Consider the following 57671-nt stretch of genomic DNA (forward strand, 5'->3'; position numbering starts at 1 on the left):
TTTCCGTTGCATGCAAGACCTCAACAAAGATATGTGCCGCGAACGATCAAACGAACTTCTTCCAGCTTCAGCCAGAACAAGATCCTATCAGAGCAAAACAGCGATCTACCTTACCGCGTCTTTGCGATATCCGGCCCCATCATCTCCTGCACACTCGGTGCCGGATGATCTGGAATCTCCTGCTTCTCCAGCCTCGCCTGCTCCCGTTCATAGTCCGACTCGAGATGATTCTCCGTCAGCCCCGTCTTCAGCAGTTCGAACGCCTGCTCCGGCGTATCCGCAAACTGAAACAGCTCCAGATCCGCCGTCGCAATCGCGCCCTTTTCCGCCAGCAGCTCCAGGTTGATCACATTCTTCCAGTAGCTCGACCCGTAGATCACCACCGTGATCTTCTTCGCCAGCTTCTTCGTCTGCGCCAGCGTCAGCAGTTCGAACATCTCATCGAGCGTCCCAAAGCCACCCGGAAAGACCACCAGCGCCTTCGCCAGATAAGCAAACCAGTACTTCCGCATAAAGAAGTAATGAAAGTCAAAGCTCAGCGCGGGCGTAATGTAAGGGTTCGGATGCTGTTCAAACGGCAGCTGGATATTCAACCCGATCGTCTTGCATCCAGCCTCATACGCACCGCGATTGGCCGCCTCCATAATCCCCGGGCCGCCGCCCGAGGTCACCACAAATCTGTGCCGCCGCCCCGGCAGCGTCTTCGACCACGACGCGACCAAACCCGCCAGCCGCCGCGCGTCCTCATAGTAGCGAGCCATCTCCACCGCAGCCTCAGCCAGCCGCAGCTTCTGCGCGCTCGCCTCGCCGCTCGCTATCTCCTCTGGACTCGCCGGCTGCGCATCTTTAGGCGCCGGCTCGCTCGAACCCGTATTCGCCAGCAGCTCCAGCTCCGAGCTCGCCACATCCAGCGCGCGAAACCGCGCCGAGCCAAAGAAGACAACGGTGTCCTGAATCCGCTCCCGGCGAAATCGCGCCATCGGCTCCTGATACTCCGCCAATATCCGCAGCATCCGCCCATCGGGCGAACTCAAAAACTCCGCATTCTCATACGCCAGCGGAGCCTGTTCCTGCGTCTCGGGCACCTTAGGATTCATACACGCTCACTCATTTTGAAGTCGCTCATCGCTCATCGGCTCATCCCCGGTAGTCGCGATAGTGCACCGCCTCGGAGATGCCGATCCAGACATCCAGCAGCCCAAGCCCGGAGATCATCCCCCGCACCGCGCCATTATGCAACACCGCCGCCAGCCACGGCCGCGCCAGAATAAACTCGTTCCGGTCCCATATCCGCGTCCACCACGGCAGTACCATCACCAGCACGCCCAGGTACACGCAGAACAGCACCAGCACAAACAGCGACAGCCGCTGCAGCCAAACCGGCGCTGATCTCTTTGCAGGTTCTCCCTGATTCACCGGCCGTTCTTCCACAGTCGGCTCAGGGTTCGGAAATAGTTGTGGCTGTCCGGACATCAAACTCCGCATCAAACGTTCTGCGCAAAAACCTCTTCTGCTCGAATAACTCTCAAGTCTGACACTAGCAGAGCGCTTCGTCCTTGTCTCTCCAACCGAAGCATCATCCCAGGCTCCCCCCAACCCACGTCGCTCATTTTGCGGGAGTTGGTAGCCCAGTTGCCGGAGTTGGCAGCCCAGCCGGAGCCCGCGTATCGTGCGGAAAATCCAGCCGCAGATCATACGTCGAACGCGTTCCCGTCACCTTGATCGGCAGCTCCAACCCCGCACCATTCTTCTTCAACAGCTTGTCGAACGGGCTCAGCAACATACTCTTCCACCCCGTCGTCATCTGCGAGGCCGTCGCCTGTGTCCTCACCTTCCCATGAAACTCAAACGTACTCGGCACCAGTTGCATCTGCCCATCCGCCAGCATCTGCGCCCCCGGCATCTGATAGTTGAGGTCCGTCACCTCCAACACCGCATTCGCAATCGAAAACTTTCCACTCAGCGCCGAACCCACCACCTCCGCCTCCTGTGCATTCGCCTGCTTCGGCTTCCCCTGCGCCCTCATGCTCAGCGAGTCCATCTTCGCCTGCATCTCCGGATTGTTCAGCATCCCGTCCTTGATCGCGAACGTGCCCTCCGCCCTCATCTTGCGCGACACACTCACAGGCCCCGCAGGATCTACGAAATGCACCTTCGCCGTAAGCCCTCCGCGCATCAGCGGCGGGTTCGACTTCAACGCAAGGCTCAAAATATCCTCAAGCCGCCCCCGCTCGATCACCACACTCAGGTCCGTGTTGTGCCCCGACACCCCCACCGCCCGCGTCACCGCTCCACGCGCCGTAATCTCCGTCCTGCCCAGCCGCGCCCGCACCGGATCCAGCCACGTATCCCCCGTCGTCCCATCCACCACCGCATGAAACTCCGTATGCAGTGGCACCGCATGATCGCTGATATCCAGTCGAAAGTCCGGCGTCTCCGTCGTTCCATCTGCAGTTAAATTCCCCAGCGTCCCGCCAAATCTCCCCGTCGAAGACAAGATCCCACCCAGCCCATGGATCGAAGACAGGTCCGCATGTGTGAACTCGTAGTCTCCATCCAGCGGCGTGTCCCGCGGATTATCACCCTGCCACGGCCCAAAGTGCCCCGACGACCGCACCTCTCCCACCGGCTTCGGATTCACCAGCACAGCCGTATAGTTCAGCGGCTTCTTCGCCCCCACATCGGTCAGCAAAACGCTCTTGATCGCAAACACCAGCGGCTTCTTCCCCGGCTTACTCGTCTCCAGCGTCACCTTCGCATCCGTGCACTCAATCCTGTCCACCACAATCCCCAGCGCCGGCTGCCCCGCCCGCTTTGGATCATCCGGCTGCCGAGCACCGCGCTCTCCCTTCGGCGGAATATTCACCCGCAGCCCCTGCACCTTCACCGTCACCAGCCGCGTCGTAGGCCGCAGCAACTCGCGCCATCCCGCCCTGAACTCAAACCGATCGATCTCCAGCATCGGCGGCGCATCGGGCCTCGCATCCGGCTTCGTCGGTCCCGCCAGGTAGAGAATCCGCAAGCCCCCACCGGTCACAATCATCTCCCTGGTCATCGAAAGCTCAAGCCGATCCAGCTCCACCGGGCTATGAAACCGCGCCGAGAGCGTCTCCACCACCTTCTTCCGCAGCATCGGCTGCATCTGCCTCAGCCCCCACCGCACCGCCAGCGCACCCGCAACCAACAGCACCGCAAAGCTCCCTCCCATCCAAAGCAACCACCGGCTCCGGCGCTCCGTCGATGCCGTCTCCATCACCTCATCCTTCAATACTCTCTCCTGACGCTTCCATGCTACCCGTCTCGCGCTCTTCGTTAGACGTTAGAAGCTATCCAGAAAGTGTCCTGCCGGACGGGCCTCCTGCGCGGAGGGCGGGCGTTCGCACGCCTTTTTAGAGCTTCGCGTGGTCCTCCCGTTGGTCGGAATCAGCTTTCCTCGCGACCAACGGGAGCGCCAACCAAAGGGGTATACCCATCACGAAGTGATCGCCCCACGCGTAGTGGGCCCGTCCGGCAGGACCAGTTCTTAGACGGACGAACACACCGCCGCTAAATCCCCTCCGTGCCCCTGAATTGCGACAGCCGCTTCTCCCGCCCCTTCCACTCCTCGGACGAAAACAGCCTCGGCCCCACCTCGATCAGCCGCGGCATCATCTTGAACACCGCCACCCTGTTCCAAGGCCCGCCATTGCGCATCCGAAACCCCTTCTCATTCAGGTCGCTGACGATGCTCGCATAGGAAAAGTCCTGCCCCAGCAGCTCCATCATCAAGATCAGCGTCTGGTTCTCCCTCGGGTCCACCTCCAACCGCATGCAGTCCTCCGAGATCCGCAACCCATAAGGGATCTCCTCTCTAAACGCGCCCTCTGTCGGAGCCTCCTGATCCGGTAGCTCCCGCCTCCACTCCATCGACACCAGTTGCCATCCAGCAGCCGTCCGCTGCCTCATCATCTCCGGGCTAAACGGCCCCGAGACCACATCGCGAACCCGTTCAAAATAAGCCATCCCAGCCTCCGCAATCGAGAACTCCGCTAAGCAGAACGTGCAATTTTCCCACCAAACTCGCGGCTCAATGCAAAGCCCGTAACCCTCAGACCCAGCAAAACATAACGATGATCGAATCGACGAACCCGCATCCACCACTGTCCAAACACACGAAACACTGTTCGTTTTCGAACTGCGTCGGGTCCTGCCGGACGGGCGCCCTGCGCGGGCGGCGGTCACTTCGTGACGCGTATACCGGCTTCGCCCCGGGCCTCCCGATGGTCGGCAAGAGATCTCTTGGCGACCAACGGGAGCGCCAACCGAAGGGGTATACGCGTCACGAAGTGACCGCGCCGCGCGTAGCGGTCCCGGCCGGAAGGCCACATCCCTATCGCTGTACCTGAAGCTGCGCCCGCTGAATCTTCGCCCGGACATCCTCCCCGCGAAAGATCGGCGACGAGCAAGCCTGCGCCGTACAAAGAAACAGCGCATCCCGCTTCAACGGAGGATACGTAACGCTGGTCGGCAGCGGAGCCGGGTCGGCCGGATCGCGTATCTCAATCAACTCATGCGACGTAATCGAGCGCAGCGCAGCCGCATGAAGCGCCATCACCTCAGCACTCGCAGCCGAGCCAACCACAGTCACGTGAATCGGAGCCTCCGTCATATCTTCATTCGCCAGCAACACCCCCGCCGACAGCGGCTGCAGCGCAACCGACTCCGCCGCAAGAAACCGCATCGCCTCCGCAGCAGTAGCCCGAAACCGCTCCTCCCCCGAAGCAACCGCAAGCGCCGAAGCAAACCTCACCAGCGCAACATTTTCATCACGATCAGGATGCGGCCGGTACGCAGCATCGGTCGGCGTCTGTGCCGTAACAAATCCCCCACCCGCCACAGTCGGCGCAAAGTGTGCCGCAATATACTGCGCCGCCGCAGCCGCAGCCTTCAAATCCCCGCGATCCCCCGTCACGTTATAAAGCGCCAGAAAAGCCTGCCCCATCGCCAGCGCATCGCCAAGATAAGGCCCGGCAGCATCCACATCATCGTGCCGAAAACCACCCCCAGGCAAACTGCGATGCACAACGATCCAGGCCGCCGCCCGCTGAGCCTGCGCTAACGCCGACCCATCCCCGCTCGCCGCATAGTAGTCGCACAGCGCCGCAATCATCCACCCATTCTCGCGAGCGTACACATGTGTATCCACCCGCGGAATCCCCTGCTCCCTCCGCCCCGCATCCGCCAGCTTGAAATAAGCCTCGTTCTCCTGCCCATCATGCAGATCCGCATCCTGCGAAACAAAAAACACGCCCGCAGAAGGTGCCATTAGAAAATTTGTAACGTAACCATGCACAGATTCCGCCGCCTTCAGATCCTCCGGACTCTGCGTCTGCGCAAAGGCGAGCGAATACTCCCGAAGCGCATTCGCCTGAATCGAGATCAGCTTCTCATAGTGCGGCTCCGTCCAATGCCGCCCAACAGAGTACTGATACATCCCACCCCACACCGGGTCCAGCAGGTTCGTCGCATCATGCAGCGTATCGGCCGCACGCTTCGCATACTCCGCGTTACCCCGCCCACCCTGCCGCATCGCATACTCCACCGACTCTTCATCCAGATACTTATGAACAAACCCCCACCCACCAATCGGCTTGTCATACTGCTTCTCATACAGCGTTTCGATCCGCGTCAGCAGCACCGGCCTGATCGCCGAATCCGAAGCCGGCCGAAACGCAGCCTCCCCCTCAATACTCGGCCCCGGCGAAGGATCATCAATGATCGCCTGCAGCATCGACGACATCAGCTTCGGCGGCAAATACCCCTGCCGCTTCACAATCTCCGACCCATCCGCCGCAAACACCACCGTAGCCGGCCATCCATAGTCCTGATACCGATTCGATATATCCGGCCGCGAATCCTGATCAACCTTCACCAGCACATATCGCTCATTCAGCAGCCGCACCACCGCCGGATCGCGATACGTCACCTCATCCATCACATGGCACCAGTGGCACCACACCGCCTCCAGGTCCAGCAGCACAAACTTATGCTCCGCCCGCGCCTGCGCAAACGCCGCATCCGACCACGGCTGCCAGTGCAGAGCTGCCGGCGCCGCAGGAGCCGAAGCCCAACCTGAACCAGTAAGCGCCATCAAAGAGAGTAGGACTGCCGAGCGTAATCGCATAGTCACTCCAAGTACGAATCACAGCCCTCAAGCGGATTCTTCTTGAACTCTACTGGAAGGGAAGCCCTGCGCGGGCGGCAGGTGTTCGCACGCCTTTTTAGAGCTTCGCGTGCTCCTCCCGCTGGTCGGCACAAAATCCAGCTTGCGACCAACGGGAGCGCCAACCGAAGGGGTATACAAGTCACGAAGTGACCGCCCCACGCGAAGTGGGCCCGTCCGGCAGGACACGCGCGTTTCACACACCAATGAGAAAATAGAAACAAATGCTCCAACTCTCAGCAGCCGGCAAACGCTTCGGCCAAAAACTCCTCTTTGAAGACGCGAACTGGCTCATCAATCCAGACGAACGCACCGGCCTGGTCGGCGGCAACGGCACCGGCAAATCCACCCTCCTCAAGATCATCGGCGGCATCGAGTCCCTCGACTACGGCACCATCACCCGCAACAAGGGCGTCACCCTCGGCTACCTCCCGCAAGACGGCCTCGCCCTCCGCGGCCGCACCGTCTTCAGCGAGTGCCTCTCCGTCTTCGACCATCTCCACGAGCTCGAGCGCGAGTCTATCGCCCTCACCACCACGCTCTCCGAAGCCGACCCCAAATCGAAAGAGTACGCCACCGCCGCCGAGCGCTACTCCGACATCGCCGACCAGCTCCACGTCCACGACATCTACAACCTCGACTCGCAGGTAGGCGCAGTCCTCGGCGGCCTGGGCTTCTCCAAAGAGGACTGGGAACGCAACACCGAAGAGTTCTCCGGCGGCTGGCAGATGCGCATAGCGCTCGCGAAACTCCTCCTCCAAAAGCCGTCGCTTTTACTCCTAGACGAGCCCACCAACCACCTCGACATCGAATCCCGCAACTGGCTCGAAACCTACCTCCACGACTACCCCAACGCCTACATCCTCATCTCGCACGACCGCTACTTCCTCGACGTCACCGTCAACAAGACCGTCGAACTCTGGAACAAGCGCATGCACACCTACCACGGCAACTACGAGAAGTACGTCGCACAAAAAGAAGAGCGCCGCACGCAGCTGATGAACGCCTACAAAAATCAGCGCGACCGCATCGACGCCCTCGAAGCCTTCATCAACCGCTTCCGCTACCAGGCCACCAAGGCCAAGCAGGTCCAGTCCCGCATCAAAGAACTCGAAAAGATCGAGCGCATCGAAGTCCCCGAAGACGAGTCCACCATCCACTTCTCCATCCCGCAGCCCCCGGCCAGCGGACGCACCGTCCTCGAAGTCAACAACCTCAAAAAGATCTACCCCACGCCAACCGGCGGCGAAAAACTAATTCTGGACGACCTCAGCTTTACCATCGAACGCGGCGACCGCATCGCCCTCGTCGGCGCAAACGGCGCAGGAAAATCCACCCTCATCCGCCTCCTCAGCCGTCAGGAAGCCGCCACCGCAGGCACCATCCGCGAAGGCCACAACGTCCTCTCCGACTTCTTCGCGCAGGACCAGTACAAAGTCCTCGACCCCAACGCCGGCATGTTGGACGACATCAGCGGAGCCGCACCCAAGGTCCCCGTCGTCGAACTCCGCTCCCTCCTCGGCTGCTTCATGTTCTCCGGCGACGACGTCTTCAAAAAACTCGGCGTCCTCTCCGGCGGCGAGCGCAACCGCTACGCCATGGCCAAGATGCTCGTCTCCCCCAGCAACTTCCTCCTCCTCGACGAGCCCACCAACCACCTGGACCTCCGCGCCAAAGACGTTCTCCTCGACGCCATCCGGAACTTCACCGGCACCGTCCTCTTCGTCTCCCACGACCGCTACTTCATCGACGGCCTGGCCACCCGCGTCTTCGAAGTAGAAGACCGTCGCCTCCACATCTACCCCGGCAACTACGAGGACTACCTCTGGCGCAAACAGGGCGGCCCCGAAAAAGTAACCGAACAGATTACAAACTCCCTAACCCCAACTCCCAAACCCTCAATCGGAGTCACAAGTGTCGGTTCAGGTGAAGATGCAGGAGCAGGAACAAATGCGGGTGCCCCACACATCGACTCTGATGTGTGGGCATCGAGCGAAGCGAGACCGCTCTCCTCCGAACCTGTCATCCCAATCAAGCGCCTCAACCCCATCAAGCTGAAGCAGCTCGAAGACCGCCTCCATCACGCCGAAGAAGAGATCCCCCGCCTCGAATCCCTCATCGCCGCCGCCGAAGCCCGTCTCGGCAACTTCACCTCCGCCGATCAATCCCAAAGAGACGCCGCCGAGCTGGACGACCTCCGCACCAAACGCACCAACCTCCTGGCCGAATGGGAAGAGCTCTCCCTAACTCTCGAGGAGCAGCAAACCGCCTGACCCAGGCCCATTCCGGTGCAAGCAAGCCTACAATTGCAGGACAGGGGCACCGACATGATCTATCGAAAAATCAACATAGAACTGATCGTCATCGAAGAGGAATCCGAGGCAGTAGTCGAACAGTTGAACGCAGCGCTCGACCGCCTTGAAGATGGGCACACGATCTTCGGCGGGGAGATCGAAACATGTGCTATCGAAGAACCAGGAACACCACGGAGATCAGCGCTGACACACACTCTGGCTGCCGGTGAAACGGCGGCTTCCGCTGTCAAGGCGGCAGGCGAAAAAGTCGTCAACGCGCTCCGAAAGGTACTCTGATCTAAAATCGCAGCCAACCCCGCACTCTCGGCGCACGAATCCCTCGTCTCTAGACTGAACGCTCGAAGTATCGAAGGCAATCCGCATGATTCTCAAACAGTACTACCTGGGCTGTCTGGCCCACGCTTCCTATCTCGTCGGAGACGAGGCAACTTCGACGGCTATCATCGTCGACCCGCAGCGCGACATTCAGCAATACCTCGCCGACGCCGAAAAGTTCGGCCTCCAGATCCGCGCCGTATTCTTAACGCACTTCCATGCAGACTTCATCGCCGGCCACCTCGAGCTGCGAGACAGTTGCGGCGCAACCATCTATCTCGGCTCTCGCGCAGAAGCGGAGTACGCCTTCACAAAAATGAAGGACGGCGACACACTGGACCTTCCAAACCTACGCCTGCAGGTCCTCGAAACCCCCGGCCACACCATCGAATCCATCTCGATCCTGGTCTTCGATCTTGAGAAAAATCCCGCGACACCCTACGCAGTCCTCACCGGCGATACGCTCTTTATCGGCGACGTTGGCCGGCCCGACCTGCGAGCCTCCCTCGGCTGGACCGCAAACCAGCTCGGCGGGCACCTCTACGACTCCCTCCACAACAAACTGCTGACCCTCCCCAACGAAACCCTCGTCTACCCCGCGCATGGCGCAGGATCGCTCTGCGGCAAAAACCTCTCCTCCGACACCGTCTCCTCTCTCGGAGATCAACGTCGCTTCAACTACGCCCTCCAGCCCATGTCGAAGGACGAGTTCGTTCGTATCGTCACCGCCGACCAGCCCGACGCCCCGGCATACTTTACCTACGACGCGATCCTCAATACTCGCGAGCGCGCCACGCTCGACAAAAATCTCGAGGAGGTCCTTCGACTCGTCGATCTCAGCGAGGTCCTTTCGATGGGTGACGCGGGCGCTCACATCCTCGACGTCCGTGACGCGGCCGAGTATGCCAAAGGACATCTCCCCGGAAGTATCAACATCGGCCTGGGCGGACAATACGCAACTTGGGCAGGCACAATTCTCGATCGAACCAAACCCATCGTCATCGTCGCAGAGCCGGGACGCGAGCAGGAAGCCGCCCTGCGCCTGGGCCGTATCGGTTTCGATCACGTCAGAGGCTATCTGTCAGGCGGCATGGAAGCGCTCGCAGACAGACCGGACCTGGTATGGCCGACAGAACGTGTCACCGCCCAGATCGCAGCAGAAGAACTGGCGACAACAACTCCGCCCCTGGTGCTCGACATCAGAAATCCTCGAGAGTGGACCACCCGTCACATCGCCGGCAGCGTAAACATTCCACTCGCCCACCTGCAAGAACGCATCGCCGAGATCCCCCGCAACCGCCGCATCGCGGTCCACTGCGCCGGAGGCTATCGTTCTTCGATCGCCGCCAGCATCCTCCACCAGCATGGAATCACGAATCTAATCGAGGTAGCAGGCGGTCTCGCCGCCTGGGAAGCCGCCAAACTACCAGTCGTCTCCGAAGCCCAGCAACAGACCCAGGGACAGACTGCCACGCAAACCGTCTAAGCCACCGTCGAACCCAAACCGCGTCATCTCGGCCGTTCTTTTGTTGTCATCCCGCAGGAATCTGCTTTTGCCTCTCTCTCATTCACCCCGCCAGCGACACATAGGCCCAAGCCGTCGCCGTCGGTGAGCTGCGACCCGAAAATAAAGTTGGAAAACCTCGCGCATTTTTCGTCACCACAAAAGTGCGTGTTAATTCACCACGTTTACCACGCAATTCACCACGTTCCCACCACCCAAAAACCACGTTTTGCGCCCACATTTTCGCAAAACCCCACCAAAAAACCACGCAAAAAAAATTATCTTCCCTCGCGCAGACGAGCCGCCAGCCTCTCCGGCAACCCCGCCATCAAAATCCGCCCTTGCGCCGCCGTCAGGTCATACGGCACGCGATGATAAACAATCTCCCGCGCCTCCATGTCATACACCACAAACGCCGCCCGCCAATCCGAATCCCGCGGCTGCCCCACCGACCCCGGATTAATCAGGTGCCGAGTCCCCTCTGGAATCAACATCTTCCAGCTCTCCACCGCGTTCTTCGTCCGGAACTGCGTCTTGATCTCGTGCCAGTCATGCTCCTTCTGCGAGAACCCACCCTGCAGATGCGTATGCCCAAAGAACGTAATCGCCGTAGCCGCCTGCTGCAGCGGAGCCCACGCATCCCGCATACTCAAGATGTACTGGTCCTCATTGAGCGGCGATCCATGCACGCAAGTCACATCCGGCTGCTCCGGAACCACCGGCCCCTGCGGCATCGCCTTCAACCACGCCAGATTTTCTCTAGTCAATTCAGCCTTAGTCCACTCCGCAGCCGCTCTAGCCACAGGATTAAACCCCACTGCCGACGTCAACCCACAACACACCCGGTCGTGGTTTCCCCGCACATTCACCTGTGCCTTGGCCCGCATCAGCGCTACAACCTCATTCGGACTCCCGCCATACCCCACCACATCGCCCAGGTTCCAAAGCACGTCATATGGCTCTGCCGCGGCAAGAACTGCGTTCAATGCTTCGAGGTTCCCGTGAATATCTGAAATCACCAGCGCGCGCATACGGTCAAAGGGGCCCTAAACGACATAAGGCACAATTCTCAAGTCTATAGGTATTCATTCGTTCAGGGAAATCACCCGGCTCCCACGCGACCAATCACCGCTCAAATCACCGTTCAAACCGAAGCCAGCGGCTGCGACCTGTCCGTCTTCATCGTCGGAGCCGACGCCAGCAGCCTGCGCGTATAAGCATGCTGTGGCTCCAGAAAAAGCCTCCTCGCCTCCGCCTGCTCCACAATCACTCCATGCTGCATTACCGCCACCCGGTCGGCCACCTGCGCCACCACCGCCAGATCGTGCGAGATGAACAACATAGCCAATCCATGCTCCTGTCGCAGCGCCTTCAACAGTTCAAGAATCTGCGCCTGCACTGTCACATCCAGCGCCGTCGTCGGCTCGTCTGCGATCAGCAACCGTGGTCGATTCACAATCGCCATCGCGATCAAAATCCTCTGCCGCTGCCCCCCCGAAAACTGGTGCGGATAGTCCTTGGCCCGAAGCTCAACCTCCGGCAACCCAACCTCTTCCATCGCTTCCAAAACCCGCGCCCTCACCGCTCGCCGCCCCATCTCCTGATGATGTGCAGCCACGGCCTCCGCGATCTGTGCCCCCACCGGCATCACGGGATTCAACGCCGTCATCGGCTCTTGAAAAATCATCGCGATCTCGCGCCCCCGCCGCCGCCGCATCGCCTCCTCAGGCAGTGCGAGCAGCTCCTCCCCATCGAATCGAATCGCCCCACCCACTCGCGCGCTCTCCGGCAACAGCCTGAGCACAGCCAGCGAAGTCGCCGACTTTCCCGACCCTGACTCCCCCACCAACCCGAGTGTTTCCCCGGCATTGATCTCGAACGAGATACCTTGTACAGCCTCATGCCGCCCAAAGCCGACCGTAAGATCACCCACCTCAAGCAACATCGCAGAACCCATACCCTGCATGGTACCGAACATCCTTATCAACCGTGCCCCAATCCTCAAAAAGCAAGCCGCGCAACTGGGTAGGACTTTGAGCCACAAATAGCGTCTAATCTCGATGACAGCCCTATGAGCTACAACCCCCATCGCGTCCTCGTCTTCACCGCTTTGCTCCTTTGCGGCCCCACTTCCTGGGCCCAGATGCACAAGGTCGCCAAGCCCGAACAGGTCGTCCGTGCGGTCGGCGTCTACGAGTGGACCGGCGACTTCGCGAAGCCAAACGCCAGCCGCCTCATCCCCGTCTCCCTCTTCATTGACGGCAAGCTTGAGGACGCCGGCATCTATGTCGCCCGCCCCGTACCCTTCGCCCTCCTCAGCGGAAACGTCTACGAACTCCAGACTGCAGGCATCGACAAGGGTTATCTCGATCTCGCCTACGCAAGGCATCTGCAGGCCGTCGAGGCCACCGGCGACCTCGCCTACGACGATGGCTGGTTCGGCTACGGCAGCGTCAAGCCACTGGCCGCACCAAAGAAAGCCGCAGCCCTCAAGCCCTCGAAGACACTCCCCATCCTCACCGGCTCCAAAGGCGACACCAGCCATCACACCGACGCTAAAACCAACACCGACGCAACCGCCACGAGCGACGATCCGAATCGCCCAACTATGAAGCGCCGATCCGATAGCTCCACCACCGACACCGCCAGCTCAAGCCCCCCCACTTCAACGACCTCTACTGCTTCCACCTCCACGGACGACCCCGATCGTCCCACGATGAAGCGTAGATCCGACAGCGCCGATACCTCGACCGCCGACACCACGACCGCGTCAACCGGTAGCACTCCCGCAGACGACCCGGACCGTCCCACCATGAAGAAAAGATCGGACAGCACTGACGCCGCGACCACACCATCCAGCGCGTCAAACACGCCCGCCGACGATCCCGACCGCCCAACCATGAAGCGTCAAACCTCTGGGACGTCCGACACCACCACCACGGACAGCGGATCGTCCGCTGCCAGCACCTCAACTCCATCCGACGACCCCGATCGTCCGACCCTGAAGCGCCACTCCGCCGAAGACGCCAAGAGAGCGCATGACACCAACTCCGTTACCGGAACCGGCTCGCTCAACGACGACCCCAGCCGGCCCAACCTCCATCGCGGCAAGCCCACCAGCGCCATGACCGAGTCCGATCTTCCCAAGCTCGTCGGCATCCCCCAGAATCTGCATCAGATGGTTGCTGTCTCCGATGCGGCCACCCGAGACCCTCACGCCTTCATACTCGAGTGGGAGGACGCCGCCCAGCATGCAGCCGTTCTCTCCAAGATGCAGGCCATGGCCCAGGCGCAACTCGCCGCATATAACGCAACGAGCACCAAACCTGCCGCAACAACCCCCGCCCCAACCGTAAAGAAGACAACAACAACAGCCACGCGGACCCACCGAGCCACTTCCACCACTCTCCCGCCCGTCCTCCTCTCTGACGAAGAGTTGAAGGCCTACACCCTCAGCTACGGCGGCGCCGCCACCTACGTCTACTCCGCCCACACCGCGGGCACGGGAGCAGCGCTGCGCTACGTCACCATCGTCGCGCAGGACAACGGCCTCGGCGAACTCAAACCCGCCATACAGAGCGTGACCGACGCGGCCCACCTCGATCGCACTCCGCTCATGCGCTTCGTCGATGTCGTCGATGCTGAAGCCAGCAACCGCGCCAGCCTGCTCTTCGAGCTCCGCAGCCAGAACGCCCGACAGTTCGGCCTCTACCGGGTTATCGCCTCGCACTCCGAGCAGATCTTCCTCACCGGCACAACGCAATAACGCTCCTCTTGCGCCGGTTCGTCTACTTTTAACTCACCACCCACGCGTAGTATTTTATGACAGAAGCGCTTTGAAACGCAGGAGGTTCGTATGCATCGTCTCTCCGCCGCCCTCTTTTTTCTCTCAGCAACCGCCTCGCTCGCACAGTCTGCCACCGTCTCCGGCAGCAAGCCCGACGCCTCCGCAGTCATCCTCAGAAGCATCCCCGCCGGAACGGACTGCCCCATCGGCTTCCGGGCCAACCGCCAGTCAACCGCTCAAATCCTCTCTGCAAATAACGCTGACAAGAACAGCCCAGCGCTGGGACTGCATCTTATTCTCGATCACCCCGCCGCTCCTGCCATCGAGAGCATTGAAGTCACCGTCTACGGTGTCTCTCCTAAAGGCCGCATCCTTCCGACAGACTTCCAGGCCGCCGACCCAAACACACGCGACACCGTCTCAAAGTCATTCCTGCTGCAACGTTCGGCCAATGACAAAACCCTAAGCAACGCCGATGTCTGGATGCATCACGTGGGCGCGCTACGCTGGGTCGATCTCAATGAAATCCGCTACACCGACGGCACCAACTGGCGTCCATCCAGCTCCGCAAAGTGTCGAGCCGTTCCCAGCGACGTAATTCTCGTGGGCCAGCGCTAAATAAGAAAGTAGTCAGCGGTTATCACAACGGAATATTGCCATGCTTCTTGGCAGGATTCTTATCCCGCTTGGTCGCCAGCATATCGAGCGCCGAGTTCAATCGTCTGCGCGTCTCACTCGGCCGAACAACTGCATCGATGTATCCCCGCTCAGCCGCCACATAAGGATTGGCAAACCGCTCACGGAACTCCTCCACTTTGTCCCTGCGAGCCTCCGCTAGAACCGCCAACTTCTCTTCTTCCGTAAACGCCTTGCCCTGCGGCCACATCGCTTCAGCCCGGCGCACGGTCAGATCAAGTTCACGCTTGTAAACGATATTCACCGCGCCCTCAGGCCCCATCACCGCGATCTCCGCCGTCGGCCACGCCAGGTTCAAATCCGTCCGCAGATGCTTTGAGCTCATCACGCAGTACGCCCCGCCATAGGCCTTGCGCGTAATTACGGTAAGCTTCGGAACCGTCGCCTCCGCGAACGCATACAGCAGCTTCGCTCCATGACGAATGATGCCGCCATGCTCCTGCTGAATCCCCGGCATAAACCCGGGCACATCTTCAAACGTAATCAGCGGAATATTGAACGCGTCGCAGAACCGCACAAACCGCGCGCCCTTCACACTCGCATTGATATCCAGCACCCCCGCGAGAAACGCTGGCTGATTCGCAACAATTCCCACTGGCCGCCCCGCCATACGCGCAAACCCGACCACAATATTTCTCGCAAAGTGCTCCTGCACCTGAAAGAAGTAGCCATCATCCACCACACGCGAGATCACAGCCACCATGTCATACGGCTGATTACTCTCCTCAGGAATGATCGTATCGAGCGCAGCATCCGCACGGCCCGGATCATCCTGCGTCGGCCTTCTTGGTGCGTCGTCGAGATTGTTCGACGGCAGAAAACTCAACAGCTCCCGCACCGTAGCCAGACACTCCTGGTCGTCATGCGCCATAAAGTGCGCCACACCCGAGATCTCGTTATGGGTCACCGCACCGCCCAGCGCCTCCTTGGTCACATCCTCGTGCGTCACCGTCTTGATCACGTCCGGCCCGGTCACAAACATGTAGCTCGTCTTCTCGGTCATCACTGTAAAGTCAGTAATGGCCGGCGAGTACACCGCGCCCCCCGCACAAGGCCCCAGAATCGCTGAGATCTGCGGAACAACTCCGCTCGCCAGCGTATTCCGCAGAAAGATATCCGTGTACCCAGCCAGCGATACCACGCCCTCCTGAATGCGTGCCCCACCCGAGTCATTCAGTCCAATCACCGGCGCGCCCACGCGCATCGCCATATCCATAATCTTCACGATCTTGGCGGCGTTAGCCTCCGACAGTGATCCCCCAAACACTGTAAAGTCCTGCGCGAACACAAACACCACGCGCCCATGCACCCGCCCGTAGCCGGTAATGAATCCATCACCGGGAACACGCTGCTCGGCCATGCCAAAATCTGTCGCCCGGTGCGTGACGAACTTATCCGTCTCTTCGAACGTGCCTTCGTCCAGCAGAAATTCGATCCGCTCCCTCGCCGAAAGCTTGCCTGATTTACGCTCGCGCTCCCGCCGCTCCTCGCCCCCGCCCTCTTCGGCGATGGCGTGGCGAGCGGCAAGCTCTGCCAGTTTGCGTTGATGATTGAGTGACTTCGCCACAGGAACGTCTGCTTGAACGGGATGCTCGGCTGCTGCCATAGAACGGAATTCTAGCAGCGCGCCACTGCAACAGTCCTGCCACTTTCATAGCATTCCATGTCTCCGCACTCCAGCACACGCCTACAATCAACATCAAACGCAGCGAGAGGTGCCAAAATGTTCCGATCCAACAACTGCGTCGCGATCCACCTAGAAGACATCACGGCCGCCGAAAACTTCTACACTAACGTGATGAAGTTCAAGCTGTTGACCCGGTCCGACGGCTACCTCGAATACGACACCGTCCACTTCCTCCTCTACGTCAACCGCGACCTGAACACCCAACCGCCCATCCCCAGCTTCACCGTCGAAGACATCAGCGCCGCAAAGCAGTCCCTGCTGGAAAACGGCTGCGAGATCCTCCGCGAAGACCAAAACTCCCTCTACTTCCGCGACCCCTTCGGCATCACCTACGACATCATCCAAGGCAACGCCAAAAGCAAATAAAAGGCGAATATAATCTCCAGTACGAGCCGTGTCCGCCCCCGTCCAACCCGACCGCTTTCACTTCCTGCACATCGACCTCAACAGCTTCTTCGCGTCGGTTGAGCAGCAACTGCACCCCGAATATCGCGGCCGTCCCCTGGCCGTCGTCCCCACCATGGCCGACACCACCTCCTGCATCGCGGCCAGCTATGAGGCCAAAGCCCTCGGCATCAAAACCGGCACCCATGTAGGAGAAGCCAAAAGAATCTGCCCCGACATCATCCTCATCGCCGGCAATCACGCCGATTACGCGAAGTACTCCCACGAGATCGCCAAGGCCGTCGAGCTCGCCTGCCCCGTCTCCCACACCCCCTCCATCGACGAGATGGTCTGCGAGCTCATTGGCCGCGAACAGGAGCCGCCACGGGCCCGCAAGATCGCCCTCGAGATCAAACAGTCCATCTACAAGAACGTAGGCGAAGCTCTCCGCTGCTCCATCGGCATGGCGCCCAACCGCTACCTCGCCAAGATCGCCAGCGACATGCAGAAGCCCGATGGGTTGATTGGACTTTTACCATCGCAACTGCCGAGAGCCATCGCGCACCTCTACCTCCGCGATCTCCCCGGCGTAGGCGCACGCACCGAAGTCCGCCTCAACGCCAGGGGCATCACCACCATGGAGCAGCTCCTCGCCCTTGACCGCAACGGCATGCACAAGCTATGGGACTCAGTCTGGGGCGACCGCCTCTACCACTGGCTCCGCGGTGCCGACAGCGGCGACGACGGCGCTCCCGTCTCCACCGGCATCCAGAAGTCTCTCGGCCACTCCCACGTCCTCGCCCCCGAATATCGCTCCCACGAAGGCTCCTGGGCCGTCGCACATAAGCTCCTGCACAAGGCCGCCATGCGCCTGCGAATGGAGAAGTTTTACACCAACTCCCTCACTGTCAGCATCCGCTTCGCTCTCACGAAAGAGCAGACCGGGCACATCAAATCGAAGCGCCACACTAGCGGCATCAAGCACTCCGGTTGGGCGATGGAAGCCCGCTTCCGCGAGTGCCAGGACACCCTCACTCTCCTCGAAGCCCTGCGCGGCGCCTGGGCCCAGCGCCCCCAAGGCGGGGACTTCACCAAGCCCTTCTTCGTCGGCGTCACCCTGCGCAACCTCATCCCCGAAGATGAACATCAGCCCGAGCTCTTCGCCGACCCCAACAACCGCGCCGACCTCTCCGCCACCATGGACAAACTAAACCTGAAGTACGGCCACACCACGCTCCACTTCGCCGGCATGCTTCCCGCCCGCGAGTCCGCGCCAACGCGCATCGCCTTCACCCAGATCCCAGTCCAGTACGGCGTCGACTACATGTAGCCTCGATCACCCACAAAAAGGGGCCGAAGACGCGTCAGCCTCGATGGCAGATCGCGCCGTGCGCGCAGCACGCCTTTAATCCCCTAATCAGCCACATTCAACCCTTCTGCTTCTTAGCTGTAGTAATCACCACCACGCTGATCAAAACAAACGCACTCCCCAAAACAGTCCGCAGCCCAAGCCCTTCGCCACCCACAAAATATCCCAGCACCACCGCCACCACCGGATTCACATACGCATACGTCCCCACCTTCGTAGGCGACTCATGATGAATCAGCCACACATAAGCCGTAAACCCAATAATGGACCCCGCAACAATCAGGTACACCAAAGCGAACCAGGCCCCACGCGAAACACTTCCCGGATGAAACCTGCGAAACTCGCCCGCACCAGCCGCCACCACCGCAAGCAGCAATCCGCCGGTCAGCATCTGCGCACCCGAGCTCATTACCTTCGACTCCGGCAGCGGCAGCACACGCGACAGCACCGAAGCCGCCGCCCAGCTCAGCGATCCCACAATCAACGCTACCGCGCCGGTCGTCTCAATTGCCGCCCCACCCAGGTTCAGCGAGTGGCTCATCAAAACCGCCACCCCGCCAATCCCGATCAGTAACGCAAACGCCAGCCGAACCGTAAGCCTCTGCGTCCGCAAAAAAATAATCTCCGCCAGCGCCATGAACACGGGAATCGTCGCCATCATCACTGCGGCAATCCCTGAAGCCACACGCTGCTCCGCCCAAAACAACAATCCGTAGTCGCACACGAAGATCAGCAGAGCGATTAGCGATATCGACCCCCACTGCCTCCTGTCGGGCAGGCTCTCCCCCTTTGCAAGCATCCATCCAAAGAGCACAAGCCCCGCAACCACAAACCGCATCGCCGCACAGAGAAAAGGCGGTATCTCATGCACCCCCACGCGAATCGCAAGAAACGTCGATCCCCAGACAAAATAGATAATCGCGAAAGCCAACAAGGTCTTCCACGCAGGACGATCAGTCACGGCTTCCATTGCCAATTTCTACCACGCAGCCACGCCTAAAACTGTCACTAATCTTCTGGCAATCGTTCATCCGCCCTTTTGTGACGCAAAGCATGACATCTGTCACCTCCAACTCCTGACGTCCCACACTACTGTTGCCGCGCAATCCATCGCATCATCGTCCAGTAATCCAACACAGGAGACCGATCATGCCGCTGACCGCAATCGCCTACGAGACCGAAGTCCAGTCCACCAACGGACCTCAAATCGCGTCGAAACAGTCCATCGCCAGCCTCACCGGCGTCACCAAACGTTACGGCAACGCCCTCGCGCTCGACCGCCTCAACCTTGCCCTGCATCCTGGCGAGATCGTCGCTCTCCTCGGCCCCAACGGCGCAGGCAAATCCACCGCTATCAAACTCCTCCTCGGCCTCATCGCGCCCACCTCCGGCTCCACCCGCGTCTTCGGCAGCAACCCCCGCGAGGCCGCTACCCGCACCCGCGTCGGCGCCATGCTCCAGATCTCGCGCATCACCGAGATGCTCAAGGTCCGCGAACACCTCGACCTATTCCGCAGCTACTACCCTAACCCTCTGCCCATGCCCGATATCCTCCGCATCGCCCAACTCCAGGGCATCGAAGACCGTCTCTTCGGCCAGCTCAGCGGGGGACAGAGGCAGCGCGTCCTCTTCGCCCTCGCCCTGTGTGGCAACCCCGACCTCATCTTCCTCGACGAGCCCACCGTCGGCATGGACATCGAGGCGCGCCGCGGCCTCTGGGCAGAAATTCGCGTCCTCGCCGCGCTCGGAAAAACTGTCCTCCTCACCACGCACTACCTCGAAGAGGCCGACGCCCTCGCCGATCGCATCATTGTCATCAACAAAGGCCGCGTCATCTGCGAAGGCACACCCGCGGAGATCAAACACAACAGCGGCGGTCGCAGAATCCGCTGCTGCACAACCCTTTCCAGCGAACTACTGCAATCTCTTCCCACCGTAACCAGCGTCGAGCGCAACGGAGAAGCGACCATCGTCACCGCAGTCAACGCAGAAAACGTAGTCCGCGAGATGCTTCGGCGTGACGAAACTCTCAGCGGCCTCGAGATCGCAAGCCCGGCCCTCGAAGATGCCTTCCTCGCACTTACCAAGGCCTGACAATTCATGCCGACACCCGCACCCACCCAGACAAGGAGACTCCAATGTACCCCGCCGCCATCCTCCAGCCCGCCACAGCCAACGTCCCCGACATTTACCGCAAAGAAGCAAAGTACGAGTTCGTAAAACTCCTTCGCACCCGTTCCTTCTCTCTCGCAACTATCGGCTTTCCCGTCATGTTCTACATCATCTTCGGCCTCGCCAACCGTCACGCCTTCGACGGCAGCGTTCATATGGCCAAGTACATGCTCGCCGGCTATGCCTGCTTCGGCCTCATCGGCTCAGCTCTCTTCGGCATAGGTGTAGGTCTCTCTTCCGATCTCGCCGCCGGTTGGCTCGAGCTCAAACGCGCAAGCCCCATGCCCGTCTCGGCCTATCTCTTCGCCAAGTGCGCCGCCGCAGTTGCCTTCGGCCTCATCATCGTCACTATCCTCTCCCTCATCGGCATCGCCTTCGGAAACGTCCACCTCTCCCCGACAGAGCTCGCCGAGATGCTCGGCATGACGATGTGCGGCTCCATCAGCTTTGCCAGCATGGGACTCCTCCTCGCCCTTATCGTTCCCGCAAACGCCGCCCCCGGCATCATCAACCTCATCTATCTCCCTATGTCCTTCCTCAGCGGCCTCTGGATTCCAATCAAGTTCATGCCCCACTGGCTGCAGGGCATCGCGCCTCTTCTGCCTACCTATCACCTCTCTCAGCTCATGCTCAGCATCTTCCACTACAACGACACCATGTCCCTCATCACTCACTGGAACGCCCTCATCGGCTTCACCTTGTTGATGCTCGGAATCAGCCGTCTCCTCTTCCATCGAAAAGAGCAGAACGCATAACCAGCAACGCGGTACACTTTCCGCATCAGACGAGAAGGGCACCCCCGATGATCTTTGGCGCACACGTAGTCGTATACAGCACCGATGCATCCGCCGACCGCGCCTTCCTGCGCGACATCCTCAGGCTCGCCTCCGTGGACGCCGGCCACGGATGGCTGATCTTCGCGCTACCTCCCTCAGAGATCGCCGTCCATCCAGCCGAAGCGAATGACCGGCACGAACTCTATTTCATGTGCAACGATCTCAGTGCGGAGATCTCGGCACTCGGAAAAAAAGCTGTAAAGTGTTCGCCGGTGCAGGAAGAGAGATGGGGTTCGATTGTCAGAGTTCAACTTCCCGGCGGAGGCCAGGTCGGCCTATACCAGCCGAAGCACCCAACAGCCTCCAGCGATCTTTCCGACTGACACGTGACGGCAATTCAAGCCATCGAAACCGACAGACCAAGATGAGCGAAAGACCACAAAGACCAACCGACTCCGGGATTCAAACGGCTCCTCTTCTTTCGCAAAGAACGGAGCGAATAAACCGGACAGGCGAAAAACCACAGCGGCGTAGACTTGCTCTGGAGCAATCCATGACCGGCAACGACAACATCTCGAGCGCGCGCGAAAGCAAATGGCCATGGATTTGGCTGGCCTACACTGGCTTTCTCTTCATCGACCCCATCCTGGAGCCGAACCGGCATATCTGGCTCGGCACCATCGCAGTCTTCATCACCTTTCTTGCGCTCTTCTTCGGCTACGTTCGCGCAACGGACGAAGGCCGCCCACTCCGTTTCTGGATGATCGGCGCCACCTTTCTCCTTGGCCTCGTTACCTTCCCATGGAACTCCGGCGCCATAACGTTCTTCGTCTACGTCGCCGGATTCCTGCCCTTCAGCATCCAATCGAAGAACCGCGTTCTCGCTCTCTTCTTCGCTGAGTCTCTCGCCATCCTCGGCGAAGCGTATCTCTTCCGCGCACCGGGACCATTACACATCGGATGGCCGAACGCCATCATCGGAATCTTCCTCCTCATCATCATTGGAGGCGGCAACATCTTCTTCGCCGAGCAGAAACGAGCGGAATGCAAACTGCGCGTGGCCCAGGAAGAAAACCTAGCCCTAGCTGCCGTAGCCGAACGCGAACGCATCGCCCGCGATCTCCACGACGTTCTTGGCCATACCCTCTCCGTCATCGTCCTCAAGGCAGAGCTCGCCGGCCGACTCGTCGAGAGCGACCCACAACGCGCAGCCCGCGAAATCGCCGACGTAGAAAGCACTGCGCGAACCGCCCTCAGCGAAGTTCGAGAGGCCATCGGCGGCTATCGCTCCCAGGGCCTCACATCCGAAATGGAGCGAGCCCGCAAGACCCTGCAATCCGCTGGCGTAGCCCTCTCCTGCGAATCCCCCGTCCCTCAACTCAACGCCTCGGAGGAGACCGTCCTCTGTCTCACCATGCGCGAAGCCATCACCAACATCGTGCGACACGCCAAAGCCACGCAATGTCGCGTACGTTTCGCTCGATCCGAAGACGGCTATCACTCTCTTCTCATCACCGACGACGGCGCACAGCCCAAAATCAGAGAAGGGAACGGACTACGGGGCATGCGTGAGCGTATCCAGTCTCTCGGCGGCCGCCTCACCATCACAAACAGTCCAGGAGTTACCATCCTCATCGAGCTTCCTCATATTCCCAATGCACAGAACGATCCAACACTGTCGACAGACTCGAGCGAAATCAAAGCTCCCTTCGTGACCACATGAGCACCGCCATCCGCGTCATCCTCGCCGAAGATCAAGCCATGGTGTTGGGCGCTCTCTCCGCGCTCCTCGAGCTCGAAGCAGACATCTCCGTCGTAGCCACCACCGCCAACGGCCGCGACGCCTTCGAAGCCGTAGGCCGCATGAAACCCGACGTTCTCGTCACCGATATCGAGATGCCTCACATGACCGGCCTCGAGCTAGCCGCAAACCTGCGCACCAACCACCCCAGTGTCCGCACCATCATCCTCACCACCTTCGCCCGTCCCGGCTATTTGCGCCGAGCCCTCGACGCCGGAGCCCGCGGCTATCTCCTCAAAGACCGCCCCGCCAAAGAGCTTGCCGACGCCGTCCGCCGCGTCCATCGAGGCATGCGTGTCGTCGACCCCGCACTCGCCGCCGAAGCCTGGAACGCAGAACTCGATCCCCTCACCGACCGCGAACGCCAGATCCTCCAACGCGCCGGCGACGGCCGCAGCAGCACCGAGATAGCCACTGAACTCCACCTCTCCGAAGGCACCGTCCGCAACTACCTCTCCGAAGCCATCGCAAAGCTGGGTGCCTCTAATCGCGTCGATGCCGCCCGCATCGCCCGCACCAAAGGCTGGTTATAACTTCTCAACACACAGGCAACCAATTCCTCAGAAGACCTTAGCACCCTCTCCTGCATCCCACCTAGTTGAACGCATTGAAACAATGCCAAGTAAAGAGATGAAGCAAGGAGACTTTGAATGAACCGCCAATCCATCCGCACCACCCTCCGCACCGTTGCCCTCTGCGGCGCAGCAGCCCTCCTCGCTACCGGCTGCAATAAAAAAGCCGACAACACTATGAACTTCACCAGCGCTATCAATAGCTACTACTCCGCGCACCCCGCCTGCCTCTGGTCCGACCCCGTCAAATTCCCAGTGCAGGCTGACACCTCCAACAACAGCAAGACCTCCAACTACGACGCCCTCGTCGATCAGGGTCTCCTCGTCCGCACCACCGCCGAAAAGAAAGTCCTCATCATAGCCAGCAAGCAGGTCAACAACTACGACTTGTCCGACAAAGGCCGCGCCGCCTGGACCGCCGACACCACACAACCTGGCTACGGAAACTTCTGCTACGGCCACCGCAAAGTCTCCAGCATCGACAGCTCCACCCCCACCACCAGCGACCCAGGTGCCACCACCCAGGTCAACTATCACTACACTCTCGCCGATGCACCCGCCTGGGCCACCGCCGCCGAAACTCAAAACGCCTACCCGCAACTCCAGACCGAATTGGCAGCCCCCCAAAACGCCCAAGCCACCCTCACAAACACCAGCAACGGCTGGCAGGTTTCCTCAGCCAAGCCCGCCAGCACCGCTTCGAGCAACGACGGCAAGATCGTGGAATAATCAAACAAAATGGGCCGACGGAGAAACATCTCTTCGCCGGCCCATCTGCATTTCCTTCCCTTACTGATCATCCTCCGCATCACTCGGTCCCGAGCGCATCGCCGCCATCGTCGCGGCATAAGACTTCATGTCGTACTCATGTGGCGGCACATCCCCCGCAAGATTCTTCACGAAATAATCCCACCGCCGCCGGGTCATGTACTGACTCGCCTCGCCATACCCATGCGCGACATTTGGAATAATCAGCAAATCAAAGTCCTTGTTCGCCTTGATCAGCGCATCCACCACCAGCAGAGTGTTATTCAGCGGAACATTGTTGTCCATCGAACCATGCGCCAGCAGCAGATGCCCCTTCAGATTCTTCGCCACATACTGATTCGCCTGGCTGTCATAGTTCGTCGTTCCGTCGGCATTCTTCACCAGCAGCCCGTTCCACTTCTCCGCCCAGTCATCCTCATAGTCCCTCTGGTCGTGGTTCCCACTCTCCGCAATCCCCACCTTGAAGAAATCGGGATAATGAAACATCGCCGCAGCCGTAGCATTTCCGCCGCCCGAGTGCCCATACATCCCCACCTTCTCAATATCGATCCACGGATACTTCGCAGCCAGCTCCTTCATTCCCGCCACCTGGTCCGGAATCGTATTGTCCCCCAGGTCGCCGAAGTAAAACTCATGAAACGCCTTCGACCGAAACGGCGTTCCCATCCCATCGATGCACACGACAACAAACCCGAGCTCCGCCAGCGACTGCCAATCTCGATGTGCCGCCGAAAACCCGCGTCCACCACATGATCCCGTCTGCGGCCCCGGATAAACACTATTCACAATCGGATACTTCTTCGACGCGTCGAAGTTAGTCGGCTTGAACATGTAACCGTACAAGTCCGTCTTCCCATCCCGCGCCTTCACCACAATCGGCACCGGTGGAATCCATCCATAAGCCACCAGCTTCGAAACATCCTGCTTCGCCACCTCGACTACAATCTTGCCACTCACATCCCGCACCACCGCCGTCTGTGGCTCGGTCGCGGTCGAGTACACATCGACAAAGTACCTCCCATCCTGCGACACCGTCACCGCATGATCTGCATTCTCCGGCGTCAGCAGCTTCATATCCTTCCCATCAAACTTCACGCTGTAAAAGTGCGAAAAATAGGGGTCGCGCCCGGGCTCCTTGCCCACCCCAAGAAAATAAATCGTGCGCGTCTTCTCATCCACGTGCAGCACCTGGGTCACATTCCCATCGCCACGCGTGATCTTATTCTTCAAATTTCCTGTCGTGGCATCGTACAAATACATCTGCCCCCAGCCGTCTCGCTCGCTGAACCACAACAGCTCGTTCGTCTTCGAAAGATACTTCCAGTTCACCTTGTCATTGCCGCTCTCGAAGAACTTCGCCGCCGTCTCGCCCATCACATCCAGCACTTCACCAGTCGAAGCATCCGCGATCCTCATCCACTCCTGCTTGTGATCCCGCGACGTCGAAACAAACGCCAATGTCTTACCATCTGCGCTCCACTGCACATCGTCCCACCCACTTCCACCACGACAACTCACGTCATCGCACAGAGTAGACCGGTGCTGATCCGGCTGCATCTTCAATCGAATCACCTTCGCCGCCTCTCCATTACGCGGCACATCGATGATCACGCGCTCGATCATCGTCACATCCTTGTCGCCCACCAGCGGATACTTCCACGCCTTCAACTCCGGATGACCATTTGTCACCGGAACCAAATACATCTCACCCGTCTTCCTCTGGTCCTGCTGAAACGTAGCAACCTTCTTCCCATCGGGCGACCACACCAGGATCGCGTTATCACTCGTCGTCCAACCGGCGTTATCGGTCGCGTACCCATAGTCCTTCACTCCATCGGTGGTCAGCTGAGTCTCCTTCCCCGTAGCCACATCGCGCACCCAAAGATTCCAGTCGCGGACAAAGGCTTCCTTCGTCTTATCCGGTGCAAGAACTCCGTGAATCTTGTTTGCCGCCTGCTCTCCGCCAGCCGCGATAACCTCTGTGCAAACGCCCGCGCCGCTCAGGTCACAACGAAACTTCCGCGAACCACTCCCCACGACAACCGTCTTGTCTCCATTTGAAAACTCAGTCTCGGAGATCATCAGATGCCACGCATCCGCCTTCATCTTGCCGCCTGTCGCACTCGTCAGCGCCGCAGCCAGCTTCGCCTGATCGAACGCAGGCGTCTTCGTCCCCTTCACAGGATCGACCACGATAAACGTGATCCCCTCCGGCCCATTGTCGCGATACCAGAACCGCCCGTCCGCCATCCATGTCAGCCGCGCCACGCCGTGATACACCAGCGAGTTCACGTTATATCCCATAAACTTCTCCGCCCGAGCGTAGTCCTCGGTCGTAAGCTGCCTCCCCTGCGCCACTCCACTCACGGTGAAACAGTACCCCACCACAATTCCAGCGACAGCCAATAAATGCTTCTCAAAAAACATACTTCAGGCCTCCGGGCGTTCACACCCTTCAAAGTGTGCGAATGACGCTTAGTCTACAGTTCCTGTGCCCTCCGGTGATATATGAAATCGCGCAATGAAGACCCCCTGCATTGCAGCTGCAGTTGTCCTTGACTTTGCCTTTCTGGTTGTCATCCCCGAAGGGGATCTGCGGTTGCAGTTGCCTCTGCATCCCAATCTCACCCCCCACGCACACGCCACAACACCTGCCGCAAGATCCCCATCCACACCGGCACATCACCCGCAGTCACACCCATCCGCAAAACCAGCCGCCGAATCTGCGCCTCATCGCAGTTCGCGGGATGCCGCTTCGTATATCCAGTTGTCTCCAGCACCTCGGTCAAAAGCGCCATCAGCCGCTCCATCTCGCCCACGTTAGCCGCCTCAACCGCCCCTCCCCCAGCAACCGAACCCTTCCCCCGCACCAACTCATACAAGCAAACCGCCACCGCCTGCCCAAGATTCATCGAAGGATGCCGAATCTCCTTCTGCTCCTCCATCGGAATGGTCAGCAGCCAATTACAGTGGCTCAGTTCCTCATTGCTAAGCCCCGTCTTCTCCGAGCCGAACAGCACCGCGACCCGTCCCCCACCCGCCAACGCCGAGCCAATCTTCTCCCCAGCATCAGCTAGCGCATGCAAAGGATGCTGCAGTGCCCGCTCCCCCACCGCCGTCGTTCCCACCACCACCGTGCAATCCGCAACCGCCTCGGCAACGCTGACAAACACAGTGGCCCCTGCCAGCACCATAGACGCATCCACCGCCGATCGCGCCGTCTCAAACGGCACCGCGTACTCATTCACAATCCGTAGATGACGAAAGCCAAAGTCGTGCATCGCCCTCGCCACCGCTCCGATGTTGTTCGGATTACGCGCCCGTACCAGCACCACAACCACTCGGTCCCGCTGTTCACCTATCATCCTTAAGATTCTAGGCGCACAAAAAAGCGGCCGGCTAAATATCCGCCAGCCGCTTCGTCTTCGTCGCTACAAGCTACTTCCGCTCGTGCGCCTCTGCATGCGGATGTTCCTGCGTGTTCGCGTTGTGCTTGTCGTTATAGATCGACCTGCTGACGTTATTCTGCCGCTGGTTGATTTGCTGGTGCTCCTGTGCGTTTAGATGCCCGCCGTTCGCAGCACGGTCAGCCGCAACCTGATGATTGATGCTCGCCTCCCTGTGTTCCAGATTGCCCGTCTCATGCGCGGTAAGCTGGCCCGACTGAACCCCCTGTCCAATACGCTGCTGCTGATTCGCCGCCCGCACACCGGGCCGCGAGAACGCCGCATTCTGAGGGCGCCCGCCGTTGACCGACGCGAAGTTGCTGCGGTCAGCGTGTGCCATCTGCACATGGCTCTGTTGCTCCGCAGTAGGAGCAATATGGTTCTCCCGTGCGAACCCAGCCTCCTGCGCCGAAGGACGAGCCTGGATGCCACCGGTCCCGCCATTGAAGCTCGTGCGATTGTAGACCGTCGTGTGGTTGATCACCGTGTTGTCGATGTACGTATTGTGGATCACCGTCCGATTCACATTGACGACCGCGGTGTTATACGCAAAGCTGTTGCCAACCCAGCGTCCGCCACCAAAACCAACGCCGCCATAGCCGAAGCCATAGTTCACGCCGCCATAGAAGCCCACATGCGGCCCCCAGTAACCAGCGTGGAAGATATAGGCGCCACCACCCCATCCCCAGTAGCCAGGCGTCCACAGCAGTCCAACCTGCGGCGGCCGAACCCAAACACCAGGGACCCAATAGTAGCCCTCATCACCATACGCCCAGTAGCCGGGATTCCAAAGATATCCATCGCCGGGACAGATCGGCTGCGTATAAACCGGCAACACCGGCGGCGCAAAGCCCACCGAAATAAAGACTCCTGCAAAAGAAGCTGCGGGCAAAAGCGCAAGAGCCGCGCCCACCACAAACTTACGGACTAAATTCGTCAATCTCATACATCCATCCTTTGGTTGGCCTCACGGCGCCTTGCCGCAGTGCTCAAGTTGTTGAATAGCCTGAAATCTCAACCAGCCATTCGCTCTCTACCCTCCGTACAAACACGCGACCTCGACGGAAGTTCCGCACAAATGTACGGTAGGCTCCCGCGAAATCCGCAAGATATCCCTCGATGGTTGTACGAATACGAGCGCGGAGAAGTGCGAGGGCGTCTCGCGTTGCATGCAAACAAGTTTTTATTTTCTACCGGCGGTTCATTCCAAGCAGACTAAGAAAGAAGCTGCCGAATATCGCTTCCACCCCCAGCATGAAACAGGTCGCCGACGGCAGAGTTAGACGCAACATGCGTTGAGGCGAAAGATTTCCGAATCCCGCATTATGCCAGATGTGGATGGCATAGCCAAGAATGCCGAGGCCAACCAGTAGAAGTGCGGCTCCAAACAGCAGCCCCACTTCCAGATTGATGTAATTAAAGATTTGCTCGAACTTCGGATTCGGTGGCAGAAATCCCTCCTGCGTGCCGAAGACCCGTGCGCTGACGGCGAAGACGGAGATATGAGCTCCGATAAGAACAAGACCCAGCGCATAGGTGAGGGTGTCGACGTCGAAGGTCCATCGCCCCACGGTCTGCGGTCCCGGGATAAGCCACAGCGAAAGGAGGATGCCGACGAAGAAGGTGACGACGCCTGGAATCAAAAAGAGCCACCGGGGGCTGAAGAGAAGAAGAAAGCGAAGATGACGCCAGCCATCGCGCCAAGATCGCAGGTGAGGCGGGCGGCTGCGCCCATCGGGAGACAGAGTGGTGGGAACCTCCGTCATACGTAGCCCTGCGAGGGAGGACTTTACCACCATCTCTGAGGCGAACTCCATGCCCGTGGTGCGCAGGTTGAGTGCGAGAATGGGATCCCGACGGAAGGCACGCAGTCCGCAATGGAAGTCGCGAACCGGGATGCGGAAGAAAATGCGACCGATCGAAGAGAGAACCGGATTGCCGAGGTAGCGATGAAGCGGCGGCATGGCTCCTGGCTCGATGGTGCCCGAAAAGCGGTTGCCCATGACGAGGTCGTAGCCTTCGTCAAGCTTTGGCAGGAAACGGGGAAGATGTTCGAAGTGGTAGCTGGCGTCGGCGTCGGCCATCAGGATGTACTTGCCACGGGCGGCCTCGATTCCGGCGATGAGTGCTGCCCCGTAGCCGCGAATGGGCACATTGACGACGCGAGCACCTTGCTCGGTAGCGATCTTTTGTGAACCGTCGGTGCTGCCATTGTCGGCGACAACAACCTCGCCGGCAACATTGTTATCGCGGAGAGCGGCGACCGCCTGGCGAACGCAGAAGGCCAGCGTCTCTGCTTCGTTAAGGCATGGCATAAGAATAGTTACGGTCAGATCGCTCATTGTTTGCATGTACCAGAGTGATGATATGGGACTAGTGGCGTCAGGGGTGAGGGTTTTCCGTGCTAGTTGCCGCAGGAAGATTAAGAGGAAGAGCGTAAAAAGGGGAGCTATCCAGCTCATGCCAGCCAGCCGAGATGGGGTTTGTGCCCGTCATGAGGCCAGGGGTGAAGTAGCCGATCAGGACCTTGTCTCCCTGGCGGCGCACGACGTCGATGGCTTCGTTGCGGTTGGGCATGGCGGCGAAAGAGGGATAGAGAGGCGTGGTTGGCACATAGATCTCAGTGAGGACGCGGACGCCGGCCAGTCGCGCCCAATAAGGATCGTAGAGGCAGGCGGTAGTTCCAATACAGGCGACGGTATCGCCAGGGCCTACGCCCATGTCGTTGAGAGCATGAGCCGCCCCGAAGATGCTGGGGCTGTACCAGCCGGCAGGCAGCCCGGCGAAGGGTAGTTCCCGACGAAGTTCTCCGACCGTCCGAGCGGATTCGCCGACAGCCAACAGCGCAAGCAGAACCACTGCCGCCGAGGCTGCGGTGCGCGTAGCAGAGGCTTGAACGCCAGTAGAAAGACGGAGTGCCGCGAAGAGAGGCAACAGGATCGCGAGAAGGCCGACGGTGATGTAGCGATCCTCGATGTTCACCATGCCATAGATACCGAGAACCCCGAGGCCGAGCAGAAATGGTGCGACCCAGAAGGCATTGGAAGATGGTTGCCAGTCTCGGGACGGGCGTCCTCCCATAAGCACGAGAAGAACGAGGAGGAGCCACGCCTCGGGATGGTTTGCGATGTAGCGAATGATGCGCACGATGCACTGGCCCACAACGAGGATCTCGATGTGCGGGTTCATGTGCGCCTTCACCTGGTCGTTCCAGAACGAGTTGTCGAACCAGTCGGGATAGGTGCCATAAGGAAGCTGACGATAGCTGAAGATGCCGGGCGATTGGAGTAACTGCCTTTCGGGGTGCTTGAGATGAACCTCAGATGCACCGAAGAGCGACGTCTGGTTGGGCTGGAGATGCATCTTCTCTGTGCCGCTGATGAACCACGCGTAGTTGAGGGTGCCGGAGTCCCCGAAGTCGAAGCGGCCCTTTTGCCTGGAGAGCGCAGCAATAAATGGACCCGCAATCACTGAAAAGCAAACCAACGCGAGCAGACTTGCCGCTGCGATCCTGCTCGCAGAATGCCGCTGCCAGAAGGCGCGAAAGAGAATCAGCGTAAGAACACAGAGGAGGGTGAAGAGGAAGGCGAAGGATTTGGTGAGGTAAGCAAGGCCGAGGAAGATGCCTATCAGTGCGGCGTACCGTAGCTGGCTCGTGGCGAGATGTTTCAAGAGCGCGGCCAAGCCGAGAAGCAGGAAGGCCTGTAGGAGCGCGTCGGGACGGACCTTGCCCATGCTGAGTTCGCGCTGAGTCGAGATGACGAGCAGACCCACGCCGAGGTAGCGGAGGGTGTAGCGGTCTAAAACAAAAGATGCAGGAAGAAAGGATGCGGCGTTTGATGAAGCCGTCGAGTCTTCGCGGAGATCGCGAAGCTGGATAAGAGCGTCGGTGAAGGCGACGATAGCCAGCATCTCCAGCAGGAACACGCCGAAGTTGACCATGTAGTAGGCGTGAAGCTCGGTGAAGCGAGTGGAGTGGAAGACGATGTGGCCGAGGGCCAAGGCAGCGGGGTAGAGTGGGTTCCAGTAGCCGTTGACGACGCCGTGCCAGTTGTGAGCGCGGATGAGGTCGCCGATGTCCATGTAGGAGACCGCGTCACCGTCGATCTGGTACGGATCGTAGAGCGCGTAGCCGAAGGTTGCGAGGGCGGCAAGAAAACAGTAGACGGGCCAGAGGCGACGCAGCCAGTAAGGGAGACGGTTAGGCTCCGACAAGGGGAGTGTCATGCGGCGGGGAGATCCTCCGTGTTGATACTTCCATCATCGCAGATGATCCCTATGGAATGGCTGCTACTTCAGAGGCGGTATGCAAAGTAAAACGGGCGGCAGCTTGCGCCGTCGCCCGTTAAGTTTTCCTTACCTGAGGGTTGTTACATATCCTTGACGCCATCAACGAAGGCCTTCAGCTTGCGGCTGCGGCTGGGGTGGCGGAGTTTGCGGAGTGCCTTGGCCTCTATCTGACGGATACGCTCACGGGTGACCTGGAAGGACTGGCCGACCTCTTCGAGCGTATGCTCGGAGCCGTCTTCAAGGCCGAAGCGCATCTTGATCACACGCTCTTCGCGCGGAGTGAGGGTGCGGAGCACCTGCGAGGTGTACTCCTTCAGGTTGACACTGATGACGGCGTCCGCCGGTGAGACGGCCATGCGGTCTTCGATGAAGTCTCCAAGGTGCGAGTCTTCCTCTTCTCCGATAGGAGTCTCAAGCGAGATGGGCTCCTGCGCGATCTTGAGGACCTTGCGGACCTTCGCGACCGGGATGTCCATGCGACGGGCGATCTCTTCTGAGGATGCTTCGCGGCCAAGCTCCTGCACAAGCTGACGGCTGGTGCGGATGAGCTTGTTGATCGTCTCGATCATGTGCACCGGGATACGGATCGTGCGGGCCTGGTCCGCGATGGCGCGGGTAATGGCCTGACGGATCCACCACGTGGCGTAGGTCGAGAATTTGTAACCACGACGGTACTCAAACTTATCAACAGCCTTCATGAGGCCGATGTTGCCCTCCTGAATGAGGTCGAGGAACTGCAAGCCACGGTTGGTGTACTTCTTCGCGATCGAAACGACGAGGCGAAGATTGGCCTCAATGAGCTCCCGCTTGGCGCGCTCGGCGTCCATGTCGCCCTGGATCATCTCGCGCTGTGTGCGCTTTAGATCGACCAGCGAGATGCCAGCGTCAGCTTCGACACGTTCGAGATCCGTGCGGCAGTTCTTCTGTTGGCGGCGATACTCCTTGCGCAGCTCTTCGGACTTCGAGGCCTCGTGTTTGGCCTCAAGGGTCTTGATCTGGCGCTCGAGGGTGCGCATGGCGTCAACGGTCTTGTTGACCTTGTCGAGCAGCCGCTTCTTTTCGCCATTCGTGTACTTTAGCTCACGAACAATGCGGTTGATATAAACGTGTTCGCGGCCGATAAGCCAGCGGGTCTTGCGAGTATCTTTGGCCTTGGCCTTGGCGTCTTTGCCCGCAGGCGCTTCGAGCTTTTCTTCGAGGGCGTGGAGCTTCTTCTGGTGCTTGACGATGACGTCGATGCGGCCGGCAGTAGCGCGGACGCGAGCCTGCAGAATCTCTTCCGTAAGCTCTTCTTCATCGAAGGTAACGACTTCCTTGATGTTGCGAACGCCTCGGCGCAGGTCTTCGCCGAGGCCGACGATCTCGCGAATGACAATCGGCGAGCGCGAAATAGCCTTCATGACGCGGAGCTGGCCGCGTTCGATGCGCTTGGCGATCTCGACTTCGCCCTCACGGGTGAGCAGGGGAACGGTGCCCATCTCGCGGAGGTACATACGGACGGGGTCGTTGGTCTTCTCGAGCGTGCCGGGCGACAGGTCGAGCTCTACGTCGTCGGACTCTTCGCCGGCCTCAGGCTCGTACTTGTCGCGGCCACTGGCGCGCTCTTCTCCCGAGAGCACGTCGATGCCCTGCGTGTTGATGGTGGTGAGAAGGTCATCGAGATCGTCTGGGGTGGTAATATCTCCAGGCAGCAGGTCGTTGACCTCGCCATAGGTGAGATATCCCTTCTCTTTCCCTGTGTCGATGAGCTTGTCTATATCGTCTTCGTACTTGTCAATTTCTTCAGCCACGGCTGTGCGCACTCCTGCAAAAGATTCTGATAATTGGGATGCCGCTGGTGGTGATTGTGGTATTCAGGCGGACTTGTCCCTTGGTTGTGACGTAATGGGCAGGGAGCAGATTGCGGTGTCAGACCGCGTTGGCAAGCCCAATTGACCCTAAAGAGGGTCTGGGCATTCGAAGGCACACTTCCCCAGCGAATCACAGGATACCACAATAGTTAGACGCATTCCGACGAAAAAAGATTCGGCGGAGCCGCGCGAAGTGGCTCGCCCTTCATGCCGTTCTGGTGGCGCGGACAGCGGCGCAGGTGAATATCTTTTCCGGCAGAACCGTAGTCGTGTTGGCAATGGCTGCAACGCAAATGGTAGATAGTCTGGCCGGGGAAGGACTCAGAAGGAAATCCAGTCCGGGAGATGACAATCTGGCCATGCTTATTCCTGTATCCAGGGGTAGTGCTCTGAAAAGTAGTCATTTCCTCAAAGGAACAGCATGTTTGGCGAACCACGCGGTCAGTTCGTCCTCGCTTAGGGAACCGTCAGCGAGGTGCAGAAAGGTGAAGTACTTTTCTTCCGGAGGCGAGACGATCTTCAGCCCGTTGAGGCGCAGAAAGCCCTCTGAGACGACGAGGGCCGTTCGTTTGTTGCCGTCGATGAAAGCGTGGTTTCGAGCCAAACCAAAAGCATAGGATGCTGCGAGTCTCGGCAGGCTGACAGAATCAGCATAGGCGAAAATATTCCGGGGCTTGGCGAGGGCTGAGTCGAGCAGCGTCTCGTCGCGTATCCCGTCAGAGCCGCCATGCTCTGCTAATTGCATGGAATGGGCAATCAAGACTTCTGGTTTGTCTATCCAGATCGGTTCGTCCATTTGCTATTCGGCAAGCTTCTTCAGAACGTCGCGATTTTCGCGCATCACCTGTTCAAACGCGTCTAGTTTCCTGCCAAGAGCGGCGTCGTAAGGAGAGAGCCGGATTCCGTCGGGAGATTCAGTTACATAGAGCGTATCTCCTTTTTCAACATGGAGATGGCTCAAAATCTCCTTAGGCAGCACGATGCCGACAGAGTTGCCGATGGTGGTGATTTTCACTGCTGTAGCCATGAAATCCTCCTATTCTTATTATAACATCTGTAATAACAAAGAACCGTTAAGCGCAGTTTTCTTTAGCTCTCAAATCCCGGTCTGGAGCGGCGGATTCGGGCAAGAAGCGAGGCCGGCCGCAGGGACGGCGGATAGTGGAGCATGCTGGCCAGGAAGGCCGGCAGGGTATCGCGAGCGATCCGCAGGCAGGCAGGTACAACGTACAGGTTCATGACGATCTCGGAGACCAGGAGCGAGGCGGCAGCTCCATAGAGGCCATAGGCTCGCGCCAGCAGGTAGCACAGGACACAGGCGACGCTGGTGCCGAGGATGTAGTAGGTGGCAAGCCGCTGATGCTGATTCGTGGAGGTCATCAGAGTGCCGCAGGTGGACCACAGGGCGTAGAGAACCACGATGACGAGAAGAATGCTGAGCAGGGGCCGGCTGGGCGGCACGTGGCCACCCGTCCAATGAACCAGGAACCAGGGACCGAAGCTCAGCATAACCAGAACCAGGACCAGCGCGACGAGGAGAGCCAGCTGGCAGGCGCGGCGGAGCAGCGTGCGGGTCAGCTCATAGTTTCCCGCCCCGAAGGCGATCGACATCTCGGGCTCGAAGGTGTTATTGACCATCTGAACCATCTGAAGCGCCACCCGCGAGACGGTGCGGGCCGTGCTGAAGATAACCACCTCGGTGGGCCCCAGAGCATAGCCGACGGCTAGCAGACTGCCCTGAAGGCTGAGGGCATTGCCGAGAGGAAATCCCATAAACGCGAAGGCCGGACGGGCGAGCTTGCGAATCTCGGCGAAGCTGGCATGTTGCCACCCGTACTCAATCCAGGGAATGTCGCGGCGCACCAGAATGCAAAAAAATAGGGTGATGGCCACGTTCACAGAGGCAAAGACCAACGCCGTCGTCCGTGCTCCCGCGCCCAGAGTGACCGCACCGATCATGCAGCCAAAGGCGAACAGCGAAAACATGTTCTTGAGGAAGGTGCCGTAGGGATAACGGCCCACTGCTCGGTAGGCCGACTGCAGCAGTTGCTCCAGCTGACCGAGCAGCACGGAGACCCCAAGGTAGAAGATGATCCACTTGGTATCGGACTCCCCCAGTGTGGTGAGTCTCAGAAGGCGCGAGGCAGGAAGATAGTAGAGGGTTCCCGAGAGCAGGGCGATCGTCGCCGTGCAGATGAAGGCAATAAGCCACCAGCAGCTCTGGAAGACGCGGAGCGCAGCAGCACGGTCATCGCGCGCCACCAGCATGGTCATCTCATTGCCCGCAACCGAGCCGAAGCCGGCGTTGCTGAAGCTGAGATACGCAGGGATGGAGTTGACGATCATCCATTCGCCATAGAGCGGTACGCTCCAGAAGTGGAGGAAGACCGGAATCTGAACGAACTGAATCACGGTAGTGGAGAGTTTCCCTACCCAGTTGGTCAGGAAGCCGAGCATCAGCCTTCGCTTTGTGGACCCGTCCATAGTCATGACTGAGTTTTGTTTCCTGGTGGTTTCCCGGTGATTCCCTGGTTGTTTTCTGGATACAGAGCAAGTCTACTTTCTTCTCGCCCGCAGATTTGAAGGTTGTTCCTCAGAAACGAGGAAGAGACGTCATTACTCTTTCAGCCTTCGGTCAATTTGAATCTTTTCGGCGGTCAGCTTGGTGTCGTCGTCGCCCCTGCGGTGAGCTTCGGCGATGAGGGTCCGAAGCTCGCGCTGGCGGCGTTCGAGCTGACGATATTTGAGCGTTTCGAGCGTGTTGTTTACGCGCTCCGTCATGGATTGAGCGTTGGCGGAGGCGCTATCGGGGTCTTCTGTCTCCTGAAGGGTCCGAGCCAGAAGAATGCGACTAGGTTCGTCGGGTGCGGCGTCGAGCGGGTTAGACGGGGCCGGGGCGTTGGCAAGGGACTCGAGTAAAGCGGCGGAGGGAAGACTCTCGTACCACTCAGGATGTTGGATGAGTTGTTCAGCAGCCAGGACGCGAGCTGGGTCACCTTCGCGAAGAACGAGAGCGCGGAGAAGCACCCGCTCTGTCTCGCTCGCTGGGTCGTGCGCATGGGAGCGAACGCTCTCCACTCGTTGTGCAGCAGCCTGTTTCAGCTCCTGACGCAGGATCGCAGAGTCGATACCAAGTTTTTGCGCAGAGTCCGCGGCGAACTCGTCACGCTGAATGCGGTTCGGCATGCGACGAATGTGAGGGAGGAGGAAGTTGAGAGCCTTCACCTTGGCATCCGAGGTGCGGCCGGGAAACTGTTCGCGCGCGCGATCGATCAGGTAGTCCGAGTGGCGCTTCGCACCGCGCAGGGCTGCCATGTACAGTTGAACGCCGTGCGCGCGGATGTACCGATCCGGATCGAGGCCGCCCTCGAGGGTAACGATCTTTACCTCGAAGTCCTCTTCGGTGAGCAGCGCGATGGACTTCTCCGTAGCTGCGGTACCGGCGGTGTCAGGGTCGAAGTTGACGATGACGCGCTTGGTAAACCGGCTGAGCAGGCGGATCTGCATCTCCGTGAAAGCAGTTCCAGAGGTCGCAAGGACGCCCTTGATGCCCGCCATGTACACGGAGATACAGTCCATCTGGCCCTCGACCAGCAACGCGAAGCCGAGGCTGCGGATCTCCGCCTTCGCTTTATCCAGGTTGAACAGGACCTGGCCCTTGCTGTAGAGCGGGGTCTCAGGGGAGTTGAGATACTTCGCAATGGGGCGGCCCTTTTCGTCTTCCGCGTCGAGTGCGCGTGCAGTAAAAGCGATGGTCTTCCCCTGCTCGTTAGCAATCGGAAAGGTGATGCGCTTGCGAAATCGCGCGTAGAGCTGGCCCTGGCCGCCATCGCTCTGCTCTTTGGCGCTGAAGAGGCCGCTCGCCCGCAGGACTTCGTCCGGAAAGTGTTTGGCAAGCTGCTCACGCATATGGTTGAAGTCGTCAGGCGCGTAGCCGATGCGGAACTTTGCGATGGTCTCAGCCGTAACGCCGCGTCCAGTCAGGTACTCGCGGGCGCGGGCCGCCTCAGGGGCTTTCAGCGCTGCTTCAAAGTACTGCGTCGCGGCCTCGTGAACGTCGATAAGCTGCCGCCGAAGGCCGACCTCGCGGGCCTCCTCAGGAGAGCTGAACTCACGTTTGGGCAGCGGGATGCCGCACTTCGTGGCTACCACCCGAATAGCCTCGGGAAAGCTGATGTTCTCCAGCTTCATCACGAAGGTGAAGACGTCGCCTTTTTCGTGGCAGCCAAAACAATAGAAGTAGCCGTGATTCGCGTTGACGGAGAAAGATCCCGTCTTCTCCTTGTGAAACGGGCATAGGCCGGTGTAGTTCTGGGCGCCGGATTTGCGCAGCTTGATGTAGTCGCCGATGATCCGGACGATATCGGCCTGTTGCTTGACGGTTTGTGCGAAGTTGTCAGACATACGTGCAGCGAGGGCGTTCTACCGACGTCCTGAACGGATACGGATAAGGGATCTCTGTTTGTAGCCCGTATATGAGTTTAGACGGAGAACAAAATCGGCGGAGTGGACCTTCGCTCAACGCAAAAGAAAAGGCTCCATAGGAGCCCTCTCTTCTCTTGACCTCGCAAAGTTTGTCGCAGCGACTAAACGCCGGAGTTGTGCTTCACCGCAGCCTCATATCCAGCAGTAAAGTTCGAGCGGTACTCCTCGCGAGCCGCTCCCTTGACCGGAGGATGCAGGTAAAGGTGAGACGACTTCGCGTCGATCTTACGCTTCGCCGTTATGTCCAGTTGAGCCGCTTCCACTCCATCACGGTAGGCAGACTGCGCCTGCTCGGTGCCTGGAGGAGGCGTATTCCAGCTGCGGCTCTCGGTCGTTGGTGCCTGGTTTGCCTGGGCGTGTGCGAAAAATGTTGCACCGCCCATAAGTGCCACTGCAATCAGTGGTGTTGCCATTCGAGTTAGGTTCTTCATCGTGTTTCCTCTTTCCTTCCAGGTCAATAGATGCACCCGAAGGCCAGAGGGAAGTTACCATAACCCAATAATTAGTAGCAAATTCACCCAGAACGGCTGCGTAATCCCTTGCAACGTTGAATATTTTCAACACTACATATTCGTATGGCCGCCGCGCATATCCTCATTGAACGTCGGCTTGATGAACGCTAACGCATGCGCCAGTTCAGCAGCATACTGCGCACGATGTCCCATCAAAGCCTCGGTCGGCGTGGCATACTCGGTATCCGCCGCCAGGTGAATCAGCCCCTCGCCCGCAAGTGCCGCTGCCGTCTTCTTCAGCTCCTCCACGGTCGAGTTCAAGTACTGCGCATCCCGAGGATCCAGCAGCCACACCGGCTTTCCGTCACCCAGCACGCCCGACAGCCAGAACACCTTCGCCGCCAGATACTCCTGCCGCTGTCCCTCGGTCGTGTCGTTGAAGTTGAATCGCTTCTTCCACGGGCTATAGAACCGCGTCGTCACTGGAACCGGCTGCCGATTCCCGCTCTTCACCAGCTCCAGCTGCCCCTGGTCCATCGTCTTTCGCACCGCGTTGTAGATAAATCCCTCGGCAAACGGCTGCTCCGGAGCCTTCACGATCTCCGCAAACGTCACCGTCATCGACGCCGCCACCTTCGCATGCAGCGGACTTCCCTCGCCGTCCTGCAGATGAACCTCGCCATGCACCAGAAACGTATCCGCACCCGAGGTCGATGCATGGAACGGCCACGTAAACTTCTCAAAGCTGAGCGGCAACCCATGCAGCGTCAGGTAGTAGTCCTGCTGCGGATTCTTCAGCCGCTTCGCCGTCTCCCCCAGATAAACTCCAACCTCGGCCAACATATCCGCCCTGCTGAAATCAAACTTGTCGCTGAGCTCCAGCACCTGCGTCTTCGAGTGATCCGCAGCCAGCGCCAGCATGAAACGCGTCGTCGGGTTCCCTGAAAAATCCTGCCCTGTCGCGCTCGAAACCACCACCAGCCCAGCCGCCTTCGCCGATGCCTCAACCTGTCCAGCCAAAACCTCTTGCGTTCCCATTGCCATCTGCCTCAATCGTCCTTTACGTTTTGCGTATCTCCTATTTTACGGCTTCTGTCTATAAATCGCTGCATTCTTGTCCTGCCGGACGAGCCTCCTGCGCGGAGGGCGGTCACTTCGTGACGCGTGTACTGGACATGGCAGGTCCAGCAGCATAGTCCTCCCGCTGGTCGGCACAATCTTTCCTCCGAGCATCGCGAGGACTAGCACCTTACCCTCGGCACGACAAGGTATACACCCCACGAAGTGGGAGCCCCGTGCGTAGCGGGCCCGTCCGGCAGGACAACTGCATCCGATATCCCATGAAAGCCGCTATCCTCCACTCCACCAACCAGCCGCTGCGAATCGAAGACGTCCCCACGCCCGTCGCCACCGCGGGCCACCTCCTCCTCCGCGTCCTCGCCTGCGGAGTCTGCCGCACCGACCTCCACATCGTCGAAGGCGATCTTCCCCTCATCCAACAACCCCTCATCCCCGGCCACCAGATAGTAGGCGAAATCATCGACGGCGCAACGCCCGACCGTCCCCACGGCATGCGAGTCGGGGTCTCCTGGATCGGAGGAACCGACGGCACCTGCGCCTTCTGCCGCCGCGCCGAAGAGAACCTCTGCGACAACCCCGTCTTCACCGGCTACACCATCAACGGCGGTTATGCCGAGTACGTTCTCGTCCGCTCCGACTTCACCTACCCGCTCCCGGACGCCTTGGATAACACCCACGTCGCTCCCCTCCTCTGCGCCGGCATCATCGGCTTTCGCAGCCTTCGTGTCGCGAGCACCCAGCCCGGAGAACGCGTCGGACTCTTCGGCTTCGGCTCCTCTGCCTCGCTCGCCATCGCCGTCCTCCGCCACTGGAGCTGCGAGGTCTACGTCTCCACCCGGGGCGAATCCCATCGCACTCAAGCCTCGTCTCTCGGCGCAACCTGGGTCGGTACGGAAAACGACAAACCGCCCGTCCAGCTTGACCGCGCCATCACCTTCGCTCCCAGCGGAGCCGTCGTCGTCAACGCACTCTCCAGCCTCCGCAAAGGCGGTATCGTCGCCATCAACGCCATCCACCTCGACCAGATGCCCGCCTTCGACTACGACAAGCTCCTCTGGGGCGAACGCCAGATCCGCAGCGTCGCCAACATGACCCGCCAGGACGCCCTCGATTTCCTGCAACTAGCCGCCGAAATCGGTATCCGCCCCCAGGTTCAGGTCTTCCCCCTCGACCGCGCCAACGACGCCCTGCAAGCCATCAAACACGAAACCTCCAACGGCCCCTGCGTCATCGTCCCTTAACGGATCTTCAACAGTGGATCGACGCACTCTCATCACCGCTGCGTGATCCATTCCTGCATCCGGTCTGATGCGTCTTAGTACACATGGCTAGCCAGACTTCGCTTTGATGCCTGGATGCATCGAGTGTCGCAAAGCCTTCAAGGACTCACGGGCACCGGCGTTGGTGGTGGCTGTACTTTGTAAGCCTTGCTGAAGCGTACGCGGATCAGCCAATAGATCATTACGGTAAAGGGCAGAAGGGCGAGCACTGTCAGGAAGATAGAGCCACGCAGGAAAGCGGGAAAGACTTGTTGTTGGCCAAGGAAGAAAGAGCCTGTTGCGATAAAGAGTCCAAAACACATGCGCCAGAGGTGACGCGTGATGCGCTGTCGGCCCGCGATTCCTCCTTGAGCGAGCATACGAATGTCTCCGGCGGCGGCGAGCAGGAGGACGACACCGAAGAAGAAGCACATGCCAGCGGGGGCGTTTTTGTCGGGATGGTGGAGGGTAAGGACGCCGAGCGTGATGACGGCGGCTGCTCCGCCGAGGCCGACCAGAAGCGCGGCCCAGTCAGGTCGGCCTATGCTCCTGCGGCGGCCCGCGAGCCAGGCGGTAGTGATCATGTAGAAGGTGACTATGCTGCCGATGATGTTGCCGCGCTGAGATTTCAGTATTGCGAGACAGAGGCCGCTCGAGGCCAGGGTTAGCATCGCGATAGTGAAGACGTTTCCCGACGCCCGATGCAGGCGGCTGCCCTTGCTCACGGCAATCGCGAAGGTGCCGGACAGCAAGCCCATCGTCCCACCGAGGATGTGCAGAATCAAGAGCGGAAGTCTCATGCGTCCAGGCCCTCCCAACACCCGCGATTGCGAGATCGATTGTGGAAAGAGTCTACGCGCTCTGCGACGGAGAAGTTTCGCAGATGAGGAGCCGCTTCAGGGCGAGAGAGCGCCGACATTCTCACTTCGCTGCATCCAGTCGCAGCAACGCGAAAAACCTGTCAAGCCCCAATCCATCCCATCCCTCACCGAATCAATAACATCTCCGTAGCGTATCAGTTACCCCTAACCCGCTAAACTAGAAGTAGCAGATCTAAATCAAAAGTTAGCGCCCAAATAGAGTCGGGAAGGAACTCCGCACCTCCAAGTCCAAAGCTAAAGTATCTAAATCGAATACTTTGCACACCTTTGACAGGGGGAGGGGGATACCACACATGGAAGTCAAAACGAACCTCGCCGCCCTCACCACCGAAGCCCGTAACCCGCGAACCGAACACATCGACGAGCTGCCCACTCTGGAGATGCTCCGCCTCATCAACGAGGAGGATGCCAAGGTCAGCACCGCCGTAGCTGCTGTTCTTCCGCAGGTCGCCCAGGCCATCGACGCCATCGCCCACCGCTTTGAAGCAGGCGGCCGCCTCTTCTACATCGGCGCAGGCACCAGCGGCCGTCTCGGCGTACTCGACGCCAGCGAGTGCCCTCCAACCTTCTCGGTTCCGCCAACCCTCTTTCAGGGCATCATCGCCGGTGGCGACAGTGCCCTCCGCAAATCCAGCGAACAATCCGAAGACTCCCCGGAACAAGGAGCTGCAGACCTCGCCGCTCACGCACTCACCGCCAACGACACCGTCCTCGGCATAGCCGCCAGCGGACGCACCCCCTACGTCCTAGGCGCCCTCGCCCACGCCCGCAAACTAGGCGCACTCACCATCTCTCTTACCTGCGTCCCCAACTCCGCGATGGCTGAAGTTGCGGAGATCTCCATCGCTCCCATCACCGGACCCGAGATCCTGACCGGCAGCACGCGCATGAAGGCCGGCACCGCCACCAAACTTATCCTCAACATGATCTCCACCGGCGTCATGATCAAAACCGGAGCCGTCTACGGCAACCTCATGGTCAATATGCAGGCTAGTAACGTCAAACTCGTAGACCGCGCCCAGCGCATCATCATGGCCGCCACCGGCATCGATCAACCCGCCGCTGCAAAATTGCTTTCCGAAGGAGGCAGCGTGAAGACCGCTATTGTCATGCAGAAGCTCTCCATCGACCGCCCCACCGCCGAAGCAAAACTGAAAGCCCACCACGGCAATCTCTCCGCGCTCCTGAATCGGAAGCCTTGAATCAGAAGCCCCGACCGCACCGGGTCCCCCGAGAGAGAGGCAGGTAGACTGAGGGTATGTCGACCGGCCGCGTGATGGCGTTGGACGTGGGAAAGATTCGTGTGGGCGTGGCGCTCTCCGACCCACTCGGATACACCGCGCAGCCCCTGTTAACGCTGTGGCGCAAGACTCGGGGAGAAGATCTGCGCAGCCTGCTACGCCTGATTCGCAAGCATGAGGTAGTAAAGATCCTAGTGGGCAATCCGCTGCACATGTCAGGCGAGGTAAGCCCCTGGGCTGCGAAGGTGCATGAGTTCGCCGAGGAGCTGCAAAAGCGCTCCGGCCTTCCCGTGCAGCTCTGGGATGAACGCCTCAGCACGGTCGCAGCACACGAGATCCTCAATGAAGCCGGACACGGCCGCCGCGAGCGCAAGTATGTCATCGATCAGGTAGCGGCAGTCGTCATCCTGCAAGGTTGGATGCAGGCAACAGCACAAGCCGAGGCGAAGGCTGCGCTGGAGCGAAGCGATCTCAGAAACAGGAACGACCAAGACCCTCCCGAAAAGGAATGACCACTCGCATTCACGCCCCGGCAACTTCAAATCCATATCATGGTCGCTCATGTTAACCTCCACACGAACGGTTTTATCCGCCGCAAGCCTCCTCCTCACCACCGCAACCCTCACCGCCCAGCAGACTCCAATGAAAAATCCCTTCCTCGGACTCATGACCGCAGCCGACAAGCATGCCAGAGCGCACAACGCCCAGACTCCGGTGCTCTCCCCGCTCGATGCAACCCTCTTAGGCTCCAACCCACCGGTCAACATGGCGGAGCTTCACAAAGCGGGCTTCAAGGTCGTTCCCTGGACCACCAACGACCCAGCAAAGATGCGCGCCCTCATCGATCTTCGCGTCGATGGCATCATCTCCGACTATCCGAACCTCCTTCAGCAGGTCGTGAAGGAGGAAGCCGCCGCACACCCCAGCGAAGCCGCTTACTTCAAGAGCTTCGACGTCTCGGCCCATCGCGGAGGCCGCGGTCTGCGCCCCGAAAACACGCTGCCCTCCTTTGAGGACGGACTCGATCATCTGAGCACCACGCTCGAGACCGACACTGGCGTTACAGCCGATCATGTGTCTCTGATATGGCACGATCAGTTCCTCAATCCAGAGTCCTGCCGCCGGGTGGATGGCACCCCCTACACGCTGGAAAACCGCGTCTACACTCGCGATATCTCGCTCGCTGAGGCTCAGAGCACCTTCATCTGCGACAAGCTGCATCCGCAGTTTCCCGACCAGAAGAACGATCTCGCACTCTCACCGGTGGCGGTAGCCTTCGCAGAACAGGAGCATCTCATCAGCCCCTATGTTCCGACCCACGCGGAACAGCTCTTTCGCTTTACCCGCTTCTACGCTGAGTACTATCGCACCGGCGCGGGCAAGTTCCATCCGGACGCGGCCGCCCGTGCGGCCAACGCGGAGAAGGTCCGGTTCAACCTCGAGACTAAGATCCTGCCTCTGCCCGATGATCCCGCAGGGCCCAACCGGCCGCTGGCTAACTCCCATGAGGAACCCAAGACCAATCACACGGTTGACCCGCAAACCTTTGTAAACACGCTGTGCGGAGCGATTGTGCGGAACCACATGGAGTCGCAGGCGGAGGTGCAGAGCTTTGATTTCCGGACGCTGATTCTGGTCGAGGAGCAGTTTCCGAAGATCCCCACCTACTACCTGACCGGACCGCCGAAGATGCTGAGCACGGAGTTCGTCCCGGTTGCCCTGCGGCAGTAATTTTCTGTTTTGCGGCAGGATTTTTTCTGACGTGGTGGTTGTGGTGTTTTGCAGGGGTTTTTGTGAATTTGTGGCTGCGTAACGTGGCGTTTTGGCATGGTAAACGTGGTGTAGATCGTGGTGAATGTGTGGCTGGAAACACCACAAATTTTGCGACGAAAAATACGCCACGTTTTTCAACTTTATTTTTGAGACCCTAAGAGCTGTCCTGCCGGACGGGCTCCCGCGGGAGGCGGTCGCTTCGTGACTGGTTACCGGTCTTGATGGTTGAGGCCTTGGGCCTCCCGTTGGTCGGAATCTAGAAGAGGCTCAGTTTGCGGGGCATCTCTATGCCCAGATGCTCATAGGCTAAGCGCGTGGCTACTCGGCCTCTTGGGGTGCGGTCCAAGAAGCCAATTTGGATGAGGAATGGCTCGTAGACCTCTTCGAGGGCGTCCTGCTCCTCGGCTAACGCTGCGGCTAAGGTGTTGAGGCCTACGGGGCCTCCGTCGTACTTTTCGATGATCGTGCGGAGGAGGCGGCGGTCGAGCTCGTCGAAGCCGTGGGCGTCTACTTCAAGGAGGGATAAAGCAGCTTGCGCGGTGGGGCGGTCGATGACTCCTTTGGCTCGAACCTGGGCGTAGTCCCGGACTCGGCGTAACAGGCGATTGGCGATACGTGGAGTTCCGCGGGAGCGCATGGCGATCTCGGCGGCGCCGTCCTGATCGATGGGGACGCCGAGGACTTCGGCGGAGCGCTCGACTACGAAGCGGAGCTGGTCGTCGGTGTAGAACTCCAGGCGCAGGAGGATGCCGAAGCGGCTGCGCAATGGGGAGGAGAGCAGGCCGGGGCGGGTGGTTGCGGCTACGAAGGTGAAGGGGCGGATCTCCATCACATGGGTGCGGGCAGCGGGGCCCTGGCCGATAATGATGTCGAGTTTGTAGTCCTCGAGCGCGGTGTAGAGCTTCTCCTCGAGGACCGGTTGGAGCCTGTGGATCTCGTCGAGGAAGAGGACCTGGCGTTCGCGCAGGTTGGTGAGGATGGCGGTGAGGTCGCCTTGAATCTGCAGCGCTGGGCCGGAGGTCTGCTGGTAGCCGACGCCCAGCTCGTTCGCGATGATGGTGGCTAGAGTCGTCTTGCCGAGGCCGGGGGGGCCGAAGAGGAGGACGTGGTCGAGGGCTTCGCCGCGTGACTTTGCTGCTTCGAGTGCTATCGCTAGTTGTTCCTTCGCTTTTTCCTGTCCGATGAACTCGCCCAGGCGCGTGGGGCGGAGCTTGAGCTCGAAGGCGTCGTCGTCCTCGGCTCTGCCGGCGGAGACGAGGCGCTCGGCCTCGGTCGATCGTGCTTGATTGAGATCGATCTTCGGTTTGTTTTTGAAGGAGTCCACTGAGGGCGATGGTACGGCGAAGACGGTTTGGGATGCAAATGTTTCGGTGAACGCTTTGGCGTGCGACGCGGGATGAGGACAAATACAAATGCGGGGGTCTCTCCACTGCGCGACGACGGTAATGCTGTCCATCGCTTCGGTCGAGATGACGAGTTTTTTGAGTTATTTTGGAGGATAACAAACAACGGCGAGAGCTGGCTTGGAAGAGTGATACATTCCCAACCATCGCAAAGTGAGCGATGGAAGGGGCACCCGATGATCTGGGCTTGGCTTGGGGAACGGCATCGGCAAGAACAACAGCAGATCCCTACGGGATGACAAACAAAAGGACAGGCAACTGCATGGGAACCGTTAGTCGTGGAGGGAGTAGACTACGGAGCCGTGCGGGGGGAGGACGACCTGGAAGGAGTTCTGGAGGCCTAGCTCTTGTCTCTGCCAGAGGTCGCGGACCTTGTACTGGGCTTTGTCGATGTAGCCGTACTCGGCGAAGGTCTTATCGACTTGAACGGGAGCGTCGCTGAGATTGAAGATGGCGAGATAGTGCTTGTCTCCGCGGATGGAGTGCGAGGTCCAGGTGATGAGCGGTCCGTCCTCGGTGTTTTTTTCGCTGGCTGTGGAGTCGCGGTCCATGTCGATGACGGCCTGATTGGTGAGAAGCGACTTGAGCGCGTCGTCCATCTGGGTGAGATTTCCGCCGACAAAGAGGGGCGCGCGCGCGATGGCCCAGAGGGTGATCATGGTTCGTTGCTCATCTTCGGTGAGCCTTGAGTTGCGTGGTTTGCCCTCGCCTGGGTTTGGGCGGAGCTGGCCGATAGGGAGCATGTCCGCATCCGGCCACGCTCCGGGCCTTGTCTGATCGGCCCACTTCGCGAGGAGGGCGAACTGACCATTTACGCTCTGCGACCATTCGGCCTCGGGATCGTTGTCCCAGTGGTCCCAAACGTCGGCTGAGATACGCCACATCTGCGCGTTCTTTGCCACCTCGCCGGCGTGGTCGAGCGGCGTGGGTCCGGGGGAGAGACTGAGGACCATGGGACGGCCGGATCGCTCGATGGCTTTATGGATCATGCGAATCTCGGCGCTCTTGTAGGGGTTTGCGATGCAGTCCACTTTTAGGAAGTCGACGCCCCAGGAGGCGTACTGCTTGATCAAGGCGTCGTACCAGGCTTGTCCGGCGAGGTTGGCTTTGACACCGAAGTTGTCCGGGTTCCAGGAGCAGGTGTCGGTGGTGTCCGCGGCCATGGCGGCGCGATAGCGGGTGGTGCCGATGTGGGTGTTGGCGAAGACGGTCTTTTTGGGTATGCCTCGGAGGATGTGGATTCCGAATCTGAGGCCGTCGTCGTGGACGGTGTCGCTGAGTTGCTTGAAGCCGTTGCCGGTGGCGGAGGAGGGAAAGCGGTTGGGGGCGGGCTCGTACTGGCCGCGGAGGTTGATGGTGTAGCGCAGAGCCTGGGGCATGGAGATGTTCTCAGGGTTTTGGAGGTACCAGCCTTCGTCGATGACGACGTATTGCCAGCCGAACTCCTTCAACTGCGCGGCGAGAACGACGGTGTTGGCGCGGAACTGGGACTCGTTGATGGTTGGGCCATACGCGTCCCAGCTGTTCCATCCCATGGGCGGTGTGGGGGCTAGCGCTTTGTCCTGGGCGATTGCCGGGATTGCGAGGAGAATCGCCAGAGCCGCGCTAAAACGCTTCATCACCATGCGAATAAACATATCAAAGTAGGGGTGGGGCGATCTTCTGCGGTTAGGTGGAGAGTGCGCAAAGACAATACGGGGATCCTTCGGCTGCGCTGCTCGCAAAGTGCCGCGAGCAACTTCGCTCAGGATGACGGCGTCGGGGTGGAGTCTCAATAACGCCCCGCAAGGAAGAGCCGGATATCTTCATCGTGGTTGATTGCGATTAGACTGGACGGATTCGTGAAGTCTTACACCAGGAGTAGGAACTTGATCAAGATTCGCTTGGGCATCTGTGTGGCAGCCTCCGTTATTTCTTTCTCTACAACTCTGATCGCGCAGTCGATTCCGCCTGCGGTGAAGGCGGCGGAGGCCTCGATTGACGGGGAGAAGATTCGCGCGCAGGTGCGGTTTCTTTCGGACGATCTGCTGGAGGGACGCGGGCCTGGGCTGCGCGGGAGCGAGATTGCGGCGAAGTATATAGCGACGCAGTTTGCGCTGTATGGGCTGAAGCCGGGTGGGGATAACGGGACTTTTTTGCAGCAGATTAATTTTGTTGGAATGAAAGTGATTCCGGAGAAGACGACGATGTCGCTGATTCCGAAGAAGCCTGAAGGAAATTCGATTGATCTGTATTCGATTGACCTGAAGTATGCGGATGATTACACGGTGAGCAATCGGATGCTGACGCCGAGCGTGGATATCGATGCGCCGATTGTGTTTGTTGGTTATGGTGCGATTGCGCCGGAGTTTCAGTGGGACGACTATGCGGGAGTGGATGTGAAGGGGAAGGTGATTCTGTGCATCGTGGGTGATCCGCCTTCGAATGATCCGAACTTCTTTGGTGGCCATGCGCTGACGTACTACGGACGGTGGACGTACAAGTTCGAAGAGGCGGCGCGGAGGGGCGCGGTGGGCGCGCTGATTATTCATCGTACGGATCTGGCGAGCTATGGCTGGGATGTGGTGAAGAACTCGAATACGAGCGAGAAGACTTATCTGCGGGATGATAAGGATCCGCAGCTGGAGGCGGCTAGCTGGATTCAACTGGATGTGGCGAAGAAGATCTTTGCGGCGAGTGGACTGGATGCGGATGCGGAGATTGTTGCTGCGGGGAAGCGTGGGTTCAAGGCGGTGGAGTTGCCGGTGCGACTGAAGGCGCATGTGGAGAGCACGGTGCGGCCGTTCCAGTCGCCGAATGTGGTGGGGATTTTGCCGGGGGCGAACGCCGGGGGCAAAGACCAGGCGGTAATGTATACGGCTCACTACGATCATCTGGGGTTTGTGCCGGGGATGGCTGGGGACAATATCTATAACGGCGCGGCGGATAATGGCACGGGCTGCGGGATGCTGCTGGAGATGGCGCGGGCGTGGGCGGAGTCGGGGGTGAAACTGCCGCACTCGCTGATCTTCGCTTCGGTGACGGCGGAGGAGCAGGGGCTGCTGGGGTCGGAGTATCTGGGGCAACATCCGCCGATTCCTGCGGGGCAGATTGCGCTGGATATTAATTACGACATGATTCTGCCGATCGGTGTGCCGCTGGAGACGAATGTGAACGGGGCGCAGAGGACTACGTTCTTCCCGACGGTAGAGGCTACGGCGAAGAGGTTTAGTCTTGCGATTGTGCCGGATCCGAAGCCTTCGGCAGGGAGCTACTATCGGTCGGATCACTTTAGCCTTTCGCGTGTGGGGATTCCGGCGTTCTCGATTGAGACGGGGAATCTCTATGAAGGACATGATGCAGCGTGGGGACATAAGCAGCATGAGGAGTTCACGGCGCATGACTATCACAACTTCAGCGACAACTTCCACGAGGATTGGGACTTCAGCGGGAATGCGAAGCTGGACCGCTTTGGCATGGAGCTGGGGTGGGAGGCTTTGAGCGCGCCGGCGATTATTCAGTGGAAGCCGAAGGATGAGTTCGAAGCGGCGCGGAAGGCTAGCCAGGGGAGATAGGGCGCGCGTATAGCCTGAGAGGCTCTGCGGGTCAGTAGAAGTCGGCGCAGCTTAGGAAGTAGCCGCAGGTTCGGCAGATGAGCTTGCAGCGGCTGTCTTCGAGGCGCGAGGAGCAGGTGGGGCAGAAGCGGGAGTGGTGCTCGGTGGCTATCGGGCAGGAAGCAAGGGGCTCGTCTGCGGTTGCTTCGATGGCTGGGATCGGCGGCATTTCGAGATGCTACCGCGGATGGGATTTTTTTCAAGGTCCTTTGGCGCAAGCGGCGCATCGAAGAAGGTACTGTTGACAGGTAACAGTTGAAAACAAAAGGAGAACTACGATGGATCGCACTGGCAGCGCAGTATGGCATGGCAAGATCATGGACGGCACCGGCACCATTTCCACACAGAGCGGCACGTTGAAGGACACGCAATACAGCTTCAAGACTCGTTTTGCCGATGGTGTGGGCACCAACCCCGAGGAGTTGATCGCGGCGGCACATGCGGGCTGCTTCACGATGGCTCTGAGCGGCCAGCTTACTGAGGCAGGCTTTACTCCCGACACCATTGAAACGACCGCGACGCTGACGCTCGATGTTCATGGCGCGCCTACGATCACCAAGATTCACCTGACCACGAAGGGGACGATTCCTGGCATCGATAAGGCGAAGTTCGATGAGCTGGTGCACAATGCGGAGGTCGGCTGCCCGGTGTCGAAGGTGCTGAAGGCGGCGACTATTACCGTCGACGCTACGCTGGTTTAGAGGAAATACGTCCTGCCGGACGGGCCTCCTACGCGGAGGGCGCCCACTTCGTGGGGCGTATACCTTTTCCTGGCGGGTTATCGGCGTTAGTCCTCCCGTTGGTCGGCACGAACTTCAGCTCGCGACCAACGGGAGCGCCAACCGAAGGGGTATACAAGTCACGAAGTGAACGCACCGCGCGCAGCGGGCCCGTCCGGCAGGACACTTCAGTGAGCGTGGCCGTGATGGTCATGGCCGTGGGCGCCGATTGCCTCAAACTCCGGCGGCGCGGCGCAGCCATAGGTGGTCTCGCAGTCGGTGATCTCAAACTGGATCGTGGTGTGGGTGATGTGAAAACGGTCGCGCAGAGCGCACTTGATGTCCGCGAGGATGCTGCCGCACTCGGACATGGGCATCTCGGCGATGGTGACGTGGCTGGCGAGCGCGTGGGACTGTGAACCAAGGCTCCAAACGTGGAGGTCGTGGACATTGAGGACGCCGCCGACCGAGGCGATCGCCTGACGAATCTCGCCGAGTTCAAGGTTGCGCGGTGTGCCTTCGAGCAGAATATTCAGCGTCTCGCGAATGATTCCGACGGAACTATAGAGGATCATGCCGGCGATGAGGATGGAGAGCACCGGGTCGATCCACGACATGTGGGTGAAGAAGATGGCTGCACCGCCTGCGATGACTGCGGCGGTAGAGAGCGTGTCGCCGAGCATGTGCAGGAAGACGCTGCGGATGTTGACGTCGCCGGAGAACTTCCAGAGCAGGGTCGCGATGGTGCCGTTCATCAACACACCTGCAGCGGCGACGTACATCATCAGCTTAGGCTGCACTTCGACGGGTGCGCTGAAACGGTGGATGGCGGCAAAGGCGATCCATAAAGAGAGCACGACTAGGGTTGCGGCGTTGACGAACGCGGCGAGTACCCCGGCACGCTGGTACCCGAAGGTCTTCTGATCGGTTGCAGGACGCGCCTGAAAATAAACGGCTACGAAGGACAGCACAATGGCGAGCAGGTCGCTGACGTTGTGCCCGGCCTCGGAGATGAGGGCCAGGGAGTGTGCTCGCAGACCGAAGAAGAAGGTCGCCCCGACATAGGCCAGGGTGAGCACCATGGACAGCTGCAGGACTCGCTGCATCTTGCTGTTCGGAGTGGCGACCATGTGCATAGCTACAAGTGTAGTCTGCGCGGGCTACGGGTTCAACGAATGCGCGGAGATTTGATTGGAGTGATCGACTAGAACGGTTGGTCGAGCTCGCCCTCTTCCTGAGAGGGATAAGGCACAGGTGGGCGGGCGCCGAGACGCAAACCGCTCCAGGTCTCAGCCACGATGATGCTGTTGGCGGGATTTTGCGGAGCGTATCGAACCTGAATGGGAAGATCCGTGCGAACGCCATGAACCAGTTCTGGAAGCATGGTGACGTCTTGAGCACACTCGTAGGTCACGCCGGCGATGCGGTAGACGTAGACGATCATCTCTGGCGTTAGAGGACCCTGACGGGCAGGTTCCGGATCGTCTGCAAGATCGAGGGCAGGTTTACGAACCTCCGCGATCATGGTGTCCATGATGGTTCCGTCGGTGATGCGGCCGATGCGGGCAAGAAGATCGCGGCGTTCGCGCTCCAGCTCTTCGGCGGAGGGTTTTTTGCGCGTGAGGATGTAGCTGACGACGCCGATTGCTGTCGCGGTCGTTGCTCCAATGGCGATGAGGACTCGCGGCGTACGGAGGGCAAGCGGCAGGTGAGTTGGAATCAGCGAAAACACAGTCTCTGCCCAAAAGCATAGCCCATCGCGGAGGGATCGGGAGGGGGAAGGTGCTGTGTCAGTAACGTTCTTTTGGGGGATTGCGACGAAGAACAGATGCTCAAAAAAACTTGAAATAGAGGTTCCCCATTCTTATTCGCTGGGCGTAGAATTCCGTCGAAGTTCAAACTAAATGGCGCGAGTGCCCGGGAGCGACGAAGATGAATGGAAAGACATGGTTTAGATCCCTGCTGGGGTTTGCGCTGATCGCGCCATCCTGGTCGCTGACTCTCATCGCTCAAACGCCTGTTGCGATTACCCCTGCGAAGATGCCGAAGGTCGCCACGGTGGGGGAGCGCTTTCAATCGTTCAACATAGAGATGGTTGAGGTGACTGGCGGACGTTTCTGGGCTCCCTACAAGAAACAAGGCAGCGCCGAGCAGGATGTGCCGGCTAGTGCGAAGAACTCGGCGCCTGCGGGGATGGATCCTTCCGCGTTTCGGTACCGCGAACCGATCAACCTGGCAAACCCGCGGTTGCGCAAGCTTGCGGCGGGGCTGGCGCCTTCGTATGTAAGGGTCAGCGGGACGTGGGAGAACACGACCTACTTCTATGATTCGGACGAGCCTGCGCCGGCGACTCCGCCAACAGGTTTCAACGCTGTGCTGACGCGGCCAGAGTGGAAGGGCGTCATCGATTTTTCGAAGGCGGTGGATGCGAAGATCGTGACGTCTTTCGCGATCAGTCCCGGCGTGCGCGATGCAGAGGGCGTATGGACTCCGGTGGAGGCGAAGAAGGTGCTCGCGTATACGAAGGCCGTCGGGGGAAGTATTGCAGCAGCCGAGATGTTCAACGAGCCGACCTTTGCCGGGATGGGGGGCGCGCCGAAGGGCTATGACGCCGCGGCGTATGGAAGAGACTTCAAGGTGTTTCGCGGCTTTGTGAAGGAGGCAGCGCCTGAGATGGTGATTCTCGGCCCTGGATCGGTGGGAGAGATAGGGCTTGCGGTGGGCCTGCCGCCGAATTCCTTGATCAAGACTGAGGACATGATGGCGGCGGCCGGGCCTGGTGTGGATGCATTCTCGTATCACTTCTACGGGGGCGTCTCGAAGCGATGCAATGCGATCGGGTCTTCCCTGCAGACGACACCCGACGCAGCGCTGACGGATGACTGGCTGTCGCGAACGAATCGGGATGAGGATTTCTATGCGAAGCTGCGCGATCGCTTTGCTGCGGGCGCACCGCTTTGGCTGACCGAGACAGGGGAGACGGCGTGTGGCGGCAACCCGTGGGCTTCGGACTTCATCGACAGCTTCCGGTACCTGAATCAACTTGGAACTTTGGCGAAACGGGGTGTGCAGGTGGTGATGCACAACACGCTTGCAGCGAGCGATTATGCGCTGGTGGACGAGGCCACGCTGCTGCCGAGGCCGAACTTCTGGTCAGCGTTGTTGTGGCGCAAGCTGATGGGCACTACGGTTCTCGACGCGGGCGCTTCGCCTTCGCCGAATCTGCATCTCTACGCGCACTGCCTGCGGAATCAACCTGGAGGTGTGGCGTTGTTGGCGATCAATGCCGATCGCACGACGGTTCAGGAGCTTACGGTGCCTGCGAAGTCGAAGCGCTACACGTTGACGGCGAAAGACCTGATGGACAACAAAGTGGAGCTGAATGGGGTGGAGTTGCAGGTGAACTCCGACGGGGATCTTCCTTCGCTTGAGGGAGAGGCGCAGGCGGCAGGGATGGTTCGTCTTGCTCCGGCGAGCATCACGTTTCTGGCGTTTCCGAGTGCGGGAAACGCGAGCTGCCGCAAATAATCGCTGCGGTTGTGACTTGGCATCGATCTGATTGGTCGACCTGGTTGACGGAGAGGGGATGCGCCGGAGTCGAGGGTTAGAGGAACGGAGGATTGACGATATACTGAAGATTGCCCATGAAGCCGCCTTCTTCCACTATTGCCAAGTCTAAAACTTCCACTGTTCCGCTTGACGCAGCCCACCCGCTGGATCTGGGCGACGGACGGCGGATTCGCTCTACGACCGTCATCTGCGTGCGCCGCGGCGACTCCGTGGTGATGGCTGCCGATGGGCAGGTGTCGCTTGGCGCGACGATTATGAAGGGGTCGGCGAAGAAGATCCGGCGTCTGTACCAGGACAAGGTTCTGGCGGGATTTGCGGGATCGACCGCCGATGCGTTCTCGCTGTTTGCGCGGTTTGAGACGAAGCTTGAGCAGTATGCGGGCAACCTGGGGCGCGCGGCGGTGGAGCTGGCCAAGGACTGGCGCACGGACAAGATGCTGCGGCAGCTTGAAGCGCTGTTGATTGTGGCGGATTCGAAACATACATTTCTGCTGTCGGGGACCGGCGATGTGATCGATCCGGATGAGGGGATCGCGACGATTGGCAGCGGCGGCAGCTTTGCGTTGGCCAGCGCGCGGGCTTTGATGGAGAACACAGATTTAAGCGCCCGGGAGATCGCGGTAAAGAGTCTAAAGATCGCCGGACAGATCTGTATCTATACCAATGACCAGATGACGGTGGAAGAGCTGAAGTCCGAGACGGTAGAGAACCAGTAGGCTTGACGGTTCGTAGAAGTTAAAAGATTCGTCGCTGCGACATGCGACAAGGAGTACGGCACTATGGCAATTTTTCTACCTGGAACTGCTGAAGATCAGGCGCTTGCGCTCGATGAGATGACGCCGCGCGAAATTGTGACGGAGTTGGATAAGTATGTTGTGGGACAGCATGCGGCCAAGCGGGCCGTGGCGATTGCGTTGCGCAACCGCATGCGTCGGCAGAAGCTTCCGCCGGAGCTGGCCGATGAGATCATGCCGAAGAACATCATCATGATCGGGCCGACCGGCGTGGGGAAGACGGAGATTGCGCGGCGGCTGGCGAAGCTGACGAACTCGCCGTTTCTGAAGGTGGAGGCCTCGAAGTTTACTGAGGTCGGCTATGTGGGGCGCGATGTGGAGTCGATTGTGCGTGACCTGGTGGAGATCGCGATCGACATGGTTCGCGAAGAGAAGATGGAAGAGGTGGAAGATAAGGCGGAGCTTGCGGCGGAGGATCGTTTGATCGACCTGCTGCTGCCTCCGACGCCGACGGCAGCGACCGCCGCTGCGGCTACGCATGAGCCTGGGAGCAATGTGATTCAGCTTCCTATGGCTGGGGCGGTGGATGACTCCGAGGAGAAGCCGGGGGATCGTGAGCACCGGACGAGAGAGAAGCTGCGGCAACAGTTTCGCGAGGGCAAGCTGGATGAGCGCACGGTGGAGCTGGATGTGCGCGACCGCAACCAGCCGAGCTTTGAGGTTATCTCCAATCAGGGCTCGGAGGAGATGGATATCAACCTGAAGGATATGCTGCCGGGGCTGTTTGGACAGCGCACGAAGAAGCGCAAGATGAAGGTGGCAGAGGCCTTCGACTACCTGGTGCAGGAGGAGGAGAGCCGGCTGATCGATATGGATCAGGTAAACCGGCTTGCGGTGGAGCGGGTTGAGGACTCGGGGATTGTGTTTCTGGATGAGATCGACAAGATTGCGGGACGCGAAGGCGGGCATGGGCCGGATGTCTCGCGCGAGGGCGTGCAGCGGGATATTCTGCCGATCGTTGAAGGGACTACGGTTAGCACGAAGTATGGGATGGTCTCGACCGATCACATCCTGTTTATTGCTGCGGGTGCGTTTCATGTGTCGAAGCCGAGCGATCTGATTCCTGAGCTGCAGGGGCGTTTTCCTATTCGCGTGGAGCTGAACTCGTTGACGGTGAACGACTTTATTCGCATTCTGACGGAGCCGAAGTCGTCGCTGGTGAAGCAGTCTACTGCGCTTCTGGAGACGGAGGGGTTGAAGCTGGAGTTTACGAAGGAGGCGATTGCGGAGATGGCGCAGTTTGCTTTCAGGGTGAACGAAACCACGGAAAACATTGGGGCTCGGAGGCTGCATACGATTCTGGAGCGGGTGTTGGATGAGATCAGCTTCCAGGCGCCGGATCTGTTCAAGAGTCCGCGGGCAGAGATTACGGAGGAGGGCGTGGTGGGCGAAGTGCCTGTCTCTGCGTCGCTTACGTCGGACCCGCAGATGCCTTCGCCCCCGCTGCCGGTGATCGAGCGGCAGACGGCCACGGGCGTGGAGAAGGTGATTGTGGTTGATCCGGAGTATGTGCGGCAGCAGGTGGCTTCGATTGTGAAGGACCAGGATCTTTCGCGGTATATTTTGTAGACTCTGTCCTGCCGGACGGGCCCCACTACGCTAGGCCACCCCACAAACGAAGACCTGTTTGCGGGGACCCCGGTTGGGGCGATCACTTCGGGATGGTATACCCCTTCGGTTGGCGCTCCCGTTGGTCGCAAGCTGAAGTTTGTGCCGACCAACGGGAGGAGCGGGGCGAAGCCGGTATACACGTCACGAAGTGACCGCTCTCCGCGCAGGAGGCCCGTCCGGCAGGACAGTCTCTTAGAGACATAACTTTTACAACTGACTTTGAAGAGTGTTTTCGATGCTGGAAGACTGATTTTCGACGGCGTTGATGAAGTCTTGTCCCGGCCTTGTCATCCCTCCGTCAGCCCTTGGTCAGTGTGAGCAACTTATTGAGGCACATTGGGTTTAATGGTCAGGCACGATTTGAGCGTATTGTGACGTTTCCCCTTCTGTTTCATCTAAATGGACAGAGGTTTTATGAAAATGTCAGGGCTCAAATCGGTACTTCTGCTCTCCCTGGCGACTCTGTTTACGCCTGTCTTTGCTCAGCAGCCAGGCGCGAACCCAGCCCGCCCAGGAACACTCAACTATGTCGAAGGTCAGGCTTCGATCGATGGCCGCCAGGTGACGGCGCGCTCTGTGGGCCAGGCCGAGGTGGAGCCGGGTCAGTACCTTGCGACCGCTGACGGCAAGGCGGAGATGCTGCTGACGCCGGGCGTGTTTCTGCGGCTGGATAAGAACAGTACGGTGAAGATGATCAAGCCCGACCTGACCCACACCGAGGTGAGCGTTGAGCAGGGACGCGCGGAGGTAGAGGCGGACAAGCTCTACCCGCAGAATATGATCCTGATCGATCAGAAGGGCGGCCAGACGCAGATCCTGAAGAACGGCTTATATGAGTTCAATGCGGATGCGAATACGGTGCGCACGTTTGACGGG

General features: G+C 59.5%; 51 protein-coding genes (2 of these 51 running past the window's edge). 23 read left to right on the forward strand and 28 right to left on the reverse strand.

Annotated elements, in window-relative coordinates; translation table 11 throughout:
- From HDF10_RS12590 to HDF10_RS12615, 6 genes are all read right to left on the reverse strand, one after another.
- Window positions 1-12, reverse strand: partial view of a DUF3300 domain-containing protein gene (locus HDF10_RS12590; RefSeq protein ID WP_183813939.1) — the start only. It extends 1350 nt beyond the left edge of the window; the window shows 12 of its 1362 coding nt (coding positions 1-12); the start codon lies at window positions 10-12; the stop codon falls past the left edge of the window.
- A gap of 98 nt (window positions 13-110) precedes the next feature.
- On the reverse strand, window positions 111-1097 hold the full coding sequence (locus tag HDF10_RS12595) for an LOG family protein (protein ID WP_183813941.1): 987 nt from the start codon (window positions 1095-1097) through the stop codon (window positions 111-113).
- A gap of 40 nt (window positions 1098-1137) precedes the next feature.
- Entirely contained in the window at window positions 1138-1473 is a 336-nt protein-coding gene (locus HDF10_RS12600; RefSeq protein WP_183768630.1) for a hypothetical protein, read from the reverse strand.
- A gap of 133 nt (window positions 1474-1606) precedes the next feature.
- Window positions 1607-3268 carry an AsmA family protein gene (locus tag HDF10_RS12605; RefSeq protein WP_183813943.1) on the reverse strand — a complete coding sequence of 554 codons (1662 nt, stop codon included), beginning with the start codon at window positions 3266-3268 and terminating at the stop codon, window positions 1607-1609.
- A 278-nt stretch (window positions 3269-3546) separates the two neighbouring features.
- On the reverse strand, window positions 3547-4002 hold the full coding sequence (locus HDF10_RS12610; protein ID WP_183813945.1) for a recombinase family protein: 456 nt from the start codon (window positions 4000-4002) through the stop codon (window positions 3547-3549).
- Between the two features lie 367 nt (window positions 4003-4369).
- Window positions 4370-6163 (reverse strand): DUF255 domain-containing protein, encoded by a 1794-nt coding sequence (locus HDF10_RS12615; RefSeq protein WP_183813947.1) that lies wholly within the window; start codon window positions 6161-6163, stop codon window positions 4370-4372.
- A gap of 263 nt (window positions 6164-6426) precedes the next feature.
- Between HDF10_RS12615 and HDF10_RS12620 the strand changes: the two genes are divergently transcribed.
- The 3 genes from HDF10_RS12620 to HDF10_RS12630 all read left to right on the forward strand — a co-directional run bounded on the left by HDF10_RS12620 (window position 6427) and on the right by HDF10_RS12630 (window position 10318).
- Entirely contained in the window at window positions 6427-8475 is a 2049-nt protein-coding gene (locus tag HDF10_RS12620) for an ABC-F family ATP-binding cassette domain-containing protein (protein ID WP_183813949.1), read from the forward strand.
- A 54-nt stretch (window positions 8476-8529) separates the two neighbouring features.
- Window positions 8530-8793: a hypothetical protein gene (locus HDF10_RS12625; RefSeq protein ID WP_183813951.1), complete on the forward strand. Its 264-nt coding sequence runs from the start codon at window positions 8530-8532 to the stop codon at window positions 8791-8793.
- Between the two features lie 85 nt (window positions 8794-8878).
- Window positions 8879-10318, forward strand: a complete 1440-nt coding sequence (locus tag HDF10_RS12630) for an MBL fold metallo-hydrolase (protein ID WP_183813953.1) — start codon at window positions 8879-8881, stop codon at window positions 10316-10318.
- Between the two features lie 296 nt (window positions 10319-10614).
- Here the strand turns inward: HDF10_RS12630 and HDF10_RS12635 are convergent, their stop codons facing one another.
- Both HDF10_RS12635 and HDF10_RS12640 read right to left on the reverse strand, forming a co-directional pair.
- A complete protein-coding gene (locus tag HDF10_RS12635; protein WP_183813955.1) occupies window positions 10615-11367 on the reverse strand; it encodes a metallophosphoesterase family protein in 753 nt (250 codons plus the stop codon).
- Between the two features lie 113 nt (window positions 11368-11480).
- Window positions 11481-12293 (reverse strand): ATP-binding cassette domain-containing protein, encoded by an 813-nt coding sequence (locus HDF10_RS12640; protein ID WP_183814599.1) that lies wholly within the window; start codon window positions 12291-12293, stop codon window positions 11481-11483.
- Between the two features lie 114 nt (window positions 12294-12407).
- On the opposite strand from HDF10_RS12640, the gene HDF10_RS12645 reads away from it, so the two are divergent.
- Both HDF10_RS12645 and HDF10_RS12650 read left to right on the forward strand, forming a co-directional pair.
- The gene (locus tag HDF10_RS12645) at window positions 12408-14102 is read left to right on the forward strand and encodes a hypothetical protein (protein WP_183813957.1); all 1695 of its coding nucleotides are present in this window, start codon (window positions 12408-12410) and stop codon (window positions 14100-14102) included.
- 90 nt (window positions 14103-14192) lie between these two features.
- Window positions 14193-14741 carry a hypothetical protein gene (locus tag HDF10_RS12650; protein WP_183813959.1) on the forward strand — a complete coding sequence of 183 codons (549 nt, stop codon included), beginning with the start codon at window positions 14193-14195 and terminating at the stop codon, window positions 14739-14741.
- Window positions 14742-14763: 22 nt separating this feature from the next.
- On the opposite strand, the gene HDF10_RS12655 is transcribed toward HDF10_RS12650, so the two are convergent.
- Window positions 14764-16425 carry an acyl-CoA carboxylase subunit beta gene (locus HDF10_RS12655; protein WP_183813961.1) on the reverse strand — a complete coding sequence of 554 codons (1662 nt, stop codon included), beginning with the start codon at window positions 16423-16425 and terminating at the stop codon, window positions 14764-14766.
- A gap of 117 nt (window positions 16426-16542) precedes the next feature.
- Between HDF10_RS12655 and HDF10_RS12660 the strand changes: the two genes are divergently transcribed.
- Both HDF10_RS12660 and HDF10_RS12665 read left to right on the forward strand, forming a co-directional pair.
- Window positions 16543-16872: a VOC family protein gene (locus HDF10_RS12660; protein ID WP_183813963.1), complete on the forward strand. Its 330-nt coding sequence runs from the start codon at window positions 16543-16545 to the stop codon at window positions 16870-16872.
- A 28-nt stretch (window positions 16873-16900) separates the two neighbouring features.
- On the forward strand, window positions 16901-18220 hold the full coding sequence (locus HDF10_RS12665; RefSeq protein ID WP_183813965.1) for a Y-family DNA polymerase: 1320 nt from the start codon (window positions 16901-16903) through the stop codon (window positions 18218-18220).
- Between the two features lie 97 nt (window positions 18221-18317).
- Here the strand turns inward: HDF10_RS12665 and HDF10_RS12670 are convergent, their stop codons facing one another.
- Window positions 18318-19229: an EamA family transporter gene (locus tag HDF10_RS12670; RefSeq protein ID WP_183813967.1), complete on the reverse strand. Its 912-nt coding sequence runs from the start codon at window positions 19227-19229 to the stop codon at window positions 18318-18320.
- Between the two features lie 179 nt (window positions 19230-19408).
- Here HDF10_RS12670 and HDF10_RS12675 point away from each other — a divergent pair, with 179 nt between their 5' ends.
- The 6 genes from HDF10_RS12675 to HDF10_RS12700 all read left to right on the forward strand — a co-directional run bounded on the left by HDF10_RS12675 (window position 19409) and on the right by HDF10_RS12700 (window position 24309).
- A complete protein-coding gene (locus HDF10_RS12675) occupies window positions 19409-20353 on the forward strand; it encodes an ABC transporter ATP-binding protein (RefSeq protein ID WP_183813969.1) in 945 nt (314 codons plus the stop codon).
- Window positions 20354-20397: 44 nt separating this feature from the next.
- Window positions 20398-21186 carry an ABC transporter permease gene (locus HDF10_RS12680; protein ID WP_183813971.1) on the forward strand — a complete coding sequence of 263 codons (789 nt, stop codon included), beginning with the start codon at window positions 20398-20400 and terminating at the stop codon, window positions 21184-21186.
- 47 nt (window positions 21187-21233) lie between these two features.
- Window positions 21234-21590 (forward strand): VOC family protein, encoded by a 357-nt coding sequence (locus HDF10_RS12685; RefSeq protein WP_183813973.1) that lies wholly within the window; start codon window positions 21234-21236, stop codon window positions 21588-21590.
- Between the two features lie 170 nt (window positions 21591-21760).
- Complete coding sequence (locus HDF10_RS12690) at window positions 21761-22930, forward strand: sensor histidine kinase (RefSeq protein WP_183813975.1); 1170 nt, start codon at window positions 21761-21763, stop codon at window positions 22928-22930.
- The gene (locus tag HDF10_RS12695; RefSeq protein ID WP_183813977.1) at window positions 22927-23541 is read left to right on the forward strand and encodes a response regulator transcription factor; all 615 of its coding nucleotides are present in this window, start codon (window positions 22927-22929) and stop codon (window positions 23539-23541) included. Before HDF10_RS12690 ends, HDF10_RS12695 begins: the two co-directional genes overlap by 4 nt.
- A gap of 117 nt (window positions 23542-23658) precedes the next feature.
- Window positions 23659-24309: a hypothetical protein gene (locus HDF10_RS12700; RefSeq protein ID WP_183813979.1), complete on the forward strand. Its 651-nt coding sequence runs from the start codon at window positions 23659-23661 to the stop codon at window positions 24307-24309.
- A 60-nt stretch (window positions 24310-24369) separates the two neighbouring features.
- Here HDF10_RS12700 and HDF10_RS12705 read toward each other — a convergent pair whose 3' ends face one another.
- The 12 genes from HDF10_RS12705 to HDF10_RS12760 form a co-directional block, all read right to left on the reverse strand.
- Window positions 24370-26775 carry a S9 family peptidase gene (locus tag HDF10_RS12705; protein ID WP_260177865.1) on the reverse strand — a complete coding sequence of 802 codons (2406 nt, stop codon included), beginning with the start codon at window positions 26773-26775 and terminating at the stop codon, window positions 24370-24372.
- A 197-nt stretch (window positions 26776-26972) separates the two neighbouring features.
- Complete coding sequence (locus HDF10_RS12710) at window positions 26973-27713, reverse strand: RNA methyltransferase (RefSeq protein ID WP_183813981.1); 741 nt, start codon at window positions 27711-27713, stop codon at window positions 26973-26975.
- Between the two features lie 73 nt (window positions 27714-27786).
- Window positions 27787-28740: a YXWGXW repeat-containing protein gene (locus HDF10_RS12715; protein ID WP_183813983.1), complete on the reverse strand. Its 954-nt coding sequence runs from the start codon at window positions 28738-28740 to the stop codon at window positions 27787-27789.
- Between the two features lie 244 nt (window positions 28741-28984).
- On the reverse strand, window positions 28985-30136 hold the full coding sequence (locus HDF10_RS12720) for a glycosyltransferase family 2 protein (RefSeq protein ID WP_221271689.1): 1152 nt from the start codon (window positions 30134-30136) through the stop codon (window positions 28985-28987).
- 40 nt (window positions 30137-30176) lie between these two features.
- Window positions 30177-32021, reverse strand: coding sequence for a glycosyltransferase family 39 protein (locus HDF10_RS12725; RefSeq protein ID WP_183813987.1), 1845 nt, complete (start codon window positions 32019-32021; stop codon window positions 30177-30179).
- 143 nt (window positions 32022-32164) lie between these two features.
- Window positions 32165-33874, reverse strand: a complete 1710-nt coding sequence (gene rpoD, locus HDF10_RS21205) for an RNA polymerase sigma factor RpoD (RefSeq protein WP_183813989.1) — start codon at window positions 33872-33874, stop codon at window positions 32165-32167.
- A 460-nt stretch (window positions 33875-34334) separates the two neighbouring features.
- Window positions 34335-34730, reverse strand: coding sequence for a type II toxin-antitoxin system death-on-curing family toxin (locus tag HDF10_RS12735; RefSeq protein WP_183813991.1), 396 nt, complete (start codon window positions 34728-34730; stop codon window positions 34335-34337).
- Window positions 34731-34733: 3 nt separating this feature from the next.
- Window positions 34734-34961, reverse strand: coding sequence for an AbrB/MazE/SpoVT family DNA-binding domain-containing protein (locus HDF10_RS12740; protein ID WP_183813993.1), 228 nt, complete (start codon window positions 34959-34961; stop codon window positions 34734-34736).
- A gap of 62 nt (window positions 34962-35023) precedes the next feature.
- Complete coding sequence (locus tag HDF10_RS12745) at window positions 35024-36424, reverse strand: lipopolysaccharide biosynthesis protein (protein ID WP_183813995.1); 1401 nt, start codon at window positions 36422-36424, stop codon at window positions 35024-35026.
- Between the two features lie 126 nt (window positions 36425-36550).
- The gene (dnaG, locus tag HDF10_RS12750; RefSeq protein ID WP_183813997.1) at window positions 36551-38338 is read right to left on the reverse strand and encodes a DNA primase; all 1788 of its coding nucleotides are present in this window, start codon (window positions 38336-38338) and stop codon (window positions 36551-36553) included.
- A 182-nt stretch (window positions 38339-38520) separates the two neighbouring features.
- The gene (locus HDF10_RS12755) at window positions 38521-38850 is read right to left on the reverse strand and encodes a hypothetical protein (RefSeq protein WP_183813999.1); all 330 of its coding nucleotides are present in this window, start codon (window positions 38848-38850) and stop codon (window positions 38521-38523) included.
- 132 nt (window positions 38851-38982) lie between these two features.
- Complete coding sequence (locus HDF10_RS12760) at window positions 38983-39915, reverse strand: hypothetical protein (protein WP_183814001.1); 933 nt, start codon at window positions 39913-39915, stop codon at window positions 38983-38985.
- Window positions 39916-40211: 296 nt separating this feature from the next.
- Here HDF10_RS12760 and HDF10_RS12765 point away from each other — a divergent pair, with 296 nt between their 5' ends.
- Entirely contained in the window at window positions 40212-41192 is a 981-nt protein-coding gene (locus HDF10_RS12765; RefSeq protein ID WP_183814003.1) for a zinc-dependent alcohol dehydrogenase family protein, read from the forward strand.
- 137 nt (window positions 41193-41329) lie between these two features.
- Here HDF10_RS12765 and HDF10_RS12770 read toward each other — a convergent pair whose 3' ends face one another.
- Window positions 41330-42010: a DUF2306 domain-containing protein gene (locus tag HDF10_RS12770; RefSeq protein WP_183814005.1), complete on the reverse strand. Its 681-nt coding sequence runs from the start codon at window positions 42008-42010 to the stop codon at window positions 41330-41332.
- A gap of 374 nt (window positions 42011-42384) precedes the next feature.
- Here HDF10_RS12770 and murQ point away from each other — a divergent pair, with 374 nt between their 5' ends.
- Genes murQ through HDF10_RS12785 form a run of 3 tightly spaced genes read left to right on the forward strand, consistent with a single transcriptional unit; the run spans window position 42385 to window position 45063 of the window.
- Complete coding sequence (murQ, locus tag HDF10_RS12775; protein WP_183814007.1) at window positions 42385-43293, forward strand: N-acetylmuramic acid 6-phosphate etherase; 909 nt, start codon at window positions 42385-42387, stop codon at window positions 43291-43293.
- Window positions 43294-43349: 56 nt separating this feature from the next.
- Window positions 43350-43844: a Holliday junction resolvase RuvX gene (gene ruvX, locus HDF10_RS12780; RefSeq protein WP_183814009.1), complete on the forward strand. Its 495-nt coding sequence runs from the start codon at window positions 43350-43352 to the stop codon at window positions 43842-43844.
- A 49-nt stretch (window positions 43845-43893) separates the two neighbouring features.
- Window positions 43894-45063: a glycerophosphodiester phosphodiesterase family protein gene (locus tag HDF10_RS12785; protein ID WP_183814011.1), complete on the forward strand. Its 1170-nt coding sequence runs from the start codon at window positions 43894-43896 to the stop codon at window positions 45061-45063.
- 298 nt (window positions 45064-45361) lie between these two features.
- On the opposite strand, the gene ruvB is transcribed toward HDF10_RS12785, so the two are convergent.
- Window positions 45362-46429 (reverse strand): Holliday junction branch migration DNA helicase RuvB, encoded by a 1068-nt coding sequence (gene ruvB / locus HDF10_RS12790; protein WP_183814601.1) that lies wholly within the window; start codon window positions 46427-46429, stop codon window positions 45362-45364.
- 351 nt (window positions 46430-46780) lie between these two features.
- On the reverse strand, window positions 46781-48283 hold the full coding sequence (locus tag HDF10_RS12795) for a glycoside hydrolase family 27 protein (protein ID WP_260177867.1): 1503 nt from the start codon (window positions 48281-48283) through the stop codon (window positions 46781-46783).
- 93 nt (window positions 48284-48376) lie between these two features.
- Between HDF10_RS12795 and HDF10_RS12800 the strand changes: the two genes are divergently transcribed.
- Window positions 48377-50062 (forward strand): M28 family peptidase, encoded by a 1686-nt coding sequence (locus HDF10_RS12800; RefSeq protein ID WP_183814013.1) that lies wholly within the window; start codon window positions 48377-48379, stop codon window positions 50060-50062.
- Between the two features lie 31 nt (window positions 50063-50093).
- On the opposite strand, the gene HDF10_RS12805 is transcribed toward HDF10_RS12800, so the two are convergent.
- On the reverse strand, window positions 50094-50270 hold the full coding sequence (locus tag HDF10_RS12805; protein ID WP_183814015.1) for a hypothetical protein: 177 nt from the start codon (window positions 50268-50270) through the stop codon (window positions 50094-50096).
- Window positions 50271-50379: 109 nt separating this feature from the next.
- Here HDF10_RS12805 and HDF10_RS12810 point away from each other — a divergent pair, with 109 nt between their 5' ends.
- Entirely contained in the window at window positions 50380-50802 is a 423-nt protein-coding gene (locus HDF10_RS12810; RefSeq protein WP_183814017.1) for an OsmC family protein, read from the forward strand.
- A gap of 206 nt (window positions 50803-51008) precedes the next feature.
- Here the strand turns inward: HDF10_RS12810 and HDF10_RS12815 are convergent, their stop codons facing one another.
- Together HDF10_RS12815 and HDF10_RS12820 are read right to left on the reverse strand one after the other, a co-directional pair.
- Window positions 51009-51956 (reverse strand): cation diffusion facilitator family transporter, encoded by a 948-nt coding sequence (locus HDF10_RS12815; protein ID WP_183814019.1) that lies wholly within the window; start codon window positions 51954-51956, stop codon window positions 51009-51011.
- 68 nt (window positions 51957-52024) lie between these two features.
- Window positions 52025-52552, reverse strand: a complete 528-nt coding sequence (locus HDF10_RS12820; RefSeq protein ID WP_183814021.1) for a hypothetical protein — start codon at window positions 52550-52552, stop codon at window positions 52025-52027.
- A 200-nt stretch (window positions 52553-52752) separates the two neighbouring features.
- On the opposite strand from HDF10_RS12820, the gene HDF10_RS12825 reads away from it, so the two are divergent.
- The 4 genes from HDF10_RS12825 to HDF10_RS12840 form a co-directional block, all read left to right on the forward strand.
- Entirely contained in the window at window positions 52753-54348 is a 1596-nt protein-coding gene (locus HDF10_RS12825; protein WP_221271691.1) for a hypothetical protein, read from the forward strand.
- A gap of 116 nt (window positions 54349-54464) precedes the next feature.
- On the forward strand, window positions 54465-55106 hold the full coding sequence (gene hslV, locus HDF10_RS12830) for an ATP-dependent protease subunit HslV (RefSeq protein WP_406706296.1): 642 nt from the start codon (window positions 54465-54467) through the stop codon (window positions 55104-55106).
- A 63-nt stretch (window positions 55107-55169) separates the two neighbouring features.
- Window positions 55170-56753: an ATP-dependent protease ATPase subunit HslU gene (gene hslU / locus HDF10_RS12835; protein ID WP_183814023.1), complete on the forward strand. Its 1584-nt coding sequence runs from the start codon at window positions 55170-55172 to the stop codon at window positions 56751-56753.
- Window positions 56754-57209: 456 nt separating this feature from the next.
- A protein-coding gene (locus HDF10_RS12840) for a hypothetical protein (RefSeq protein ID WP_260177868.1) crosses the window boundary here: on the forward strand, window positions 57210-57671 show its start. Its footprint extends 546 nt past the window's final position; the window shows 462 of its 1008 coding nt (coding positions 1-462); it begins with the start codon at window positions 57210-57212; the stop codon falls past the right edge of the window.

Origin of the sequence: Tunturiibacter empetritectus, from assembly GCF_014201375.1 — a bacterium.
In the GTDB taxonomy this organism is placed as follows: Bacteria; Acidobacteriota; Terriglobia; order Terriglobales; family Acidobacteriaceae; genus Edaphobacter; species Edaphobacter lichenicola_D.

What these genes read in the sequence shown, in the direction of transcription:
- HDF10_RS12595 (WP_183813941.1), bottom strand. Translation starts at nt 1,097, where the DNA reads ATGAATCCTAAGGTGCCCGAGACGCAGGAACAGGCTCCGCTGGCGTAT.
- HDF10_RS12600 (WP_183768630.1), bottom strand. Translation starts at nt 1,473, where the DNA reads ATGTCCGGACAGCCACAACTATTTCCGAACCCTGAGCCGACTGTGGAA.
- HDF10_RS12610 (WP_183813945.1), bottom strand. Translation starts at nt 4,002, where the DNA reads ATGGCTTATTTTGAACGGGTTCGCGATGTGGTCTCGGGGCCGTTTAGC.
- HDF10_RS12615 (WP_183813947.1), bottom strand. Translation starts at nt 6,163, where the DNA reads ATGCGATTACGCTCGGCAGTCCTACTCTCTTTGATGGCGCTTACTGGT.
- HDF10_RS12620 (WP_183813949.1), top strand. Translation starts at nt 6,427, where the DNA reads ATGCTCCAACTCTCAGCAGCCGGCAAACGCTTCGGCCAAAAACTCCTC.
- HDF10_RS12625 (WP_183813951.1), top strand. Translation starts at nt 8,530, where the DNA reads ATGATCTATCGAAAAATCAACATAGAACTGATCGTCATCGAAGAGGAA.
- HDF10_RS12630 (WP_183813953.1), top strand. Translation starts at nt 8,879, where the DNA reads ATGATTCTCAAACAGTACTACCTGGGCTGTCTGGCCCACGCTTCCTAT.
- HDF10_RS12635 (WP_183813955.1), bottom strand. Translation starts at nt 11,367, where the DNA reads ATGCGCGCGCTGGTGATTTCAGATATTCACGGGAACCTCGAAGCATTG.
- HDF10_RS12640 (WP_183814599.1), bottom strand. Translation starts at nt 12,293, where the DNA reads ATGGGTTCTGCGATGTTGCTTGAGGTGGGTGATCTTACGGTCGGCTTT.
- HDF10_RS12645 (WP_183813957.1), top strand. Translation starts at nt 12,408, where the DNA reads ATGAGCTACAACCCCCATCGCGTCCTCGTCTTCACCGCTTTGCTCCTT.
- HDF10_RS12650 (WP_183813959.1), top strand. Translation starts at nt 14,193, where the DNA reads ATGCATCGTCTCTCCGCCGCCCTCTTTTTTCTCTCAGCAACCGCCTCG.
- HDF10_RS12655 (WP_183813961.1), bottom strand. Translation starts at nt 16,425, where the DNA reads ATGGCAGCAGCCGAGCATCCCGTTCAAGCAGACGTTCCTGTGGCGAAG.
- HDF10_RS12660 (WP_183813963.1), top strand. Translation starts at nt 16,543, where the DNA reads ATGTTCCGATCCAACAACTGCGTCGCGATCCACCTAGAAGACATCACG.
- HDF10_RS12670 (WP_183813967.1), bottom strand. Translation starts at nt 19,229, where the DNA reads ATGGAAGCCGTGACTGATCGTCCTGCGTGGAAGACCTTGTTGGCTTTC.
- HDF10_RS12675 (WP_183813969.1), top strand. Translation starts at nt 19,409, where the DNA reads ATGCCGCTGACCGCAATCGCCTACGAGACCGAAGTCCAGTCCACCAAC.
- HDF10_RS12680 (WP_183813971.1), top strand. Translation starts at nt 20,398, where the DNA reads ATGTACCCCGCCGCCATCCTCCAGCCCGCCACAGCCAACGTCCCCGAC.
- HDF10_RS12685 (WP_183813973.1), top strand. Translation starts at nt 21,234, where the DNA reads ATGATCTTTGGCGCACACGTAGTCGTATACAGCACCGATGCATCCGCC.
- HDF10_RS12690 (WP_183813975.1), top strand. Translation starts at nt 21,761, where the DNA reads ATGACCGGCAACGACAACATCTCGAGCGCGCGCGAAAGCAAATGGCCA.
- HDF10_RS12695 (WP_183813977.1), top strand. Translation starts at nt 22,927, where the DNA reads ATGAGCACCGCCATCCGCGTCATCCTCGCCGAAGATCAAGCCATGGTG.
- HDF10_RS12700 (WP_183813979.1), top strand. Translation starts at nt 23,659, where the DNA reads ATGAACCGCCAATCCATCCGCACCACCCTCCGCACCGTTGCCCTCTGC.
- HDF10_RS12705 (WP_260177865.1), bottom strand. Translation starts at nt 26,775, where the DNA reads ATGTTTTTTGAGAAGCATTTATTGGCTGTCGCTGGAATTGTGGTGGGG.
- HDF10_RS12710 (WP_183813981.1), bottom strand. Translation starts at nt 27,713, where the DNA reads ATGATAGGTGAACAGCGGGACCGAGTGGTTGTGGTGCTGGTACGGGCG.
- HDF10_RS12715 (WP_183813983.1), bottom strand. Translation starts at nt 28,740, where the DNA reads ATGAGATTGACGAATTTAGTCCGTAAGTTTGTGGTGGGCGCGGCTCTT.
- HDF10_RS12720 (WP_221271689.1), bottom strand. Translation starts at nt 30,136, where the DNA reads ATGAGCGATCTGACCGTAACTATTCTTATGCCATGCCTTAACGAAGCA.
- HDF10_RS12725 (WP_183813987.1), bottom strand. Translation starts at nt 32,021, where the DNA reads ATGACACTCCCCTTGTCGGAGCCTAACCGTCTCCCTTACTGGCTGCGT.
- HDF10_RS12735 (WP_183813991.1), bottom strand. Translation starts at nt 34,730, where the DNA reads ATGGACGAACCGATCTGGATAGACAAACCAGAAGTCTTGATTGCCCAT.
- HDF10_RS12740 (WP_183813993.1), bottom strand. Translation starts at nt 34,961, where the DNA reads ATGGCTACAGCAGTGAAAATCACCACCATCGGCAACTCTGTCGGCATC.
- HDF10_RS12745 (WP_183813995.1), bottom strand. Translation starts at nt 36,424, where the DNA reads ATGACTATGGACGGGTCCACAAAGCGAAGGCTGATGCTCGGCTTCCTG.
- dnaG (WP_183813997.1), bottom strand. Translation starts at nt 38,338, where the DNA reads ATGTCTGACAACTTCGCACAAACCGTCAAGCAACAGGCCGATATCGTC.
- HDF10_RS12755 (WP_183813999.1), bottom strand. Translation starts at nt 38,850, where the DNA reads ATGAAGAACCTAACTCGAATGGCAACACCACTGATTGCAGTGGCACTT.
- HDF10_RS12760 (WP_183814001.1), bottom strand. Translation starts at nt 39,915, where the DNA reads ATGGCAATGGGAACGCAAGAGGTTTTGGCTGGACAGGTTGAGGCATCG.
- HDF10_RS12765 (WP_183814003.1), top strand. Translation starts at nt 40,212, where the DNA reads ATGAAAGCCGCTATCCTCCACTCCACCAACCAGCCGCTGCGAATCGAA.
- HDF10_RS12770 (WP_183814005.1), bottom strand. Translation starts at nt 42,010, where the DNA reads ATGAGACTTCCGCTCTTGATTCTGCACATCCTCGGTGGGACGATGGGC.
- murQ (WP_183814007.1), top strand. Translation starts at nt 42,385, where the DNA reads ATGGAAGTCAAAACGAACCTCGCCGCCCTCACCACCGAAGCCCGTAAC.
- ruvX (WP_183814009.1), top strand. Translation starts at nt 43,350, where the DNA reads ATGTCGACCGGCCGCGTGATGGCGTTGGACGTGGGAAAGATTCGTGTG.
- HDF10_RS12785 (WP_183814011.1), top strand. Translation starts at nt 43,894, where the DNA reads ATGTTAACCTCCACACGAACGGTTTTATCCGCCGCAAGCCTCCTCCTC.
- HDF10_RS12805 (WP_183814015.1), bottom strand. Translation starts at nt 50,270, where the DNA reads ATGCCGCCGATCCCAGCCATCGAAGCAACCGCAGACGAGCCCCTTGCT.
- HDF10_RS12810 (WP_183814017.1), top strand. Translation starts at nt 50,380, where the DNA reads ATGGATCGCACTGGCAGCGCAGTATGGCATGGCAAGATCATGGACGGC.
- HDF10_RS12815 (WP_183814019.1), bottom strand. Translation starts at nt 51,956, where the DNA reads ATGCACATGGTCGCCACTCCGAACAGCAAGATGCAGCGAGTCCTGCAG.
- HDF10_RS12825 (WP_221271691.1), top strand. Translation starts at nt 52,753, where the DNA reads ATGAATGGAAAGACATGGTTTAGATCCCTGCTGGGGTTTGCGCTGATC.
- hslV (WP_406706296.1), top strand. Translation starts at nt 54,465, where the DNA reads ATGAAGCCGCCTTCTTCCACTATTGCCAAGTCTAAAACTTCCACTGTT.
- hslU (WP_183814023.1), top strand. Translation starts at nt 55,170, where the DNA reads ATGGCAATTTTTCTACCTGGAACTGCTGAAGATCAGGCGCTTGCGCTC.